Raw genomic sequence first — 55,601 nt, 5'->3', positions numbered from 1 at the left:
TACCCGCTGTTCCTTAACCCCGCCGCCACGCCGTTGATGGCCAGCAGAATGCCTTCGCGGACGCGCGGGTCCTCGTCCCCGGCGCGGCGACGGCGGATCAGTTCGATCTGGACGTGGTTCAGCGGTTCGACATAGGGCATCCGAATGCGGATCAGCCGGTCCAGTTCGGGCTGGCCGCCCAGCAGGCTGTCGTGACCATTGATGGCCAGGATGGCGTCATGGGTTCTCTGCCACTCCTCGCGGATTTCGCCATAGATGCGGGCCGCCAAAGAGGCGTCGCTCACCAGGGTCGAATAGCGGCGGGCGATGGTCATGTCGGACTTGGCCATGACCATCTCCATGTTCTGGACCAGGGTCCTGAAGAAGGGCCAGGTTTCGGCCATGGCCTTCAGCTCGGCCATGTCATGCCCCTGAACCGCCGATCCGAACCCGTACCACCCGGGCAGCATGACCCGGCTCTGCGACCAGCTGAACACCCAGGGAATGGCGCGCAGGTCCTCGATCCGCGTCGAGGCCGTCCGTGACGACGGGCGCGAGCCGATCTTCAGGTCGGCGATCTCGGCGATGGGGGTGGCGGCGCGGTAGTAGTCGACGAAACCCTCCGTCTCATAGACCAGCTTGCGATAGGCGGCCATCGACCGCGCCGACAGGTCCGACAGGGTCGCGCCGTGATCGGCGGTGAAGAGGTGATCCTGCCCCTTGCCCAGCGACGCCAGCACCGCCCCGCAGGTCAGGGCGTCCAGATTGCGCAGGGCGATTTCCGGCTCGCCGTATTTGTTGGCGATGACCTCGCCTTGCTCGGTGGTGCGGATGCGGCCCTGAACCGTGCCCTCCGGCTGGGCCAGGACGCCGGCGAAGGCCGAACCGCCGCCGCGTCCGACCGTGCCGCCGCGCCCGTGGAACAGTTGAAGCTTCAGGTCATGGGCCTGCGTCACCTCCACCAGGGCGCGCGACGCCTCATGCAACTCCCAGCCCGAGGTCAGATAGGAGCCGTCCTTGTTGGAGTCCGAATAGCCGATCATCACCTCCTGCACCCCGCGCGCCTTGGCCACGGCAAGGGCGGACGGCTCCTGCAGCAGCCGTTCCAGCGTCGGGCGGGCGGCGCGCAGGTCTTCGATGGTCTCGAACAGGGGCGCGGCCTGGATGGGGCAGGCGGCGGGGTCTTCAGGCCGGTAAAGCCCGACCTCCTTCAACAGCAGATAGACCTCCAGCAGATCCGACGCCGCATCGGTCTTGGACACAATATGGGTGCGGATGGCCTGGGGCCCGAAGGCGGCCAGGGCGCGGGCCGAGGCCTGAAGGATCGCGCGTTCCTTCAGGGTCTCAGGCTGATACTCGGCGTATTCGCTGAACAATTGACGGGGCGAGGCCAGTTCGGCGGCCAGCGCCGACAACCGGCTTTCCTCGTCCAGCGCGGCATAGTCGTCGCAGACGCCCGCGACCTTAAGCAGATCGCCCACGACCCGCTCGTGTACGTCCGAGTTCTGACGCAGGTCCAGGGTGGCCATGTGGAAGCCGAACACCTCGACCGCCGTGATCAGATCGGTCAGCCGGTCGTTGGCGAAGACGCCGCCATGCTGGGCGACCAGGCTTTCATGCAGCACCTTCAGGTCGGCTTCGAAAGCGTTCGGGCCGGAATAGGCCTCGGCGGCGACCAGGGCGCGGCGCGGGGGCGGCGACCCGCCCAGCTTGTCATAGGTGGCGGCCAGACGTGCATAGACGCCGGTCAGGGCGCGGCGATAGGGCTCGTCGGCCCGGTGCGGCGAGGGGTCTTGGGCGGCGTCCGCCAGGGCCTGAAGCGCAGGCGACACCTCGGCCAGTTCGGCGGCCAGACTCAGCTCGGCGCCCAGGGCGTGAACCTCGTCCAGATAGAAGTTCAGCACCGCGCGCGACTGGGTTCGGAAGGCGTCGCCCTGAACTACCGCGTCCACGTTCGGATTGCCGTCGCGATCGCCGCCGACCCAGGTCCCGACCCGCATGAAGGGTTTGAGGTCAGGCGCGTCCAGCAGGCTGCGCCATGCCGACAACTGCTTGGGTGCGACATGCAGGAAGATGCGATCCAGGAAGGACACCACCGTCTCGATCTCGTCCTGCACCACCAGCCCTTGCGTCCGCACCAGGCGCGTGGCCCACAGGATCACGATCTGGCGGCGCAGCGGCTCGGTGATCGAACCCGGCGTGCAGGCCGCCCCGGCCTTGTCGCAGGCGTCCAGCAGGTCGCTCATGGCGGCGATGCGATCGATCACGCTCTTGCGGCGCACCTCGGACGGGTGGGCGGTCAGAACGGGCGAGACCAGCGCTTCACGCAGCAGATCGGTCACCGCCGCCTTGTCCACGCCCTGTTCGGCCAGGCGTTTCAGCGTCCCCTCGGGCGTGTCGAGGCGGGCGCCGGCCTCGGACTGGTCGCGCGCGCGCCTGCGGGTGGCGCGATCCTCGGCGATATTGGCCAGCAGGGAAAACAGGGCGAAACTGTGCGCCAGCCCCGCCGCCTGATCCACCGTCATGGCCGTCAGCAGCTTCTCCAGCCGCTTGGCCGGGTGCGAGGCCGGATCGCGGTGATAGGCGATGGAGGCCTGGCGCACGGCCTCGACATGCTCGTACAGGGCCTCGCCGCCCTCCTTGCGGATGACCTCGCCCAGAATGCCGCCCAACAGACGGACTTCATCGCGCATGGCGTCGTCGGCGGCGGGGCTCATCATTGCGTAATCCAGGGCTTAGGCGGGGAGATGCGCATGTGAAGTATGCCAAACCGTCACGTCAACGCACGAACCGTGTCAAAGGGCGAAACCAGACGATCATGGTGAACCGGCCGTTAGGGTTTCTTAACCGGCGCACGCCGATGATGGGGCGTAGGAGTCCAGATCGGTCCCGCCCGTGCCCATGTTCGCAAAACGCCAGTCCGCCCTCGCCGCCGCCGCCGGAGCCGCTCCGCGCGTCAGGGACGGCGCCAGCCTCAAGCCCGTCGTGGAGGCGCTGAGGAAGCCGCCGGTCGCGGCGGGCCTTGCGGGTCTGCTGCTGCTGGGCGCCGGCGCCCTGTTTCTGACCGTGCTGGGCGACCCCAATGCGGGCGCGCCCTCTGCCCATGTGGCGCTGGAGCGCGACAAGCCCGCCCCGGCCGCCCCGGCCCCTAGCGGGTTCGAGGCCTTCTCGATGGGGGCGATGGGGCTTTATCAGAATCTGGCGGGCGGCGGCGATCCGGCGGCCAACGGCGAGGCGGTCATCACCCTGCCCGACGGCGGCAGCGTGTCGGGGTCCGCGCCGGCCGCCTATACGGCGCCGCTCCATGCAGCCTCGCCCTTGGTCAAGGCGCCGATCGCGGGCCTGTCGCAGCCCGGATCGAACGGCCCCCTGCCGATGATCGCGCCCGACGGCCGCGTGCCGGCCCAGGCCTATGCCCGACCGTTCCGTCCGAACGGCAAGCCGCGCGTGGCCCTGATCGTGGGCGGGCTGGGGCTGAACGCGGTGACGACCCGCGCCGCCATCGAACGCCTGCCGCCGGAGGTGACGCTGAGCTTCGTGCCCTATGCGGAGAACCTGCAATCCTGGATCGACCAGGCGCGGGCCCAGGGCCATGAGGTCATGCTGGAAATGCCGATGGAGCCGACCGGCTATCCCGACAACGATCCCGGCCCCTATACGCTGCTGGCCGACGGCGGCGCCGACGACGTGGCGGCCAAGATGGATTGGCTGCTGAGCCGCGCGACCGGCTATTTCGGCGTGACCAACTATCTGGGCGACCGTTTCGCAAGTTCCGACACCGGCATGAACGCCTTCCTGACGGTGCTGCGCCAGAAGGGCGTGGCCTTCCTGGACGACGGGTCGTTTCAGCGTCGACCCGGCGCCTGGTCGCGGGCCAGCGCCGACCGGGTCATCGACCGCACCCAGTCGCCTGCCGCCATCATCGCCGCCCTGAACGGGCTGGAGGCCCAGGCCAAGCTGCGCGGCTCGGCGCTGGGAACCGGCTTCAGCTATCCGGTGACGGTCGAGGCCGCCGCCCGCTGGACGGCCGGCCTGGACCAGCGCGGCCTGCAACTGGCGCCCGCTTCAGCCATGTCGATGCGGCCCGGCCGCTAATGTCCGATCTTTCCGCCTATCGCCCCAATGTCGGGGTCGTGCTGTTCAATCGCGACGGCCGCGTCTGGTATGGCCGCCGTCACGCCACGCCCGGACCCTATAACTGGCAGTTCCCGCAAGGCGGCGTGGACGAGGGCGAGGACCTGGAGGCGGCGGCGCGGCGCGAGCTGCACGAGGAGACAGGCGTCACCTCGGTCGAGCTGCTGGACCGGACGGCGGACTGGATCCGCTACGACTTTCCGCCCGAGGCGATGAACAACGCCAAGGCCTGGCGCGGCTTCAAGGGCCAGAAGCAGCAGTGGTTCGCCTTCCGCTTCACCGGCGAGGACACCGAGATCGATCTGACCGCCGACAAGGAGGTTGAGTTCGACACCTGGCGCTGGGGCGATCTGTCGGAGGCGTGCGACCTGATCGTGCCGTTCAAACGCCCCGCCTATGAACAGGTCGTCGCCGCCTTCGCCCATCTGGCCGCATAGAAAAAGGGCGGCGCGAACGCCGCCCTCTGCCCAGTTTACGGTAAGACGGCTTAGGCCGCCTCGGCCTTGCCTTCGATCAAAGTCGAGCCGGCGCCGATTTCGATACGGCGGGGCTTCAGCGCCTCGGGCAGTTCGCGCTTCAGCGAAATCGACAGCAGGCCGTTGACCAGATCGGCGTCGGTCACGACGACATAGTCGGCCAGCTGGAACCGGCGCTCGAAGTCGCGCTCGGCCAGACCGCGATGCAGATAGGTCTTCTGCGGAGCGGCGTCGTCGTTGGCGGTCTTGCGCCCGGTCACGGTCAGTAGGTTTTCCTTCACCTCGATGTTCAGTTCATCGGTGGTGAAGCCCGCGACGGCGATCTCGATGCGATAGGCGTTCTCGCCCGTCGTCTCGATGTTGTAGGGGGGGTAGCCGGTGTCCTGGCCGGTCGCGCGAGAGGCGCTTTCCAGCAGATTGGCCAGACGGTCGAAGCCGACGGCCGAACGGTACAGCGGCGAGAAATCATAGGTACGCATCAGCATCCTCCTGAGGATCAGCAAGGTTGAGCCGCCCGGCGGTTTGGCCCGGACGGCAGGCGATCAGATCGACGACCCGAAACCGGCGTCGTCAGTCTGAAGGGCCCGAAATCGGCGCCCTCGATGGATCAGATGGGAACCCCGAATGCGGCGTCAAGGGGTGCGCGCGACAGGCTGCGACCGATCGTCGGCGTCGCGCCATCGTCATTTGCGTCGGAGGCCGTGCGGCCTATGGAGAAGCGACCTTTAGAGCAGGATCGTCGCCCATGCGTCTCGCCGCCCTCAGCCTTCTCGCCCTTGCGGCGGCCGCCGCGCCCGTGATGGCCCAGACCGCGCCGCCGGCGTCCCAGACCGAGGGGGCCTGGACGCCGCCGCGTTCGGCCCTGTCCAGCGCCATGCCGACCTTCGCCGAGGATACGGCGCTTCAAGCCGCCGTCGCCGCCGAGACCCGGCCCGCCGCCGACCGGGCGCGCGACGTCTATCGTCACCCCTACGAGGCCCTGACCTTCTGGGGGCTGACGCCCGGCATGACGGTGGTCGAGATCGAGCCGGGCGGCGCCAGATGGTGGCGTCACATTCTGGAGCCCTATGCGGCCGCGACCGGCGGGCGCTATGTCCCGGTCAACAAACCGCTGGAAAGCATGGGCGTGGCGGACGGTCAGGCCGACTTCATCCTGGTGGCGCGGGCCTTCCACAACTGGGCGCGCGACGGCCGCACCCAGCCCTATCTGCAGGCCTTCTTCAAGGCTCTGAAGCCCGGCGGCGTCCTGGCCGTCGAACAGCACCGCAGCGCCGAGGGCCTGAAAGCCGCAGAGGTCGCCTCGAGCGGCTATGTGCCCGAAAGCTATGTGATCCACGAGGCGCGCAACGCCGGCTTCGTGCTGGAGGCGCGCAGCGAGCTGAACGCCAATCCCAAGGACGATCACGACCACCCGTTCGGCGTCTGGACCCTGCCGCCCATTCGCCAGTCGGCGGCCCGCAACGATCCGTCCGGCCGGACCCTGACGGCCGAGGAACGCGCCGCCTTCGACGCCATCGGCGAGAGCGATCGGATGACCCTGCGATTCCGCAAGCCGGAATAGGCCGTTCCGTTTTGACCCGGCCCGCGAACCCGATTAAGCCCGATGCGCCGGGTGTGTCGGGCGCGGGGCCGCACCCTTGCGGGAGTATGGAATGGCGGAAGGTCAGGCGATGGGGCGCGGCGTGTCGCGTCGGTTCCTGCTGAGCGGCGTGACCGCTATGGCGTTGACCGGCATGGCCGCCTGCGGCCGCAAGGACGAGCCCAGGGCGCCCGCCGCGCCGAACGCCCCGCCCGCCCCCTCTGGCCCGCCCGAAGGGTCGTTGGAATGGGCGGTCCAGGGATCGTGGCGCTCGGCCCAGGATAAGGCCCGCGACGCCTTCCGCCACCCGATGGAGACCCTGCGCTTCTATGGGCTTCAGCCCAAGATGGCGGTGGTTGAGTTCTGGCCGGGCGGAGGCTGGTACACCGAAATCCTGGCCCCCTATCTGGCCAGCGGCGGCGGCGCCTATGTGGCGGCCCTGTTCCCAGAGGGGCCGACGGCCGATCCGGCGCAGGCGGTGCTGAACGCCGCCTTCCGCACGCGCTTTTCCAGCGACAAGAAACTGTACGGCGAGCCGCAGTTCAGCGTGTTCGGCGCCGCCTCGGGGCCGGTGACGGCGCCCGGCACGGCGGACCTGTGCCTGTTCATGCGCACCCTGCATGGCTGGATGGCGGCAGGGATCGCCGAGAAGGCCTTTGCCGACGCCTTCGCGGCGTTGCGGCCCGGCGGCGTCCTTGGGGTCGAACAGCATCGTCTGGCGCCGGCGCAGGATCAGGACCCCGTGGCGGCCAACGGCTACGTCCAGGAAGCCTTCGTGCGCCAGCTGGCCGCCGAGGCCGGGTTCGTCTTCGTCGAGGCGTCCGAGATCAACGCCAATCCGAAAGACACCAAGGATCATCCGTTCGGGGTCGACACCCTGGCGCCGACCCGCCTGACCGCGCCGCGCGGGCAACCGGCCGATCCGACCTTCGACAGGACCAAATACGAGGCGATCGGCGAGAGCGATCGCATGACCTTGAAGTTCAGGAAGCCCGAGTGAACCGCGCCCAAGCCTTCGCCGCCAACGCCCCCCTGATGGGGGTGCCCGGCGCCTATCCGCCCCCTGGCGGCAAGGGGGATTGGTTTCGCGGCGCGGGCGGAATGCGCCTGCGCGCCGGCCTGTGGACGCCGTCGCACCTCAGCGCGGACAAGGTGCGCGGCACCGTGGTCCTCAGCCCCGGCCGCACCGAGCCGATCGAGAAATACTACGAAGTCATCGGCAATTTCCTGGCGCGGGGCTGGTGCGTCCTGACCCACGACTGGCGGGGTCAGGGCCTGTCCGCCCGTCTGCTGCCCGACCGGCTTAAGGGCCACGCCCGCGCGGTCGAGGAGTTCCTGGACGACTACAATCGCCTGTTGAACACCTATGAGGCCCAGTGTCCCAAGCCGTGGATCATGGTGGGCCATTCGATGGGCGCCTGTCTGAACCTGCTGACGCTGGAAGGCGGCGAGGAGCGGTTCGCGGGCGCCGTCCTGTCAAGCCCCATGCTGCGCATCAAGACCGGCAAGCGGTCGATGTGGTCTGTCAAGCTGGTGGTGCGCTGGAACATCCGTCACGGCCAGGCGGGCGACTACATCCTGGGCGACCCGGACGATCCGTTCGACCACAACTTCGCCGAGGACGCCCTGACCTCGGACGCCAGCCGCTACGAGATGTGGCGTCAGCAGTTGTTCGCCTGCCCGCACCTGGCCATCGGCGGACCGACCTATGGCTGGCTGGCCTTTGCGCTGGATGCCGGTGAGCGCGCCCTGAAGCCCAAGGCTCTGAAGGCGGTCAGGGCCCCTGTCTGCATCGTCCAGGCCGACGCCGACGACGTGGTGTGGAAACAGACCACCCGCTGGGCCGCCAAACGCCTGCCGCGTGGCCGCTATGTCGAGGTCGCCGGCGCCAAGCACGAGGTCATCATGGAGGCCGACGATATGCGCGCGGTCTTCCTGAACGAGTTCGACGCCATGGCCGATCTGGTGTCGCCGACGGCGGATGCGGCAGTCGACCCCTCGGCGCGGCCCCTGGACGTCACGGCCGCGACGGCGGCGCTCTAGGCGGTCGCGGCGGCCAGGACGCGACGCCCCGCCGCCAGAATATCCGCCCCGTCCAGCACGACGATGTCCGGCTGCATCAGCCAGCGGGGCCGATTCTGCATGTCATAGACGGGCTCTGCGGAATACTGGGCCTTGAGGCCTGTGCGGTCGAGGGTGATGGGAAAGACCGCTGCGCCCAGTCCCATCATCGGGGTTCCGACGATCGTCGCGCGACCCAGGCCCCGCATTCCCATAGGGAAACCCTCGGCCATGCTGCCGCTCCAATGGTTGGTCAGCACGACGACCGGCCGGGTGTAGGTGAATGGACCGCGCGGCTCGACGGTCTCGGTCCAGAAGTCGCTGAGGCCCCGCCCTTCCCGGCGTCGCATCCGGGCATAGGGTTTCGTCTCGGTGATGAACCGACCCATGATCGGGCGCGCTACCGCCGTGTCGCCGCCGCCGTTGTCACGTACGTCGATGATCAGGCCCGGCGCGTCTCGAAGTTCTGCTAGCGCCTCGTCGAAGCTTTCCGTCACGGCGTCGTCGGCGAAGCTGCGGATGGCGATATAACCCGCGCCTTCCTCCAGTCGTCGCCAATCGACATTGGGTTTAGGCGAGGACTGGCGGATCGGAAGGACGACCTCGCGCGGTTCCGCCGCACCTGGGGCCACGCGGTAACGGCGCGGCTGGCCACGAAGACCCGCCACGGCGCTGTTGAGGGCGTAAGCCCGCGCCGCCGGATCTGGCCGGGTCAGACATCGGGGCAGCAGACCCTGAGCCAGGGTCGAAATGGCGCGGTCGTCAGCGGACAGGATGACGTCGTCCAGCTTCAGTCCAGCCGCTTCGGCCGCGCTGTCGGACGCAATCGCGATGATCACGGCCTGTCCGTTGCGCCATTCTGTGATCAGATCGGAGATCGGCAACCGTTGCGAGCCCGCGGGCGGGTCGGCCAGCGCGGTGTGGGGATCGTAAAGCTCAGCCAGGGTGCAGCGCAGGACTTCGGCGAAGGCCTCTTGGGATTGCGCCTGTCGCGCGAGGGGCCGGTAGAAAGCACGCACGCGGTCCCAGTCGGTGCGCTTTTCCGAGAAGAAGCAGTACCGATCGCGCAGCGTCTCCCACAACTCGTCGAAATCACTGACGAATGTGACATCATGATCGGGTTCGACCGCCCAGGCGGCGCCGCTCATCATCGATCCGGCCACAGCCGCCAGCCCCGTGCGAAGCATAAGGCGCCGATCCATGGGTCGCTCCCTATTGACCAATCAGGTCCGGGTCTTGTGGACCGTCAGCGCAAGCGTGGACCAGTTAAACTCCCGTAAGCTCGTCAGATCGCCGCCCGTTTCAGCGTCACCAGGGCCTGGTCGATCAGGCGGGCGTCGCCGACGGCGAGGATCTGGCCGTTGTCGTCGGGCGCCGCGCCGCGCCAGTTGACGACCTTGCCGCCGGCGGCCTGGATCACCGGAACCAGGGCCGACCAGTCCCAGGGCTTCAGGCTGGTCTCGGCCACCAAGTCCATCCTGCCCGCCGCCACCATCGCATAGGCATAGGCGTCGCACCCCAGACGGGCCAGGCGGGCGGCGGCCCGCACCTGGGTCCAGGCCCCCAGTTCCGCGCCGTTGAAGATGTCGGGGTCGGTGGTGGAGATGACGGCGTCGGTCAGTTTCTCGCACGCCCTGACGGCCAACGGCGTCTCGGTCTCGCCACGCAGCAGGCGGGCGCCGGACGGGCCGCCAATGAAGATCTCGTCCAGATAAGGCTGGGCGATGATGCCGACCGAGGGCGTTCCGGCTTGGCGCAACGCGATCAGGGTCGTCCAAAGCGGCAGGCCCGAGATGAAGGCGCGGGTGCCGTCGATGGGGTCAAGAACCCAGACATGTTCAGCATCGGGACGGTCGGCCCCGTATTCCTCGCCGATGACGCCGTGGTCGGGATAGCGGTCGGCGATCAGGCGGCGGATGGCGGCCTCGGCCTGTTTGTCGGCCTCGGTGACGGGATCGAAGCCGGCCGGGCCCCCCTTGTCCTCATGGCTGATGTCCGAGCGGAAGAAGGGCAGGGTGACGCGCGCGGCTTCGCGCGCCAGTTCGATGGCGAAGGCTTCGTATTCGGTCATGCGGTTCCCTTACCGCGCTTTCGACGGCTTGGGCGCCCCAGATGCGTTTCAGGCCGGGGCGCTGTCGGAATGCAGCGCCTTGGCTAGGTCCAGCAGGCGGCGACGGGGGCGTTCGTCCAGCTGATAGTAGGCCTGGATCAGGTCCAGCGTCTCCTTGCGTGAGAAGACCTCGCCGCCTTTCAGCGGCGCCGTGTCCTGATCCAGCGCCTCGGCCAGGCCGTCGTAGAAATAGGCGACCGGCGTCTCGAGCGCCTCGGCCAACTGCCACAGGCGGGCCGCCGAGATGCGGTTAGCGCCGCATTCATATTTCTGAATTTGCTGGAACCGAATGCCGACCTGAACGGCCAACTGTTGTTGGGTCAGGCCCAGCAGACGTCGGCGCCGGCGCAGGCGGCGGCCCAGATGCAGGTCGATATCGTCTGCCATGACGTGATCCTCGTCGCGACGTCTGTCCCGATGCGGGACGACACGCGGCGACGGCGGCAATCCGCATGCCGGTTCGCGCGACAGGGGAAACGTCATTCCTGGCGCACGCGGCGCAACCGGATCGATTGAGGCGCATTTAAAGCGACAGCTTGGCTTTTACAGGAAGGGTTTTCACCATGGGCATTATCGCCTGGATCATCATCGGCATCGTCGCGGGCTGGCTCGCGGAACAAATCATGGGCCGCAACCACGGCCTGCTGACCAATCTGATCGTCGGCATCATCGGCGCCCTGATCGGCGGGTTCGTCGCCGGCGCCCTGGGCATCAGCTGGGGCGGCTGGATCGGTTCGACCGTCATCGCCACCATCGGCGCCGTCATCCTGCTGTTCCTGCTGGGTCTGATCAAGCGTCGCGCCTGATCACATCGGCATCACATGAAGAAGGGGCGGCTCGCGGGAGCCGCCCCTTTTTGCTGCGTCATGACGCGGATGAGGCCCGACTTCAGATACGAAAAGGGGCGGTCGGGATGACCCGACCGCCCTTGTTTCGTCGTCTATCGACCGATCAGTTCGGTTCGGTCGGCGCCGGGGTCGGTTCGGCGGCATCCGGGGCCGTGGTCGGCGGCGTCGCCGACGGATCGGTCGGCTGGGCTGCCGGATCGGCGGCCGGCGTCGTCGGAGCAGCGGCGGGATCAGCCGCCGGAGCGGGGGCCGCCGGGGCGCCAGGGATTGCGGCTGCGGCGTCAAATTCGGCCTTGGTGTAGGCCACGGCCACGCCGCCGTTTTCCTGACGGATGCCGCTCAGCGGCACAGCGCGCAGCTGGCCATCGGCGCCGCGCACGGTGAGTTCCTGCTTGCCTTCGGCGTTGTTCTGCACGCCTTCCAGCTTGCCGAGCTCGCCGTCAGGACCGCTGACGGTCATGCCTGGGTTCAGCGAAAGCGATTGTTGCGAAGCGGCGGCCGCAGCGGGCGCCTCGGTCGGAGCGGGTGCAGGCGTTTCCTGCGCCAGGGCGGGCGCGGCGAACATGAAGGCGGCGGCGCTGGCCAGAAGAGCGGTCTTGATGGTCATGGGAAACTGTCCCCTGTTACGCGGGCCCGACGCCCGCACCCCAATATACTCCCCGCGTTACCGATTGTTTCATCCGCCCCGAAATGACCTTGTGAGCGCCCCGGTTGGACGATTCTTGGTCTATGGTCGGGCGCTTGCGAATCGAAGGCTTCCTGCTTGTCCAACCGCCCCGCGCACACCTCAGGCCTTATCCGCCGTCTTCTGGGCCTGGCCTATGAGCTTACGCCGCTGGTCTTCGCGGTCCTGGCCTTCGGGGCCGGCGCCCTGATGCTGGTCTCGGCCGTGACGCCCGAGTTCGACGACCGTCTGCGCAAGCTGACCGGGGTGGTGTCGCCAATTCTGGTGGACCTGTCCCATTTCGTGGGCAGCATCGCGGGCTTTCTTCTGCTGATGCTGTCAGCGGGTCTATGGCGGCGTCGGCGCGGCGCCTATTGGGCGGCGCTGGCCGTGCTGGGGATCGGGGCGGTGTTCTCGGTGCTGAAGGGGCTGGACTGGCAACAGGCGACCGACCTGCTGATCGTGGCCGCCCTGCTCGCGCCCTGCCGCACCGCCTTCAACCGACGCTCACGCCTCAGCGAGCCGCTGCGGCCCAGCTGGCTGTTGCTGCTGACAGCGGTGGTCGCGGCCATGTTGTGGCTGGGTTTCTTCGCCTATCGCGACGTCGATTATAATGACGAGTTGTGGTGGCGCTTCCTCAGCGATCGCCAGGCGTCGGGCTTCCTGCGCGCGGGCCTGGTGCTGGCGATCCTGACGCTGGTGGTGGCGGGCCGGTCGCTGCTCAGCTCGCCTGGCGCCCACAGCCACGGTCCGGCGAAGCCTGCCGACATCGAACGCGCGCGCGCGGCGCTGGCGGCGGCGGATTCGGCGACGCCCGAGGCCTGGCTGGCCATGCTGGGCGACAAGGCGCTGATGTTCAGCCCCTCCGGCGGCAGCTTCCTGGCCTATCGCGTGCGCGGGCGGCGGTGGATCGCCATGGGCGAGCCGGCGGGTCTGAAGTCCGAAAGGCGCGAACTGTTGTGGTCCTTCGCCGAAATGGCCGACAGCTACGGCGGGGCGGCGGTCTTCTATTCCGTCAGCGAAGAGGCGCTGGGCGACCTGGCCACCATGGGGCTGGCGGTGCGTAAGGTCGGCGAGACGGCGGTGATCGACACCGCCGCCTTCTCATTGGAAGGCAAGTCCAAGCAGAATTTGCGGACGGCCATCAACCGGGCGGAACGCGAGGGCGCGACCTTCGAAATCCTGCCGCCGGGCTCCGCGCGTCCCATCGCCGACGAACTGAAGGCGGTGTCCGATGCGTGGTTGGCCATGCATGAGGGGGCGGAAAAGGCATTTTCCCTGGGACGTTTCGACGTCGACTATCTGGACCTGACGCCGCTGGCGGTCGTGAGGGAGGGCGGACGGATCGTCGCCTTCGCCAATCTGCTGACGGCGCCGGACGAGGCGGCGGTCGATCTGATGCGCCACCACCCGGACGCGCCGCATGGGGTGATGGACTATCTGTTCATCCGCTGCGCCCAATGGGCCAAGGATCAGGGTCTGGCCAGTTTCGACCTTGGCATGGCGCCGCTGGCGGGACTGGAGGATCGGCGGATCGCGCCGGTGTTCGCCCGGGTCGGCGCCTTGGTGTTCGACGAGGGGGGCGCGCTTTACGGCTTCCAGGGCCTGCGCAGCTACAAGGCCAAGTTCGCGCCCGACTGGCGCTCGCGCTTCATCGCCGCGCCCGTCTCCACGCCCCTGCCTCTGGCCCTGCTGGACGTGGCCCTGCTAACCAGCGGCGGCTGGCTGGGAATGCTGGGTCTGAAGAAGAGCTAGGTCAGAAGCGACTTCAGCACCCCGTCCAGAACGGGTCGGCCCTGGTCGGTGGCGATCAGCCGGCCCTGGCGCAGCGTTAGGAATCCGTCCGCGATGAGGTCTGCGACCGGCGCGGCCTCGGGCGACAGGCCCAGCGCCGACAACAGGGCCGCCGGCGCGCCTTCGGTGGTCCGCAGCGCCAGAAGGAACCGTTCCTCCGCCGCATCGGCGGGCGACAGGGTTTCGCGGTCCGACCACGGCGTAGAGGCCTCCACGCCCGCAACATAGTCGGCGATGCGGCGGTGGGCGACGGTCGCGGTCCTGACCCCGCCCAGCGTCAGCCGCCCGTGGGCGCCGGGGCCCAGGCCCAGATAGTCGCCGCCGCGCCAGACGTGCAGATTGTGCGCCGAGCGCGCGGCCGGGCCGCGCGCATGATTGGACACCTCATAGGCCCCGAAACCGGCCGCCGACAGAACCGCCTGGGTGGTCTCGTAAAGGGCGGCGGCGACATCCTCGTCCGGGGGGATCAGGGTTCCGCGCGCAAAGGCCCGGCCGAAGGCGGTGGTCGGCTCTATCGTCAGTTGATAGGGCGAGACGTGTTCGAACCCCAGGTCCAGCGCGGTCGTCAGTTCGGCGGCCCAGGCCCGAGGCGTCTGGTCCGGTCGGGCGTAGATCAGGTCGATGGACAGACGGTCGAAGACCTGGCGCGCCAGGTCGACCGCGCGATAGGCCTCGGCCGCCGAATGATCGCGGCCCAGAAAGCGTAAGGCGTCGTCGTCCAGCGCCTGAACCCCCATCGACAGGCGATTGACCCCGGCCTGGGCCACGGCGGCGAAGCGGGCGGCCTCGGCGTCGGTGGGATTGGCCTCTAGGGTGATCTCGATCCGGCCGGCGGGCGGATAGAGACGCTGGGCCGTCTCCACGATGCGGGCCACGGCCTCAGGCGCCATTAGCGAGGGCGTGCCGCCGCCGAAGAAGATGGAGGCCAGCCGCCGGGGCCCAGTCAGCGTCCGCTGGGCCTGGAGATCCTGAACGATGGCGGCGGCCAGCCCCGCCTGCTCGGCCGCCCGTCCCCGGTCGCGCACCACGTTGAAGTCGCAATAGGGGCAGATGCGCGAACAATAGGGCCAGTGGACATAGAGGGCGACGTCCGACCCCGGATCGGGCGGCGGCATGTCAGTCAATCAGGACGGCCCTCAGCTTTTCGAAGGCGCGGGTGCGGTGGCTGATCGCGTCCTTGGCCGCCGGCTCCATCTCGCCGAAGGTCAGGTCGCCGCCCTGGGGAATGAAAAGGGGGTCGTAGCCGAAGCCCCGGTCGCCGCGCGGCGGGAAGGTCAGATGACCGTCGACCACCCCTTCCACCACGACGCAGGGGCCGTCGGGCCAGGCGACGGCCAGGGCCGAGGTGAACCAGGCCGTGCGGTCGGTCGCGCCGATCTCCTCCAGGCGCTGCTCAACCTTGGTCATGGCCACGGCGAAATCCTTGCCCGGTCCGGCCCAGCGCGCCGAGAAGATGCCCGGCGCTCCGTCAAGCGCCGCGACCGACAGGCCGGAATCGTCGGCCAGCGACACCTCCCCCGACCGCTCGGCTGCATGGCGCGCCTTCAGCATGGCGTTGCCGGCGAAGGTGGTCTCGGTTTCGTCCGGCTCGGGAAGGTTCAGCTGGCCCGCTGTGACGATCTCGTAATCTCCGCCCAGCAAGGCCGAGATTTCCGGGACCTTGCCCGGATTGTGGGTCGCGACCACGATCCGCATCCCCTTGATAAGCTTGAGGTTCATAGGCGCTCCTACCTCTGAAACAGTCTATTGCCAAAGTTTAATATCGTTAAACGATATGTAACGTGCTTTTCCATCTCGCACGGCCTATCTCTCGATCATCGAGAACGAGGTCGCAGCGTTCTTGATTTCGGTCAAAGCCGAAAGGTTCGTGCGATCACAAAAACAAACCGGGCGATAATCGTCCTTCAGGAAAGACGGAGAACTAAGATGCATACGATGAACACCTCGATGTGGCTGGACAGGGTCGGCGCTGCTTTCGTCAGCACGGTTCTGATCGCCGCCCTGCCGACCGCCCTCGTGACCGTGCTGATGCAAGCCTTCTGATCCTTACGCCATTTCGATCACGAGAGTTTTGACGATCTGCATGAAGACCGCGATGTATAGAGCCGCGCGCGGGTTCTTCGCACCCCGCGCGGCCGCCGCCCGTCCTCTTCAGACCTGAGACCAGAACCGCCATGCGCCTGCCGACGCCGCGACATCCGACGAAGCGAGGCGAGGCGCGATCCCTGACATGGCTGAAGGCCATGGGGCCGGGATCGGTGTCCAGCGTGCTGAAGATGGTGCTGGACGTGGCCTATGTGCTGTTGTGGCTGATCACCGGGGTTCTGCTGCTGCTGGTGATCGCGGCCATCTTCATTCCCCTGGACAATGTGAACATCACCGTCAGCGGCGACGCCGGCGGCAAGCAACTGCCGCTGACCCGCACGCTGTTGCTGTTCGGCCTTGGCGCCGCGACCTCCTATTTCGGCGGCTTCATGCTGATCCTGCGCAGCCTGCGGCGCATAATCCGCACCCTGGCCATGGGCGACCCCTTCCAGCCTGACAATGTGCGCCGTCTGCGCCAGATCGGCCTGACCCTGGCGGTGGTGACCGGCGGCGTCTGGCTGGCGCAGGGGTTCGTGGCCAAGCGACTGGCGCCCGGGGTGATGGACCCGCAAGGCCTGGGCGAACTGCTGACCCCCATATTCTCTGTCCTGATCGTCTTCGTCCTGGCGGAGGTGTTCCGCGAGGGTGCGCGCCTGCGCCGCGAATCCGAACTGACGATCTGAGCCGTTTCGACTAGGATTTCCGCATGGCCATTCGCGTCCAGCTCGATCGCGTTCTTGTCGAACGCCGCATGTCCCTGACCGAATTGGCGGATCGTGTCGGCGTGACGGTGGCCAATCTGTCGATTCTGAAGACGGGCAAGGCGAGGGCGGTGCGCTTCTCGACCCTGGACGCCCTGTGCCGCGAACTGGAGTGCCAACCCGGCGACCTGTTGGCGCACGAGCCGGGTCCGGGCGACGTGTTCGAGGACGACGAGGCGGCATGAGGCGAAAGGGGCCGGGGCGCGACGACAACGGATTGACGCCCGAGGACCGTCGCATCTGGACCCGGGTCTCCAACTCGGTCGCTCCGCCGCGCGCGCGAAAGGCCGCGCGCGTCACGCCGGGCGCGGAGACGCCGCCGCCCGTCATCGCACCGACGTCGCCAGTCCCCCTGCGTCCGGCGCCGAAGCCCTCGCGCCCGGCGCCGGCCTCGCCCATCGACAAGCCGCGGGTCTCGCCGACACGCCCCAAGCCGGCGCCGGAAGCGCTGGAGCCGCGCCGCAAGCAGCGGCTGTCGCGCGAACGCGATCCCATCGAGGCGCGCATCGACCTGCACGGCTTCGGCCGGTTCGAGGCCGAGGATCAGTTGCGCGGCTTTCTAACCTCGTGCCAGGCGCGCGGGATGCGGGCGGTTCTGGTCATCACCGGCCAGGGCCGGATGGGCGGCGGCGTGATTCGTTCGGCCTTCGCCGAGTGGATGCAGTCGCCGGCCCTGCGCGGCGTGGTGTCCGGCTTCACCACCGCCCACCAGAGGCATGGCGGCAACGGCGCCTTCTACGTCACCCTGAAGCGTCGCGTCTGACCCATGGAAAAAGGCCGGGCCCGCGCTGGCGGACCCGGCCTTTCGAAGCGGTCTGTCGTCGGCCTATTTGGCGGCGAGGGCGCCGGCCAGGATCACGTCGATCTGCTTGCCCATATGGTCCGACAGGGCCTGAGCGTCCCATTCGTCATAGGCGGCGCGGCGATAGTTGGACAGATAGGCGTCCCAGATCAGTTCGACCAACAGGCGGATGTCGGCGTCCTTGCTCAGCTCGTTCTTGGCCACGGCGTCCTGCAGAATGCCGCCGATGGCCAAGAGCAGATTCTTGGTCGCGGCGCGGGCGCGCATCTCGGCGGCCAGGGGCTGGAACCACGAGCGGGCGACGATGGCCTGGAACAGCGGCAGATGTTCCAATGACGACTGATAGCCGGCGGTCAAGGCGCTGAGCAGACGCTGGCGGACGGGCTCGCCCGCCGGGGCGGCGGCCTCGACCACCTCGGCCAAGCGCGTCATGTCCTCGGTCAGGACGGCTTCGAACAGTTCGGCCTTGTCCTGGAAGTTGGCGAAGACGGCGCCGGTGGACATGCCCGCGCCCTTGGCGATGTCGCGGATGGTGGCGGGTTCGTAGCCCCGCTCGGCGAACAGCGAGCGGGCGGCGTCCAGAACCTTTTGCCGTGTGCGGATCTTGGCGGCCTGGCGGCGGTTCAAGCGAGGTTCGACGGCGAGGGTTGCGACGGTATCAGTCATGAATTCAGGCTTTTACTCTACTTTAAGTCTCGGACGCCGCAGGCGGGCCCGAAGGCGACTTGAGGTGAAGATCGCGGCCCCGGTGCCGGGACGGACAGGCGCTTTCCGCCCTATCGGCGCAGGAATAGCAATGGTGCGCTTGCATCACGGAACCATGACGAAAATGGGTCCGCCGGACGACGCTAGGTATCAACCCTTAGCCGGCGTTGGGTTCGGGGCGGACGGGCCGCGCCGTGCGGCGCAGGGCGCGGCTGGGGCGATTACGGCGCTCGACCGGCGTCGCGGCCTGGAAGGCCTTTCGGAACTGGTCGCGCCGGTCGTGGATCGAGGCCAGGACCAGACCCATCGGCACGCCCAGATCGACCAGGGTGTTCTCGGCCAGCTGCAGGCTGGCCTCGGTCGTCTCCGGCACGGCGTCGGTCACGCCCAGGGCGTACAGGCGCATGGCGTGCTGGTCGTCGCGGGCGCGGGCGATCAGGATCAGGTCGTCGCGCATCGCCCGCGCCGCCTGGACCACCTCGTCCACCTTTGCGGGGGTATCCATGGTCACGATCAGGGCGCGGGTCGACTGGACGCCGCAGTGCTGCAGCATCTCGCGCCGACCGGCGTCGCCATAGAAGACCTCGAATCCGTCGCGACGGCCGATGGAGACGGCGGCGGCGTCGGTGTCCAGGGCGATGAAGGGCTGGTCGTGTTCCTTCAGCATCTCGCCGATCAGACGGCCCACCCGGCCGAATCCGACGATGATGACCGCGCCGTCCGCCGCCGCCGGGCCGGGGATGTCGGGTAGGACCGCCGTGTCCGGTCCTGTCCGTTTGGTCAGCTTCTGACCGATCATGGCCAGTAGCGGAATGGAGAAGATGCTGACGGTCGCCGACAGGGCGACGGTGTTGGTCAGGCCGGTCGGAGCCAGGCCTTCGACCATCCCGGTGGCGAAGACGACGAAGGCGAACTCGCCCGCCGGGGCCAGGACCAGGGCTGTCTCCAACGCGGGCCGCGCGCCCAGCCCCCACAACCGCGCCAGGGCGAAGATGACGCCGGTCTTGACCGCGGTCAGGGCCAGGGCCAGGCCGAAGACGCCGACCGGATCGGCGGCGATGGCGTCCAGATCCAGCCCCAGGCCGACGCCGACGAAGAAGACGCCCAACAGCAGCCCCTTGAACGGTTCGATCGACACCTCGACCTCGCGCCGGAACTCTGTCTCGGCCAGAAGGACCCCGGCGACCAGGGCGCCGATGCTCATGGACAGGCCGCTGGCCTGGGCCGCCAGACCGGCGCCCACGACAACCAGCAGGCTGGCGGCGACGAACAGCTCCCCGCCCTGGGCCGCCTTGCGCGCCTTGGCCACCGACCGGAACATGGGCCGCAGAACCAACCGCCCCAGCAGGACCAGAAGACCCAGCCCCACCGCCGCCGGGATCAGGGTGAACAGCGACCGGCCCAGGATGGCGGCTTCCAGCGCTCCCCCCTGCTGGGCCACGGCCGCCAGGACGGTGACGGTGATCAGAATGGGGGCCACCGACAGGTCCTGGGCCAGCAGGATGGCGAAGGTCGAGCGGCCGACCACGCCCTTCAGCCGTCCGCGTTCCGCCAGAACCGGCATGACCACGGCGGTCGAGGACAGGGCCAGCCCCATGCCCAGAACCACGGCGCTGGCCAGCGTCTGGCCCATCAGCATGAAGCCTCCGGCCAGGACCGCGGCGCACGCGGCCACCTGCATCAGCCCCAGGCCGAACACCAGCCGGCGCATGGCTCGCAGCCGCTCCCACGACAGCTCCAGCCCGATCATGAATAGAAGGAAGGCCACGCCCAATTCCGACAGCTGCGCCAGCTGTCCCGGATCGCTGATGGTGAAATAGGACAGGAAGGGAAGGGCGTGGGCGAACCGGGCCAGACCGTCGGGCCCCAAAACCACCCCCGCCGCCAGGAAACCCAGCACCGGGCTGATTTTCAGCCGATTGACCAGAGGCACCATGACCCCGGCGGCGGCTAAGAAGACCACCAGATCCTTATAATCCCCGCCGTGTCCGTGCATCGCCCCTCCGTCGTCGGTGCATCTGACCCTGAACCGGCGACCGTGGCGAGACGTCGCAGCGCCTTCATGAATTTTTTTTAAGGCGACACACCCCCAACCGGGTCTAGGGTCCGCGCCGAACCGCCCATTTCCGGGGCGGAGCCTAGGATCCAGTGATGAAACGACTGCTTATCGGCGCCGCCGTCGGCGCCCTTCTGCTGCCCGCCAGCGCCGCCTTCGCTCAAGACGCCGACCACGACCACGCCTGCATCGACGAGACCTGTTCGATCGTCTCCCTGTTCTCGGGCGAGGAGACCGCCGCGGGCTGGCAGGGCACGCAGGCTCCGCGTTATGGAACCTGGGGCTTCGACATGGCGGGCCGCGACACGGCGGTGAAGCCGGGCGACGACTTCTTCCAGTTCGCCAACGGCAAGGCGCTGGAGAAGCTGGTCATTCCGTCGGACCGCACCAGCTACGGCTCCTTCGCCCTGCTGCGCGAACTGTCGGACAACCGCATGAAGGAGCTGGTGACGGGGCTCGCCGCGCGCCGCGATCTAGCCGCCGGTTCGGACGAAGCCAAGATCGCCGACGCCTATCGCTCATACATCGACGAGGCGCGTATCGAGCAACTGGACGCCCAGCCGCTGCAACCCTATCTGGCGGCGATCCGCGCCGCCGACAGCCATGAGAAGATGGCCGTCTATATGGGCCAGACGGTCGGCCGCTTCGGCTCGTCCTTCTTCGGCACCGGCATCACCATCGATGCGAAACAGCCGACCCGCTATGTCGTCTCAACGGGCCAGTCGGGCCTGGGCCTGCCGAACCGCGACTATTATCTGGACGCCCGCTATGCGGACAAGAAGGAGAAGTATCAGGCCTATGTCGGCCGGATGCTGACGATGATCGGCTGGGAGAACCCTACCGAGACCGCCGCCCAGATCGTCGCCCTGGAACAGAAGATCGCCGAGGCCCACTGGAGCCCTGTCGAGAACCGCAATCGCGACAAGACCTATAACGAGTTCACCATCGCTCAGCTGGCCCAGCAGGCGCCCGGCTTCGAATGGCAGGACTATTACGACGCCGCCAAGCTGGGCGGCGTGTCGCGCTTGATCGTGCGTCAGGACACGGCCATGCCCAAGATCGCGGCCATCTACGCCGAAACGCCGGTGGCCCTGCTGCAGGCGTGGGAAGCCTTCCACACCGCCGACGACATGGCGCCGCTGATGTCCAAGCGGTTCTCGGACGCCCAGTGGGAGTTCCGTTCGCGCGACCTGTCGGGCCAACCCGAGCAGCGCACCCGCGAGAAGCGCGCCATCTCCTTCGCCGAGGGTTCGCTGGGCGAGGCGACGGGCCGCCTTTACGTCGCCCAGTATTTCCCGGCCGAATCCAAGGCCAAGATGGAAGAACTGGTCGCCAATCTGCGCACCGCCCTGTCGCACCGCATCGAAAACCTGACCTGGATGGGCGCTGAGACCAAGGCGGCGGCGCAGGAGAAACTGCGCAAATTCACCGTCAAGATCGGCTATCCTGACAAGTGGCGCGACTACTCCGGCCTGGACATCCGCGCCGACGATCTGGTGGGCAACGCCGAGCGTCGCGGCCTTTTCGAATGGAACTACGACCTGTCGCGCCTGAACGAGCCGGTCGACAAGTCCGAGTGGGGCATGACCCCGCAGACGGTCAACGCCTATTACAACTCGGCCAATAACGAGATCGTCTTCCCGGCCGCCATCCTGCAGCCGCCCTTCTTCGATCCGAACGGCGATGCGGCGGTCAACTATGGCGGCATCGGCGGCGTGATCGGCCACGAGATCGGCCACGGCTTCGACGACCAGGGCTCCAAGTCCGACGGCGACGGCGTGCTGCGCAACTGGTGGACCGCCGAAGACAAGGCCAAGTTTGACGCCCTGACCACGCGTCTGGGCGAGCAATACGCCACCTACGAGCCGATCGCCGGCTATCACATCAACCCCGGCCTGACGATGGGTGAGAATATCGGCGACGCCTCGGGCGTGGCCGTGGGTCTTGAGGCCTATCACCTGTCGCTGAACGGCCAGGCCGCGCCGGTGATCGACGGCACGACCGGAGATCAGCGCTTCTTCTACGGCTGGGCCCAGGTCTGGCAGTCGAAGTATCGCGACGAGGCGCTGAAACAGCAGGTCGCCACCGACCCGCACTCGGCCGCCCAGTTCCGCGTCATCGGTCCGCTGCGCAATGTGGACGCCTGGTACGACGCCTTCGACGTCCGGCCTGGCGCGAAATACTATCTGACGCCGGACCAGCGCGTTCGCATCTGGTAAGACGATGGCTCTTGGATAGACGGGAAAGGCCGGGGTTCGCCCCGGCCTTTTTCATGGTCAACGCATGGCCCCGATGCGCGGCGTGCGCGGGCGGCAAAGCGAGGGCGGACAGGGATTTCAGGCATAGAAAAGCCCGCTGCGGGGGATACATCGCAGCGGGCTATCTTGCTCTTTAAAGAGCGGACGTTTCCTCCCCGAAACGCCTTCGAGTGCTGCGCGCTTGAGCAACGCTTGCCCTCGAGTGAGTTCATTTGACGCAAGGGCCGGTCGGTCGTCAACGGCCCGTTTCGCCAGAGTCGAACTTTCTTCGACTTATCGCTGATAAGTCATTTTAGCGCCCGCGAATTATCGAAGCTTATTCGATAATGCCCTTGATGGCGGCGACCAGGCCCTCGCGGGCGATCTTCATCTGGCCCGGACGTTCAGCCTTCCAGGCGTCGTTGTCGGCGATGGCGGCGGCGGCGGCGCGTCCGGCGTCCAGATCCTTAATGGTCACCTCGCCCGCCGCGATCTCATCGCCGCCCAGAATGACGACGGCGGGGGCGCCGCGCCGGTCGGCGTATTTCATCTGGGCCTTCATGCCCGCGCGACCCAGATAAAGCTCGGCCGCGACGCCTGCGGCGCGCAGTTCGGCGACCGCGTTCAGATAGTGGGCCATGTCGTCCTCGGAGAAGACGATGACCACGACCGGGCCGCGCACGGCGTCCTCGGCGCCGCGCCCCGCCGCGCGCAGGGCCGAGGCCAGACGCGAGACGCCGAAGGAAAAGCCGGTCGCCGGCACGCTCTGCCCCGTGAAGCGGGCGACCAGATCGTCGTAGCGCCCGCCGCCGCCGATGGAGCCGAAACGGACGGGGCGGCCCTTGTCGTCAACGGTGTCCAGCAGCAGTTCGGCCTCGAACACGGCGCCAGTGTAATATTCCAGACCGCGCACGATGGTCGGATCGAACTTCACCGCATCCTGATCGACCCGCATGGCGTTCAGCGCGCGGTCGATGGCGGCCAGTTCGTTCAGCGCCGCCTCGCCCGCCGCGCCCAGATCGCCGGAGCGCGCCACGGCGTCCAGGGTCTGGGCCCGCGACAGGCCGGGCGTATTGGCCGAGGCCAGGAAGGCCTCGATGGCCGCCGTCACCCTGGTCGGCAGTTGCGCGCCCTTGGTGTAGTCGCCCGAGTCGTCCAGACGGCCTTCGCCCAACAGCTGGACCACGCCGTCCCAGCCCAGACGGTCGAACTTGTCGATGGCGCGAAGGGCGGTCAGGCGCTGGCCCGCTTCGGTCACGCCGCCCGCGTCGAACAGGCCGTCGAACAGCTTGCGGTTCGAGACGCGGATCTGGGCCTGTCCGGCGTCCAGACCGGAGCCTCGCAGGCCCTCGCAGGCCATGGCGATGATCTCGGCGTCCGCCTCGGGCCGGTCCGAGCCGACCGTGTCGGCGTCGCACTGCCAGAACTCGCGGAAGCGGCCGGGGCCGGGCTTCTCGTTGCGCCAGACCGGCCCATAGGCATAGCGGCGGAACGGCTTGGGCAGGGTCTCCCACGTCTGGGCCGCGAACCGGGCCAGGGGCGCGGTGTGGTCGTAACGCAGCGCCATCCAGTCGCCTGGCTCGTCCGAACCGGCGTCGTCCTGCAGCGCGAAGACCCCTTCGTTCGGGCGGTCGGCGTCCGGCAGGAATTTGCCCAGGGCGTCGGCGTATTCGAAGGCCGGGGTCTCCAGCGGCTCGAAGCCCCAACGCTCATAGACCTCGGACACGCGCGCAACAATGCGGCGTTCGGCGGTCAGGTCGCGCCCGCGCTTGTCGGCGAAACCGCGTGGATTGCGGGCGAGGGGGCGGATGGGGGTGTCGTCAGTCATGCCGCGCGCTTAAGCCAAGGGGCGGTTGACCGCAAATTCCATGGTCGGGCCACCACCGCGCCGCTGCTCCCCGAATGTCTGAGATCGCACACAGGCGTTTGTTTAGGCGAAGATAAATCGTATTGGGGCGGAACCTGGGCGAACCGGTTTCGTTGTTGAGCGCCATGACGCCACACGCCCTCATCGTAGCCCGCACCTGCAACACGTCGGACCGGCGCACGATCCGCTGGTGGGAATGCGAGCTGGTGGACACCGAGGGGTCTCGGCGCATTCGCGACCAGGCCTTCTTCTCCATCGGCGAGGCGAAGTCCTGGGCTTCCGCACAAGGCTATCCGGTCAGCGAAGACGCCGCCTCGTCGTCCGAAACCTGATGTCGCATCCCGCCCCAACCGGCGTCCTGACCGCCGAGGCCTTCGACACGCCGCGCATTCTGCTGGCCGGCGCCGTCGACTACGCCATGTACGACCGATTCCGCGATCAGTTGGCGCAGGCGCCCAAGACCGGGCTGACGCTGATCGAACTGTCGACCCTGGGCGGCGATCCCGAGGTAGCGCGCATGATGGGCGAGGACGTCCGGTTCCAGAGCGACATCAATCCGTCGCGCCGCCTGGTCTTCCTGGGCAAGGCCGCCATTTATTCGGCCGGCGCGACCTTTATGAGCTTCTTCGCCGTCGAGAACCGCTATCTTACGCGCGGCACGCGGGTGATGATCCATGAACGCAAGATGGACAAGGAACTGCACATCGCCGGGCCGCTGACGACCTGCATCGCGTCGGTCAAGGCGGTGCTGCATGAGTTGGAACACTCCATCGCCATCCAGAACGAAGGGTTCGAGAACCTGGTTCGCGGATCGTCGGTGACGATGGACGATGTGCTGAAGCGTGCGCCGGAAAATTGGTACATCGAGGCGCAGGAAGCCAAGACCCTGGGCCTGATCGCCGACGTGATCTGACCCGTAGGGTCAAGCGTCCAGCGTTTCCACCGTCAGATTTCCATTGGTGTAGACGCAGATCTCGGCGGCGATCTTCATGGCCTTGCGGGCGATCTGTTCGGCGTCCAGCTCGGATTCCTCGATCAGGGCCCGGGCGGCCGACAGGGCGTAGTTGCCGCCCGACCCTACGGCTGCGACGCCGTATTCCGGCTCCAGCACATCGCCGACGCCGGTGACGGTGAAGATCGACGACTTGTCCGCCACCAGAAGCATGGCCTCCAGGCGGCGCAGGTAACGGTCGGTGCGCCAGTCCTTGGCCAGATCGACGCAGGCGCGGGCCAGTTGGTCGGGATACTGCTCCAGCTTGGCTTCCAGACGTTCGATCAGGGTGAAGGCGTCCGCGGTCGCGCCGGCGAACCCCGCCAGAACCTTGCCGCCCGCCAGGGTCCGCACCTTGCGCGCCGCGCCCTTGACGATGGTCGGGCCCATCGAGACCTGCCCGTCGCCGGCGATTACGGTGCGCCCATTCTTGCGCACCGCCAGTATGGTGGTGCCATGCCAGTCGGGGAAGGAAGAGGCGGTCGCGTCGAAGGATCGGGTCATAACCGACAGATGGACAGGCGGGGCCGCCCGATCAAGTCGTGCCACGCTTTCATAACAGTGTCATATTTCGACCGAAGTCGTCGATATAAGGGCAACGTCCTTCCCCAAGCCTTGCATTAATTGGAACGCGCGTTGCTCTATCGCCTCGTCATCGCGAGAGAATTGGTCGGCGGGATCGCGCCTGACGGTCGTGCTGCGGCTGAACGTCTCGGCGAAGCCATGATGGACAATCGACGCGATGAGATCAGCGGCGTGATGCTCATCCACGCCGGATGGCTGGTGCAGATGATCGAAGGCGCGCGCGTCGACGTGGACCGCGCGCTGCGCCGTATGCAGGCGGACGGTCAGGGCGATCTGCACCTTCTGGGCGACCGCCCGGTCATCCACCGTCGGGCCACCGAGCCGATTCGGATGTGCGCCCTGACGCCCCATCAGGTCGAGCTGGCGCTGGCTGGCCGGGCGCTGAACGCCCTCGAACCCATCGAGCTGGAACGCCTGTTGTGCGGGGAGGTCCGACGTCAGGCCGCCTGATCGGTGCTGCATTCTGTTAACGCTCATGCCCTAGCAGTCGTGGCGGGGTTTCGGCCCACAGTTGCGTATGAGTTCGGTTATGGCCTTGTTTCGTATCGTCTATGTCAGCGAGGCCGCCGGACCGGCCGCATCGGGCCTGATGCCGCTGGTGGACATTATAGGCGTGTCCGACCGCAACAATCGCCGGGACCAGCTGACGGGCGTTCTGATGCGGCATGAAGGGCGTTTCCTGCAGGTGCTGGAGGGCGCGCGGGTCGATCTTGATCGCACGCTGACGCGCGTGCGATCCGATGGGCGTCACACCAATCTGGCCGTCCTGTCCGACCGGCGCGTGGAGGCGCGTATGTTCCCTGATTGGGCCATGGCGCGCGTCGAGGCGACGCCGGACGTGGCGCGCTTTCTGAGCGCGGACACGGACGAGGACGAGATGGAAGACGCCCTGCATAGGATGCTGACCGCCCTTTCGCCGACCCAGCCGAAGGCGGTCTGACCGGCGCCCCTCGCGATCCGCCATCGGTATCGCTAGATGGGGGCGTGATCTTTTCCGAAGACGAAGTCGAACGCTATGCGCGCCACCTGGTCCTGTCCGAGGTGGGCGGGCCGGGGCAACAGGCGCTGAAACGCGCGCGTGTGCTGGTCGTCGGCGTGGGCGGCGTCGGCGCGCCGGCGGCCCTTTATCTGGCGGCGGCGGGCGTCGGCGCGCTGGGGCTGATCGACGACGATGTCGTGGGCCTGTCCAATCTTCAGCGCCAGATCGCCTTTTCGACCGCCGAGGTCGGGCAGGCCAAGGTTCAGGCGGCCTCGGATCGGCTGACGGGGCTGAACCCCCATGTCGTGATAGAGACCCACGCCGAACGCCTGACCCAGGCCAACGCCGCCGAGCGCATCGGCGCCTATGACCTGGTGCTGGACGGGACTGACGATTTCCAGACCCGGCTGTGGGTGAATGCGGCCTGCGTCGCGACCGGGCGGCCGCTGGTGTCTGGCGCCCTGGGCCGCTGGAGCGGACAGGTCGGGGTGTTCGTGGGGCGGCCCTGCTATCGCTGTCTGGTTCCCGAAATCCCGCCGGACGCCGAGACCTGCGCCCGCGTGGGCGTGATCGGGGCGTTGGCGGGCGTGATCGGGTCCATGGCCGCGCTGGAGGCGATCAAGGTTCTGACCGGCGCGGGCGAGGCGCTGACCGGGCGGTTGCTGCTGTATGACGGTCTGAAGGGTGTGGCGCGAACTGTTCGGGTCGCCGCCGACCCGGCCTGTCCAGTGTGCGGCTGACCGCTCAGGCGGCGGTGGCGAAGCGGATGTCGGCCAGATCCAGGTCGGCCAGATCCCGATCGGGAAGGGGCGCAGCGAAGCCCAGGGCCGGGTTGCTCAACACCGTCACCAGACGTTCGCCGCAGTAGAGGTACAGGGTTTCGAACCCGATCCAGTTGCGCGCCACGGCCTCCAGCGCCTGATTGGCGATCTGGTCGTTCGAGGCGTCCAGAACGCAGATGTCCCTGACCGGCACGCCGGGCAGATTGACGATGCAATAGTAGGAATCCAACGCGACACTTCCTCAATCAGGACGCCGGAAACGAAGTTCGTCTGCGGCGGTTCCGCTCCTGCCCGTGGTTTTCGACAGCCGTATAAGGGGCGCTCGACAGACTTGTGAAAAAGGAGGCCGGATGGCCCGACGACCCCCCGCGCCGAAACGCCTGAACGCCGCCAATCTGACCGGGCTGGGGGCGGATCGGCTGGGCGATCTGTTGATGCAGGCGGCCGATGCGGACCCGATCCTGAAGCGTCGCCTGCGGCTGATCCTGGCGGCGGAGGCGGGGGCCGACGCCCTGGCGCTGGAGTTGGACAAACGGCTGACGGCCGTGGCGGCCAGCCGGGCGCGGGTGTCGTGGCGAAAGCGGCCGGACCTTATCCGCGACCTGTCGGTGCTGAGCGAGGGCGTGGAGACCTTGAGCCGACTGGCGCCCGCGGAGGGAGTGGTGCGGCGCATGGCTTGGTTCGACCTGTTTCGCGGCCTGACGCAGCGGGTCAAGGATCCGCGCGCCGAGGTTGCGGACCTGTTCGAAACGGGGGCACCCGCCCTGTGGCAGGCGGCCGATGCGGCGGTCCAGGCCGATCCCGCCATCGCCGAAATCCTGGCCGACGCCGTTCAGGCCCATCCGCTGGACTACGCCCGCTGGATCGGCGCGGCGGGCGAGGCGCTGACGCCCGCCTTGGCGCGGCGCCTGCTGGAGGGGCTGGACGTCGAGTCGGGCGTGCGCGGGATGCGGACGGTGGTGCGGCGGTTGGCGGACCGGGCCGACGACCTGGACCTGTGGCTGTCGCTGGTCACGCCCGAGGAGCGCGGCTCGCCCGATTTCGCCGCCGCGATGGCGCGGCGGCTGCTGATCGCGGGTCGCGTGGCCGAGGCGCGCCAGGCGCTGGAGGCCGCCCTGTCGCCGTCGCCGGCCAATCGGCGCTGGACCTTCGGCCGCTCGCCGCAGGGGACGCCGCGCCTGACGCCCGCCTGGGAGGCGGCCTCGATCGACCTGATGGAGGCGGAGGGGCGCAAGGACGAGGCGCAGGATCTGCGCTGGGCGCTGTTTGAGCGCGATCTGTCGGCGCCCGTGCTGCGGGCCTATCTGGCGCGCCTGCCCGATTTCGACGATGTGGAGGCGCTGGATCGGGCCTTGGCGCATGCGGCGGCCCATGCGGACTTGGAGACGGCGCTGGGCTTCCTGATGGACTGGCCCGCCCACCGCGAGGCGGCCGCCTTGGTCGAACGCCGGATCAGGGAGGTCCGTTCGCCTCTGCCGCTGAAGGCCGACTGGGCGGCGCGGCTGGCGCAGAAATACCCCGACGCGGCCGAACGGCTGCTGGCCTCGGCCTGAAGCATCGCCGGCCTAGAGCATCGCCGGCCTAGAGCATCGCCGGCCTAGAGCATCGCCGGGATGACGCGGTCGGGCGGGCGATGGCCGTTCTGATAGGTCATGACATTGGCGATGACGCGGTCGCCCATGTCTTGGCGCGCCTCGAGTGTGGCCGAGCCCAAGTGGGGCAGAAGCACCACGTTCGGCTGGCCCAGCAGACCGGGGTGGATGTCCGGCTCGTTCTCGAACACATCCAGACCGACGCCCGAGATCGCCCGCATCGCCACCGCCTGGGCCAGGGCCGCCTCGTCGATCAGCTCGCCGCGCGCGGTGTTGACCAGGATGGCGTGGGGCTGGAGCCGGGCTAGCCGTTCGGCCGACAGCAGATGGTGGGTGTCCTTCGTCGCCGGGCAGTTCAGCGACACGATGTCCATGCGGGCCAGCATCTGGTCCAGATCGTCCCAGTAGGTCGCGCCCAGCTCCTCCTCGATCAGGGCCGAGACGGGCTTTCTGTTGTGATAATGGACCTGAAGGCCAAACGCCTTGGCGCGCCGGGCCAAGGCCTGGCCGATCCGGCCCATGCCGACGATACCCAGCCGCTTGCCCCACAGTTTGCGGCCGCACATCCAGGTGGGGGTCCAGCCCTCGAATCGGTTGTCGGCGATGACCTGGGCGCCCTCGACGATGCGGCGGCTGACGGCCAGGATCAGGCTCATGGCCAGGTCGGCGGTGTCCTCGGTCAGGACGCCGGGGGTGTTGGTGACGACGATCCCGCGCGCTACGGCGGCGTCGATGTCGATATGGTCCACGCCCGCGCCGAAGTTGGCGATCATCTTCAGCTGGTCGCCCGCCCCGTCGATCAGGTCGGCGTCAATGACGTCGGTGATGGTCGGCACCAGAACCTCGGCGCGCTGGACGGCCGCCTGCAGGGCGGCGCGGTCCATCGGCTGGTCCTTCAGGTTCAGCTCGGCGTCGAAAAGCTCGCGCATCCGCGTTTCCACCGCGTCGGGCAGGCGTCTGGTTAATACGACCTTAAGCTTGCGGGCGGACATTCTCGGCCTTGGTTTGCGGGCGGCGGTTCTTCGGGACGAAAGCCCGCGCGACGGGTCGTTCCATCCAGTGTCTAGCAAAGCCGCCACCATCTTCCAAAGCCTGCGACGCCGCATGGTCGTGGTCCTCGCCCTGACGGGTCTTGCCGTGATGGCCGGGGCGGGCGCCACCATGCCCGACGGCCGCCCCACGCCCACGGGGCTGGAGGTGCCGCGCTGGATCTCGCTGAAGTCCTCGCACGTGCGGGCGCGCCAGGGGCCAGGGCTGGATTACCCTATCCTATGGGAATATCGCGCCGCGGGCCTGCCGGTGCAGGTGATCGCTGAGACCAGCGAATGGCGCAAGATCTGCGATCCTGACGGGGCCGTGGCCTGGATCCACCGCACGGTGTCGTCGGGCCGGCGCTATGTCTTCAACACGACGGCCGAGGAAATCCCGATCCGTTCGGGCCGATCCGAGACGGCCTCGGTGCGTGCGCGCCTGTCGCCGCGCGCCTTGATCGCCCTGGACGAATGCGAGGACGGCTGGTGCAAGGTCCGGGCGCGCCGGATGCAGGGCTGGGCGCCGCAACGCGCCGTGTTCGGAACCCAGGAACGGGCGCTGTGCAACGCCAACCGGCCTGCTGGCACGGGCCGGAGCTGACGCGCCGCTGTTGAGCGAAGCGGCGTGGTCGTGTAACCCGCGCGCAACGCCTTTAAGAAACGGAAGCGCCTTGACCCAGTCCCAATATCCTTCGTCCTTCGATCACGAGGCCCTGCTGGCCTCGGGCCGCGGCGAGCTGTTCGGTCCCGGCAACGCCCAGCTGCCGGCCCCGCCGATGCTGATGTTCGATCGCATCGTCACGATCAATGCGGACGGCGGCGACCACGGAAAGGGCTATGTCGAGGCCGAACTCGACATCAATCCCGAGCTCTGGTTCTTCCAGTGCCACTTCATCGGCGACCCGGTCATGCCCGGCTGCCTGGGGCTGGACGCCATGTGGCAGTTGGTCGGCTTCTACCTGGGCTGGATCGGCGGACCGGGGCGCGGCCGTGCGCTGGGCGTCGGCGAGGTCAAGTTCACCGGCCAAGTCACCCCGGACATCAAGAAGGTGGTTTACAAGATCCACCTGAAGCGCGTCATCAACCGCAAGCTGGTCATGGGCATCGCCGACGGCGTGCTGGAGGCCGACGGCCAGGTCATCTACACCTGCAACGACATGCGGGTGGGCCTGTTCGGCGCCGCCAAAGACGAGCCGACAGCGGCCTGAGCGCCTATATACCGTCAACAGGGCGGAAGACCTCCGGGTCGAGAAGCATAAGAAGGAAACACCATGCGTCGTGTCGTCGTCACCGGCCTGGGCATCGTCTCCTCCATCGGCCACGGCGCCGAAGAGGTCACCCAATCGCTGCGCGAGGCCCGTTCGGGCGTCGTTCATGCCCCCGATCACGCCAAATACGGCTTCCGCAGCCAGGTCTGGGCGCCGCCCCGGATCGGCCCGTGGGAAGAACTGGTCGACCGCCGCGCCGCCCGCTTCCTGGCCAACGGCACCGCCTGGGCGCACATCGCCTTCGAAGAGGCGCTGAAGTCGTCGGGCATGACGGCCGAGGAAATCCGCGACGACCGCATCGGCCTGATCGTCGGCGAGGGCGGCCCCTCGACCCAGGTCATCCTGCAGGCGGCGGCCACGACGGTCGAAAAGGGCGCGCCCAAGCGCATCGGCCCGTTCGCGGTGCCCAAGGCCATGGCGTCGGGTCCGTCGGCGGTCCTGTCGACCTGGTTCCAGATGCGGGGCATCAACTATTCGATCAGCTCGGCCTGCGCGACGTCGGCCCACTGCATCGGCGCCGGGGTCGAACAGATCCAGTGGGGCAAGCAGGACGTGATCTTCGCCGGCGGCTGCGAGGACATCGACTGGTCCATGTCGAACATGTTCGACGCCATGGGCGCCATGTCGTCCGACTTCAACGACAATCCGTCGGTGGCCTCGCGCGCCTATGACGCCAATCGCGACGGCTTCGTCATCGCGGGCGGTGCGGGCATCGTGGTGCTGGAGGAATACGAGCGGGCCAAGGCGCGCGGCGCGACCATCTATGCCGAGGTCACCGGCTATGGCGCCAACGCGGACGGCTATGACATGGTCGCCCCCTCCGGCGAGGGCGCCCAGCGCTGCATGAAGATCGCGCTGGAACAGGCAGGCAATCCCCGGATCGACTATCTGAACCCGCATGGCACCTCGACCCCGGTGGGCGACGCCAAGGAGATGGAGGCCGTGCGCGCCGTCTTTGGCGACCAGATGCCGATGATCTCCTCGACCAAGTCGCTGACGGGCCACTCGCTCGGCGCCGCAGGCGCGCAGGAAGCCATCTACTGCCTGTTGATGATGCAGAACGGTTTCGCCGCCGAGAGCGCCCATATCGAAACCCTCGATCCGGCGTTCGACGGCATGCCCATCCTGCGCCAGCGTCATGACGGCGAACTGACCCACATCATGTCCAACAGCTTCGGCTTTGGCGGCACCAACGGGACGCTTATCCTGTCGAAGGTCTGAGGCGCTACGCTCAGGCCCTATCATCCTCGGGCTTGACCCGAGGATGACGGTAGGGGGCGTGACGGCGGCTTTATTGCGCGGGACAAGCTTGGGCGGCCGCGTCTCGCGTCTATTTTTTCGTCAGCGCCCGTTTACACGACCGTTTCTCGCCCTTACAGAGCGTCGCCGTGTCCATGCTCATGACCAAAGCGATTACCTCGAAAACCACCGGCTTCGGCGGGGCGGTTTCGGGTGTGCGCAAGGTCTAGGCGACAACCCCGATCCCAAGCCCCGCTGACGCGCGGGGCGGTCGATCCGGCTGAACCCCGCGCCTCCCACCTTCCCAGGAGACGCTTAAATGACCTTTTCCCCGTCCAATCCGCCCCACGTCGGCATCGTCGGCGCCACCGGCCTTGTTGGCGAGATGATGCGCGGCCTGCTGGCCGAGCGGAACTTCCCGCTGGCGTCGCTTCGCCTGTTCGCCTCGGCCCGATCGGCGGGCAAGACCATCCGCTTCGGCGATGTCGACGTGGTGGTCGAGGATGCGGCGACTGCGGATTACGCAGGGCTCGACATCGTCTTCTTCTCGGCCGGCGGCGAGACCTCGCGCGCCCTGGCCCCTAAGGTCGCGGCCGCCGGCGCCGTGGTCATCGACAACTCGTCCGCCTATCGCAGCGACCCGCAGGTGCCGCTGGTCGTCGCCGAGGTGAACCCCCACGCCCTGGCCGACCGGCCCAAGGGCATCATAGCCAACCCCAACTGCACAACTATGGCCGCCATGCCGGTGCTGAAGCCCCTGCATGAGGCGGCGGGTCTGAAGCGTCTGACGGTCTCGACCTATCAGGCCGTGTCGGGCGGCGGCGTCGAGGGCATCCGCGTTCTGGAGACCCAGTCGCGCGCCAGCGTCGATCAGGGCGCGGCCCTGGCCCGCGACGGCGGCTCGGTCGATTTCGGCGCGCCTGAAAAGTGGGTCGTGCCGATCGCCAACAATGTGGTGGCCCTGAACTACACCCTGTCGGAAGACGGCTATACCGACGAGGAGCTGAAGCTGCGCGACGAGAGCCGCAGGATTCTGGAAATCCCCGGCCTGCCGGTGTCCGGCACCTGCGTCCGCGTGCCGGTCTATTCGGGCCACTCCCTGTCGATCAACGCCGAGTTCGACCGTCCGATCTCGGTTAAGGCGGCGCTGGACCTGCTGGGCAATGCGCCGGGCGTTGTGGTGACCGCGGTTCCGAACCCGCTGGACGCCACCGGCAAGGACCCGGTCTTCGTCGGCCGCGTCCGCCCTGATCCGACGGTCGAGCACGGCCTGGCCCTGTTCGTCTCCAACGACAATCTGAGGAAGGGCGCCGCCCTGAACGCCGTTCAGATCGCAGAAGTTCTGGTCCAGCAGAACGGCTGACACCCGCGAACAAACGGGGTTCAGTCGTAGCGCACGCCGCTGAGATACAGCCCCGCCGAGGGGGCGACGGGGCCGCAACGGGCGCGGTCCTTCGCCTCCAACGCCGCCTTGACGTCATGGACGCTCCAGCGGCCGAGCCCCACCTCCACCAGGGTCCCGGCCATCGACCGGACCTGACGATGCAGGAAGCTGCGGGCTTGAAACACCAGATGCACCTCTTCGCCGAAGCGGCTGACGCGGGCCACGTCCAGCGTCCTGACCGGGGATTTGGACTGACAGCCCACGTCGCGGAAGGTGGTGAAGTCGTGATGGCCCACCAGAACCTGGGCCGCGTGATGCATGGCTTCTGCATCCAGCGTCTTCTTGACGTGCCACACCCTGTCGCGCTCCAGCACCGGCTGGGGGCGACGGTTCAGGATGCGGTACAGATAGCCGCGCCCCGTAGCCGAGAAGCGCGCATGCCAGTCGGCGTCAGGCGCGTATTCCGCCGACAGGACGCAGACGTCCTGACGCACCAGATGGGCGTTCATGGCGTTCAACACCGTGGCGACCGGCCAGTCGCGCGCCAGATCGGCATGGATGACCTGGGCCGTGGCGTGGACGCCGGTGTCGGTGCGCCCCGCCGCCGCGATGCGGATGCGCTCTCCCGAAAAGGCCGCGATGGCGTCTTCCAGCGCCCCCTGCACCGTCGGCTGGCCGTCCTGAGCCTGAAACCCGTTATAGGCCGTGCCGTCGTATTCGAGGGTCAGCTTGTAGCGCGGCATCAGCCGAGCACGGTCCCGGCGGGCAGGGGAAAGCCGCGCAGCATCTCGTCTGCGCTCTGCGCCGCCTTGCCCTCGCGCTGAACGCGGATCAGGCGCACGGCGCCGGCGCCGCAGGCGACGGTCAGGGCGTCGTCCAGCACCGCGCCCGGCGCGCCTGAACCCTCCGCCAAGGCCGACAGCAGGGTCTTGACCCGCACGAAGCCAGCCTCGGAGGGGGCGTCGAACCAGGCGCCGGGGAAGGGCGACAGGCCGCGAATGTGGGCGTCCACCTCCGCCGCCGGGCGGGTCCAGTCGATGCGGGCCTCGGCGGGGGTGATCTTTTTGGCGTAGGTCGCTTCGCCGACCTGTTCGGTCGGGGTGACGCCGCCGCGTTCGATGGCGGCCAGGGCGCGGGGCCACAGGGCGGCGCCGACGTGGGCCATGCGTTCGGACAGGCTGGCGGCCGTGTCGTCAGGCCGAATGTCCATCAGTTCGCTGAGCAGGATGGGGCCTTCGTCCAACCCCTCGCCCATCTGCATGATCTGGACGCCGGTCTGGGCGTCGCCGGCCATGATGGCGCGCTGGATCGGCGCGGCGCCCCGCCAGCGCGGCAGCAGCGACCCGTGCAGGTTCAGACAGCCCAGACGCGGCGCCTCAAGCACGGCGGGCTTCAGGATCTGGCCATAGGCGACCACGCAGGCGGCATCCAGATCCAGGCTCTGGAAGTCGGCGATGGCTTCGGGAGTCTTCATGCTCTCGGGCGTGAAGACCGGCAGGCCCATGGTCTCGGCGAAGGCGTGAACCGGCGACGGCGTCAGCTTCTGGCCCCGCCCCTTGGGGCGCGGCGGCTGTGAATAGACGGCGACGATCTCGTGACCCGAGGCGATCAACTCGGCCAGAGACGGCACGGCGAAGTCGGGAGTTCCCATGAAGGCAAGGCGCATGGGCACGCCTTTAGAGGTTTACTGCCAGCGGGTGAAGACGCCGCCGCCCTCGTCCCACTCGCCGCCCGCGTCCAGCGCGTCGTCGAAGTCGAGCAGACGATCCAGCAGCAGGCCCGCGACCACGCCGATCAGGGCGACGCCCGCCAGGGTGGCCACGCCGGCGACGCCGACCTTCTGGCTGCGGGTCAGACGGCGGCGGCCCTCGGTGTCGATGACCAGCGACTGACCCCTGCGGAGCGGCGGGCGGGCTTGGCGTTTCATCAGGCGGCGATCCTGTCCTTGGCGGCCTTCTTGACCTTGGTCACGGCGCGTTCCCGCTTCAGCCGAGACAGGTGGTCGATGAAGAGCACGCCGTTCAAATGGTCCATTTCGTGCTGGATGCAGACGGCGTAGAGACCCTCGGCCTCCTCCTCCACCGACTGACCGTCACGGTTCAGATAGCGAATGCGGACGCGGGCGGGGCGTTCCACCTTGTCGAAATACTCCGGGATCGACAGGCAGCCTTCCTCGTAGGTGTAGAGGTCGTCCGAGGTCCACAGGATTTCGGGATTGGCGAAGAAACGCGGGTTCTTGCGCGCTTCGGCGTTTTCGGCGGCCTCTTCCTCGGTCTCGCAGACCACGCCGTCCTTGTCGCCCAGGTCCATGACGATGACCCGGTCCAGTGCGCCGACCTGCACGGCGGCCAGGCCGATGCCGGGCGCGTCGTACATGGTCTCCAGCATGTCGTCCATCAGGGCGCGGACGGCGTCGTCCACCGCCGCGACGGGCTTTGAAACCTGTTTCAGGATCGCCAGATCGGCGGCGTTGTCGATGGTGAGGATGCGACGGATGGCCATGCCGGGGAGGTAGGCCCGCCCCGGCGTCAGGTCAAGATTTCCGAGCGTCGCGGTCGGACTTGGCGCCTCAGGCCTTGCCGGGCAGGGGACGGGGTTTGCGGTTTTCGTCGATGGCGACATAGGTGAAGACGCCCTGGGTCACGCGCACCGAGGCGGCCTGGGGCTGGCCCCGGGCGCGCTTCCACGCCTCAACCTGGACGCGGATCGAGGTGCGGCCCGAGCCGATGACGTGGGCGTAGATGCTGACCTCGTCGCCGACCGAGACGGGCTGATGAAAGACCATGCCGTCCAAGGCCACGGTGGCGCACCGACCGCAGGCCAGTTCGAACGCCGGGGTCGCTCCCGCCACGTCCATCTGCGCCAGCAGCCAGCCGCCGAAGATGTCACCCTCGGGATTGGTGTCGGCCGGCATGGCGATGATGCGGCCGACCGGCTGGTATTCTGGCGGCTGTTCGGGGGTGTCGGACATGGATGACGGAACCTGATCTTGGGGGAGGCGGCGTCCTTATCGCGGCTTGCGTCGCTTGTCGTGTGCGACGGCGGGCGGCGCGGCTTCGGGCGCGGACAAGGTCAGGCGTGAAGCGTCGAAGGCTTTGGAATCGCGCAGGGCCCGCCAGGCGGCGCCCAGCTCCATCGCCGTCAGCAGGTGGTCCTGCGTCAGAACTTCGCGGCGTGAGGCCCTGAGGCGGGCGATGTCGCCCAGCAGTCGAGACGCGGCGCGCAGATCCTCGCGCTCGGAACGGGCGCCCAGATCCTGCAGCTGGGCGAAGCGCCAGCCCTGTTCCGGCGGATGCGCCAGCGCCAGGGCGAACCGTTCCTGCGGCGTCAAGGTCGCGGCGACGAAGGTCCAGTCGTCGCCGTCGGGGCCGCGCCGGTAATGGCCGGCCTGGGTCGGCAAACCCGCCGCCGCATAGAGGGCCAGGGCGCCGGCCTCGATCTCGTCCAGCGCCAGGCTGAGCGGGTCGGGTTCGGCCGGCGTCGCGTCGTCGGGCCGGTCGAACGGATCGACCGCATCGGCGGCGGAGGCGACGACGGGCCGGCGTCGAAACAGGCCCGGGATCAACGACCGGCCGCCGACCATGACGTCAGCGGTTCAGCGTGCTGGTCACCGACACGTCATAGACGACGCGCGTCACGCTCTGCACGAACTCGAAGAACTTGCGCGCCTCCGCTGCGCCGGCCAGCGGCACATAGATCACGTCCTCGGGCATGACCTGCATGTTGGTGGCGGCGAAGACGTTGGCGGCGTCGTTGAAGTTCAGCTCATAGACCACGGGCACGCCGCGCGGGGTGGCGGGTTGAGTGATGCCCAGGGCCTGGGCCACCTCGGGGCGCTCGAAGCGGAAAATCAGAACGCGGCGGGCGTTCGCCGTCGCCGTATTCAGGCCGCCTACCTTGGACATGGCGCCGGTCAGGGTCATGGGGCCGGCCGGCATGTCCACCTGGGCCACAGCGTTCAGGGCGCCGAAGGTGGAGAAGCGGCGGGGCTTGTACTGGACATTGATCACGTCGCCGCGCTGCAGGCGGACGTTCTCGCCGAACTCGGTCGTCACCGCCGACAGGGGGGCGGTATAGGTCTGGCCGCCGCGCTGGATCGAGATGGTCAGGTCGTCGGTGGTGCGGGCCGAGCCGCCGGCCGCCGCGATGACGTCCAGAATCCGGTCGCTGTTGACGCCCAGCGGCGCGCGACCCGGCTGGCGCACGTCGCCCAGCACATTGACAGTGTTCGACGCATTGCCGGCGATGGAGACCAGCACCTGGGGATTGGCGACCTTGCCGACCAGGGCGCGGCGGATGGCGGCCGCCGCCTGGGTCGAGGTCAGGCCCTGGACCCGAACCTGGCCGCCGAAGGGAATGGTCACCGAGCCCGTGCGATCCACCGTGGCGCCCGGCAGGGCCTGATTGCCGCCGGACATGGTCGCGGCGTTGCGGCCGGACGACGAGCCGGCCCCTAGGGTTCCGCCGAACAGCGAACCGGACGGATCGAAGATCGAGATGGCCAGGGTGTCGCCTTCGCCGATCACATCGGCGGGCTGGTCGCTGGAACCGGCCGCCAGTGTGCCGAAGAACTGCGGCGGCACCTGCTTCATCCGCTCTGTGACTTCATAGGTCAGCGGCACAAGGGCGTAGCTGCCCAAAGCTGAGGCGGTGGTGGCCCCGGCGTCGACCGAGGCGCCGGACGGCCCGTCGCGCGGCAGGGTGGAGCAGCCGCCCAGGATGGCGACGATGGCAAGCGGCAGAATGGTGCGCGTCATGAAGCTGGATAGCCCTTGTTCGCGGATTGATTACAAGCCTTTGGTCGCGCTCGCCAGAGGCGAAGCACGATCAAGACCGATGGCTTCCGCCACGATGCGGAAATGTCCGGCCCAGTCGGGCGCGGCGTAGGCGTTCGATGGAACTGCGGATGTCGCCAAGGTCGCTCTTTCGATGGCGTCCAGCCAGCCCAGGCCGTCCAGCGGGTCGATCAGTTCGGCGCCGGGCGTCAGCTCGCGGTGGGGCGGAATGTCCGAGGCGATCAACCGCAACCCCATGGCGCAGGCCTCGACCGCCGGCAGGTCGAACCCCTCCACGGAGGAAGGCGCCAGGACCGCCCGCGCGCCGCGCATCAGACGGGCCAGCGCCGCGTCCGACAGGTTGGACGCCTGGTGGACCACGCCCTGCAGATTGGGCGAGCGTTGCAGGTGATCCAGAACGGCCTCGTTCTCCCAGCCGTAGCGGCCGACCAGAACCAGCGAAGGCGTGCGCGCGCCCAGCCGTTCCTCCAGCCGCCGCCACAGGGTCAGCAGAAGGGCTAGGTTCTTGCGCGCCTCGATAGTGCCGACATGAACGAAATAGGGGCGCGGCGCGGCGACCGCTTCGCCGGCGGCGAAGGCGGGCTCCAGACCCAGGTGGGCGACGTGGATCGGGGGCTGTGGCAGACCTTCGCTCTGGGCGAAGGCGCGCAGTTCGTCGCCCGTATAGGCCGAGTTGACGATGATCCGGCTGGCGTGGCGCAGGGTGTTGGCGACGCGGGCGTGATGTTTGTCGCCATCGCCCGGTCGGCAGAACTCGGGATGGGTGATGGGGATCAGGTCGTGGATCAACACGACCCGTTCGATGCCGGCCGCCTCCAGATCCCTCAGTGCTGTCGGCTCGTGCAGGGTGGTGTGGCCGACATTCAGATAGAGATCCGCGTCAGGCAGGGGCGTGGCGTGCTTCGACCGGAAGAACTGCTTGAACACCCGCGCCTTGTCGGCCGGCTTGTCCTGAACCGGCGCGGGCGGGGCGCCGATCACCGAGGCGGCGGGACGCGCCGACGCCGTCAGCGCCTGTAGCAGCCGCGCTTCGTGGGCGCGGTCGCCGGCGGTGGAGGCCGCGCCGTTCCAGCGGCTGCGAAGGTCGGCGATGAAACGGCCGAACCAGGCGGGATCGACCGGCACCAGCCGGTTCTTTCGCCCGCGCACAGGCAGGACGATTACGCCCGGCGTCGTCAACAGCCATTCCGCATAGGCCAGACAGACCCGGTCCACGCCGGTCGGCGCGGAGCGGTCGGCCCGGCTCATCAGCCGGCTGGCGTCATAAAGGATACGCATGGTCAGGCGACGTAACCAGCCTGCATCAGTTCGGCGATATGGACGATGGCCGTGGGCCGGCCGTCCTCGACCACGAACAGGTTGGCGATCTTGTTGGCCGTCAGCAGATCGACGACGTCGCTCATCCGGGCGTCCGGCTCGACGGTGATCGGATTGGCGCCCATGATGTCGGACGCCTTCAGATTGGTGGTGTCACGCTGGAAGGCGCGACGCAGGTCGCCGTCGGTGACGATCCCGGCCAGGGCGCCCGTCTCGTCCAGCACCGCCACGGCGCCCTTGCGACCCTCGGTGATGGCCGAGACGACCTCTCCGAAATCGGCGTTCAGCGGTACGCTGGCTGGCACGGCGGCGTTGTCGCCCATCCATTCGCGCACGCTCTGCAGGCTCATGCCCAGGGCGCCGCCGGGGTGGTGCAGGCCGAAGTCCATCGCCGTGAACTGGCGACGATCCATCAAGACCATGGCCAGGGCGTCGCCCAGCGCCAGGGTCATCAAGGTCGAGGTTGTGGGCGCAAGACCGTTGGGGCAGGCCTCGGCGACGCTGGGCATCGTCAGGCAGACGGCGGCGTTGCGGCCCAGAAAGCTGGCCGGCCGCTGGGTGATGGCGATGACCGGAATGTTGTTGCGCTGGCAATAGATCAGGGGATCGCGCAGTTCGCGGCTCTCGCCCGAGTTGGAGATGGCCAGAAGCGTCACGTCCGGGCGCAGCATCCCCAGGTCGCCGTGGCTCATTTCCGCCGGGTGAACGAAGAAGGCGTTGGTGCCGGTGGAGGCCAGGGTGGCGGCGATCTTGCCCCCGATGTGGCCTGACTTGCCCATGCCCGTCACCACGACATACCCCGGTCGGCTCATGATCACATCCACGGCGCGCGCCAGGGAGACGTCGATGGAGCGTTCCAACGCCTCCAGCGCCTCTATGTTCAACCGCACGACCTCTCGGGCGCGGTCGGTCATGGCGGCGATGTCCTGCGGGGTGGAAGACGTGATCTCGGTCATTGATCCCAGCGGCCCGCAACCGGGCTCTCCTTATTGTCGAGACGCGCGCCGCGCGACGGTTGCGCGGGATGGTGCGGCGTTTCCTTTTCAGACGACTTTGTCGGTTTCGGGTCAACCTTTGCCGCGCTTGCGCGTTGTCGTCGCTGGGGAAGTTGAACAAGAGCCTTACGATCCATGCCGTCTCACGCCGGAGCCGCCGAACTGTTGCTTGCGCGCCCGCCTGTCGTCGCCGACGGGATTTCACTGTTTCTGGACATGGACGGAGTGCTGGCGCCGATGGCCCCGACCCCCGACGCCGTGGGGCCGGTTGCGCGCCGCACGGCGGCGCTGAAGGCGGTCGAGGCGCGTCTGGCCGGACGGGTCGCCATCGTCAGCGGCCGCACCATCGCCGAGATCGACCGGATTTCCGACAACGCCCTGATGTCCGGCTCCGGCGTCCATGGTCTTGAGCGACGTTTGAAGGACGGGTCGATCCAGCGCCTTGCCGCCCACGCGGGCGTGGCCCGCGCCCTGGCGGCCTTCAAGATATTCGCCGCCGACCGCCCCGGCGTGATCGTTGAAGACAAGGGCGTGTCGGCCGGTCTGCATTACCGCATGGCCCCCGACGCGGCTGGGGCCGCCCAGGCGCTGGCGCAGGATTTGGCGGACCAGACCGGTCTGAGCTGCCAACCCGGCCATATGGTGCTGGAGCTGAAGACGCCCGGCGCCGACAAGGGCACCGCCGTCGCCGCCTTCATGCAGGAGACGCCGTTCAAGAACGGCGTACCCGTCATGCTGGGCGACGACCTGACCGACGAATACGGGTTTCAGGCCGCCGCCGCTTTGGGCGGTTACGGCGTCCTGGTCGGCTCCGAACGAGAAACGGCGGCGCGATACCGCCTGAACGACGTGGACGATGTCCTGACCTGGCTCGAAGCCGTTGCAAAGGCCTGAACCGATGACGCCCAATCTGGACCTCTTTCCCATCGGCAACTGCGCGGTTAGCGCCCTGATCGACCGTCAGGGCCGGTTCGTCTGGGCCTGCGCGCCGCGCGTTGACGGCGATCCCGTCTTCTCGGCCCTGATGGATGGATCGAGCCCCGATCACGGTTTCTGGTCGGTCGAGATGGACGGCATGACGTCGATCAAACAGGCCTATGTCCGCAACACGCCGGTTCTGCGCACGGTGATGACGGCTGAGGACGGGGCGTCGTGCGAGATCATCGACTTCGCGCCCCGCCATCCGAAACATTCGCGCACCTATCGGCCCTTGGCGTTCGCGCGCATTGTGCGGCCGCTGTCTGGGACGCCGCGCATTCGCGTGCGCCTGAGGCCTTCGACCGACTGGGGCGCGCGGCCGGCCCCGCATACGTCCGGATCCAACCACATCCGCTATCAATGCGCCGAGGTGACGTTCCGCCTGACCACCGATTGCCCGGTGTCGCATATTCTGGAGGAGCGGGTGTTCCGGCTGGAACGCGCGCACGCCTTCTTCCTGGGGCCGGACGAGGGCTATGATCAGGACGTGGGCCACGGGGTCCAGGCGGCGCTGGATCGCACGGTCGCCTATTGGCAGGACTGGGTGCGCAAACTCTATCTGCCGCTGGATTATCAGGAGGCGGTGATCCGAGCGGCGATCACGCTGAAACTCTGCGCCTACGAGGAGACGGGAGCCATCGTGGCGGCCATGACGACCTCGGTGCCCGAGTTCAAGGAGAGCGGACGCAACTGGGACTATCGCTACTGCTGGATCCGCGACGCCTATTACACGGTGCGAGCGCTGAACCGCCTGGGCGCGGTGGACATCCTGGAGAACTATCTCGTCTATCTAAGGAATCTGGTCGACGATTCCGCCGGCGGCCACGTGCAGCCCGTTTATGGCGTGGGTCTGGAGCCGGGCATCGGCGAGAGCATCGTCGAGACGGTAGAGGGCTATCGCGGCATGAAGCCGGTGCGGATCGGCAATCAGGCCCACGAGCATCTGCAGCATGACGTGTACGGACAGATCGTCCTTCCGCTGGTTCAGGCCTTCTACGACCAGCGTCTGCTGCGCCCTGGCACGATTGAGGATTTCCATGCGCTGGAGAAGGTCGGCGAGCGGGCGTTCGCCATGCACGACCAGACCGACGCCGGCCTGTGGGAGTTCCGCACCATTGCGCGGGTCCACACCTATTCCTCGGTCATGTGCTGGGCCGCGTGCGACCGTCTGGCCAAGGCGGCGGACCATCTGAACCTGCCGGACCGGGCCGAGGTGTGGCGGGAACGGGCGCGTCTTATCCGCGAGCGGATCGAGGCCGAGGCCTATCTGCCCGACGAGGGCCGGTTCGCCGCCAGCTATGGCGGGCGACAACTGGACGCCTCCCTGTTGCAGATGACCGACCTGGGCTTCTTGGAGGCGCACGATCCGCGCCAGGTCGCCACCTTCGACGCCATCGAACGCGACCTGAAGAAGGGCAGCCACCTGTTCCGCTACGTCGAACCTGACGACTTCGGCGAGCCGGAGACGGCCTTCAACTTCTGCACCTTCTGGTTCATCGAGGCCCTGCACCAGAACGGCCGGATCGAGGAGGCGCGCGCGATCTTCCAGGAGATGCTGAACCGCCGCACCGCCGCAGGCCTGCTCAGCGAGGACATCTCCATCGAGGACGGCGAACTGTGGGGCAACTACCCCCAAACCTATTCGCTGGTCGGCATCATCAATTGTGCCGTGTTGTTGAGCCGATCCTGGACCGACGTGCGTTGAACTGTCTGGCCCCGGGGCTGGGGCCGCCGAACGAAGTGGAATCATGAGCCGACTTATCGTCGTATCCAATCGGGTGTCCGCCCCGACGGACCCTGCCGCCGGTTCCGCCGGCGGCCTGGCCATGGCCCTGTCCGCGGCCCTGCGAAAATACGACGGCCTGTGGTTCGGCTGGTCCGGCGAGACGGTCGACCACTGGACCGGCGAGGTCAAGATCGAGGATCGCGCCGGCGTGACCGTGGGTCTGGTCGATCTGGAGGCACAGGACGTCGACGAATATTACAACGGCTACGCCAACAAGACCCTGTGGCCGCTGTTCCACCACCGCATCGACCTGGCGCAGTACGAGCGGTCGTATGGCGAGGGTTATGAGCGTGTGAACCGCCGCTTCGCCGAGGTGCTGGCGCCGCTGATCCAGCCAGACGACGTCATCTGGGTCCACGACTATCATATGATCCCGATGGCGCGGGACCTGCGCCGCCTGGGCATCCGCAACCGGATCGGCTTCTTCCTGCATACGCCCTGGCCGGCGCGCCAGCTGCTGGTGACCCTGCCGCACCATCGGCGGCTGGTGGAATCGATGTTCGACTTCGACCTGATCGGCTTCCACACCCGAGAATGGAGCGACCTTTTCACCGACTATGTGGTGTCTGAGCCGCAAGGCGAGTTGTTCGGCCACGGCGGGCTGGAGTGTTTCGGGCGGCGGGTCCAGACCGGCGTCTTCCCCATCGGCATAGACGTGGACGGCTTCCTAGCGGCGCGCAACTCGACCCTGGGGGCGCGCACCTACGACCGGATGGCGGCCTCGGCGGCGTTCCGGTCCATGATCGTCGGGGTGGACCGGCTGGACTATTCCAAGGGGCTGGAAGAACGGCTGCTGGGCTATGAACAGTTTCTGCACGACAACGCCTCGATGCGGGGAGAGGTCTTTCTGCTGCAGGTCACGCCCATCTCGCGCGACGACGTGGACAGCTATCAGGACATCCGCTCGCGTCTGGACGCCCTGGCGGGGCGGATCAACGGCGCCTTCGCCGACATGGATTGGCAGCCGATCCGCTATCTGAACCGCACGTATCGCAGGGATCAGCTGGCCGGCATCTACCGGGCGGCGCGGGTCGGGCTGGTCACGCCGTTGCGTGACGGCATGAACCTAGTGGCCAAGGAATATGTGGCGGCCCAGAACCCGGACGATCCCGGCGTGCTGATCCTGTCGCGTTTCGCCGGCGCGGCCGAGCAGATGGGCGAGGCCCTGCTGGTCAATCCCTACAGCCGCGAGGAGTTGTCGGACGCGATCCAGAAGGCCCTGACCATGCCCAAGGCCGAGCGGATCCGCAAATGGCAGGCGTTGATGGAGGTGGTGTGCGCCACCGATGTCGGCATCTGGCGCGACGACTTCGTGCGGGCGCTGCGCTCGGACGAGGCGACGTCCCAATCGACCCGGTGGGCCGGGGCGGCGTGACGATCAGCGGACGTCGAAGGCGAGCATCAGGGTGCGTTGGGCCGGGCTGAAATTGTCGTCCGACAGGATGTAGAGCCGTGTCGCCCCATTGCGGCGCTCAGCGGCGATCCCTTCGAAATTGTCTGTGGTGCCGGGCAGTTTCAGCTCGATCAGCACCGGCCCCAGCGCGCCGTCCGCCGTCATGTGGCGCACATGGGCGCGGGCGTCGATCGGGGCGCGATAGCGGCGCTGAACCACGAACCAGCCGTCGCCCGATGGATCGCGGTCGATGCCGGTGATGCGGTATTCGCTGTCGGGGATCGGCACGGTCGGCGGCGGAGTGACCACGGTGCAGCGGGCAGGCGTGCAGTCCCAGACTCCGCCGGCTTCGCCGCCGACGCGCCAGCCGTTCGGTCCGGCCGCCAGCCCCTCCATCCCGTCGTTTTCGGTGAAGGGAAAGTCCGGCGCGCGCACCGGCGTCGGCCGGTCGGTCAGGGCCGTCAGCGGTCCATAGTTCCAGATGCGGTGGCGCCGTTCGAAACTGACCAGCAGATCGCCGGACGCCGTCAGGGCCAGACCCTCTGCGTCGCCATCCTGCTTGTCGGAGATCGGCCGGCCGTCCGCCAGGGTCAGCCGCCGCGTGCGAAAGTGATCCAGGCCGACCAGCCGTCCGCGGGCGTCCAGCCGGATGTCGGCGCGCACAAGGTCGCCTACGTCCGAAACGGTGACGAGGCCCCCGTCGCCTGTCAGCTTCAGGTCTGACAGACTGTGCAGGGGCGACGTCGGCGCCGACAGGATGTTCAGCCCGCCCGCGAAACGCACGCCCGGCGCCAGTTGCGCCCCGCCGGGCAGGCCCAGGCCCACGCTGCGCAACTCCGCCACCGCCGGGGTCCAGCCGTCCTCAGACAAGGGATAGGGGCGGGGCGCGCCCAGCGACGCGGCGCAGGCCGTCAGGGACAGGGCGGCCCACAGGACCGCGAGACGGCGAAACCGGCTCATGCCGCGATTTTGCGCCGCGACCGGCGCGCGGGGGCCGCCGCCCCCTCATTCTCGAACAGTTCGGCGAGCTTCTCGGTCATGGCGCCGGCCAGCTGCTCCACATCGACGATGGTCAGGGCGCGACGATACCAGCGGGTCACGTCATGACCGATGCCGATGGCCAGAAGCTCGACCGGCGAACGATCCTCGATCTCGGCGATCACCTGACGCAGGTGTTTGTCCAGATAGAGCGCCGCATTGGCCGACTGGGTCGAATCGTCGACCGGCGAACCGTCGGAAATGACCATCAGAATGCGGCGCTGTTCGGTACGGGCCAACAGCCGCCCGTGCGCCCATTGCAGAGCCTCGCCGTCGATGTTCTCCTTCAGCAGGCCCTCGCGCATCATCAGGCCCAAGTTTTTCTTGGCCCGGCGCCAGGGCGCGTCGGCGGCCTTGTAGATGATATGGCGCAGGTCGTTCAGGCGGCCGGGATTTTGCGGCTTGCCGGCGGTGATCCAGGCTTCGCGGCTCTGGCCGCCCTTCCAGGCGCGGGTGGTGAAGCCCAGTATCTCGACCTTGACGCCGCACCGCTCCAGCGTCCGGGCCAGGATGTCGGCGCAGACCGCCGCCACCATGATCGGCCGTCCGCGCATCGAGCCGGAGTTGTCCAGCAGCAGGGTCACGACCGTATCGCGGAACGGGCTTTCGCTTTCGGCCTTGAATGACAGGGGAGCGGTCGGATCGGTGACGATCCGCGTCAGGCGCGCGGTGTCCAGCATCCCCTCTTCCAGATCGAACACCCAGGAGCGATTCTGCTGCGCCAGAAGGCGGCGTTGCAGTTTGTTGGCCAGGCGCGAGACGACGCTCGACAATATCGCAAGCTGTCCGTCCAACAGGGCGCGCAGCCGATCCAGCTCGACCGGATCGCACAGGTCGGCGGCGTCTATCACCTCGTCGAAGGCGGTGGTGAAGACGCGGTAGAGGTCGGTCGCCCGGCCGTCGTCGGCGGTCTGCTGGCGGTTGGGCTGCTGGCCTTCCTGAAGCTCGGGGCCGTCGTCGGCGCCTTCGCCTTGCGGATCGGCGGGGGCGCCGTGCGGGCGGCTTTCACGCTCTTCATCCGAGGACTGATCGTCGGCGTCGCCCTCCATCGACTGCGAGCCTTCGCCGCCGTCCTCTTCCTCCTCCTCGTCCTGATCCTCGTCGGATGCGGGGTCCTGGGGATCCGGCTCTTCGTCGCCGGGGTCCTCCGAAGCGTCCTCGCCGCGTCCGTCCCCAGGGTCCAGGTCCAGGGCGCGCAGCACCTCGTGCATCTTGCGGGCGAAGGCTGCCTGATCGCCGGCGGTCCCGGCCAGGGCGTCCAGTCGCGCGCCGGCCTTGGCCTCGATATTGGCGCGCACCAGATCCAGCATGGCCCTGGCGCCGTCCGGCGCGGGCCGGCCGGTCAGCCGCTCGCGCACCAGAAGGGCCACGGCCTCGGACACCGGCACGCGCTCCGCCTCGCTGATGCGCAGGGCGCCGCTCTTTTCCAGCCGCGTCACCAGGGCGGCGCCCAGGTTGTCGCGCACCCCGGCCAGATGTTCCGATCCGAACGCCTCGATCCGCGCCTGTTCGACCGCGTCGAACACCTCGGCCGCCTTGGCGTCGGCAGGTCGCATCCGGCCGTCCAGCGCCGGGTCGTGATTGGCCAGCCGCAGGGCCAGTCGGTCGGCCTGACCGCGCAGGGCCGCACTCTCCGGCCCGGAAGGATCGCGGGGCGGATGGGGCAGGGTCAGGACGCCGTTCGACAGCCGCGGCCCGTCCGATCCGAAGGCCACCTCCAGCTCCGGCTGTTCGGCCAGGGCCCGCGCGGCGTGGCCGAGCGCGCGCTTGAAGGTTTCGGCGGGGGTGTCCGGGGCGGCCATGCCCTTCAGTTAGTCGGTTCGAGCCTACGATAAAAGCGTCGTCAGGCTGGTTTTCGCATCGGCAACCGCCGCCCATAGGTCAGGCAGCGCCACACCCATTCGGCCGGCCCCATGGCGAAGCGCGACAGCCACAGCGGCGACCAGATCAGTTGCAACGTCCACACACCGATCACCACGGCCCACAGCATCGGCCGATCCACCTGGCCCATCAGCCCCAGCCCTCGCCCGCCCCAGAACAGGCTGGTCATGATGATCGACTGGGCCAGATAGTTGCTCAGCGCCATCTGCCCGGCCGCCGCCAGCGGCCTCAGCCCGCCGGCGCGGTCGGCCTTCCAAAGCAGGATCAGGATCGAGGCGTAGCCCAGGCCGATCAGCGGATTGAGCAGCCCCTCTATCCCGGCCGTCCACAACATCCGGGCATGAGCCATGTCGTCGAGCCAAGTCAGGCCGCACACGACCGCCAGCGCCACGGCGCCCGCCGCCACGACGCCGCGATACAGGCGGACGGACAGCGCCCCGCCCAGAAACCCGGTCTTGAACAGGCCCAGGCCGATCATCATCAGGCCGACGGTCGGGAAGACAAAGACCATCAGGCTGGACAACTGCAACTCCACCCAGGCGCTGAAATTCTGGCGATAGGCGCCGGCCAGCGACCCGGCCGCCTCGGCGATGTCGGCCCGCACCTGGGCGATCTGGGCGGCGGTGGGGGTCAGTTCGGCGGCGAGGCGCGCCTGCACGTCGGCCGGCGCGAAATACAGGCTCAGCGGCCCCACGATCTGCACCAGCGAAAACAGCCCGAACAGCACCAGCCCGACCCGGAAGAGGATCACCGGCCGCCACGACCGCGCCAGCATTACGAACAGGCCGGACCAGGCGTAAAGCAGCAGCACGTCGCCCCACCAGATCGCCAGGCCGTGGATCAGGGCGATGACCGCCAGCCACGCCAGCCTACGCCTCAACCGCCGCCCGCGCTGAACATCCGCCCGCTCGCCCCCGACCAAAAACAGCGAGGCCCCGAACAGCATCGAGAACAGGGAGATGAACTTCTGGTGGAACAGGGCGTCCACGATCCACTGGGCCGTCGCCGAGGCTCCCGTGTCGGGAAAAGGCCACAGCCCCGGACTGCCATAGGCCGACAGGGTGGCGGCGAACCCGCCCGCATTGACGGCCAATATGCCCAGCACCGCCAGCCCACGCACCAGATCCAGAGTGGCGATGCGCTCGACGGCGGGCGCCGGGGGCGTGTCTGACTGCAGCATCCTGAAGGCCCCCGGATCCTTGTTGGGGCCAGAGTTCCGCATCCGGGACGTCGGCGTCAATCCCCGACGCGCGGCCTCACCCCTTGGGCATCAGGCCCAGGCGATCCTTGACGGCCGGCTTGGCCTCGAAGGCGATGAAGGCGGCGCACAGGCCGGCCCACAGGGCGTAGCTGACGCCCACCACCATGGCGATGGGCAGGCCGCCGACGCCGAAGATCAGCAACGTCGTCTCCGTGGCTCCCAAGGCCTGCATGACATCGGCGGCCCCGAACCAGCCGATCACGCTCATGCCCAGGGCGACGACGATCTGCAGCAAGGCCGCCATCAGGCCGCCGTACAGCATGAAGCGCCACACCACGCCCAGCCGCGTGCCCGGCCGCCCCTCGCGCCGACGTTCGCCCAGAACGCGATAGAGCGCCAGCGGAACCGCGATCAACCCGATCACCAGCGCCACCAGCCGCCAGTCCATGTCGCGTCCCGGCATGACCGCATGGGGTCGCCAGATCAGCAGCGTCAGCCAAAGCGGCGGCCAGGCCGCGCCCGCCAGGCAGGCCAGGACGGGATACAGCGGGGCCGGGCGCGCCGCGATGGTCGTCTGACCGGGCAGGTCGGAATAGGTCTCGAACCGGCTCATCGCGTCGGCGCCGGCGTGGGGCCCGAATAGTCGTAGAAGCCGCGTCCGCTCTTGCGGCCCAGCCAGCCCGCCTCGACATATTTCACCAGCAGCGGGCAGGGGCGGTATTTGCTGTCGGCCAGGCCGTCGTACAGCACATTCATGATGGCCAGGACGACGTCCAGCCCCATGAAGTCCGCCAGCTCCAGCGGCCCCATCGGGTGGTTGGCCCCCAGGCGCAGCGCCTTGTCGATGGAGGCGACGTTGCCGACGCCTTCGTACAGGGCGAAGATCGCCTCGTTCATCATCGGCACCAGGATGCGGTTGACGATGAAGGCCGGGAAATCCTCGGCGTCCGTGGTGGTCTTGCCCAGGCTTTCGGCGAAGGCGACGGCGGCGGAATGGGTCTCGGCCGAGGTGGCGATGCCGCGTACGATCTCGACCAGTTTCATGATCGGCGCCGGCTTCATGAAGTGCAGGCCCACGAACCGGTCCGGCCGGTCCGTCGCCGACGCCAGGCGGGTGATCGAAATGGACGAGGTGTTGGATGCGATCAGCGTCTGTGGCCCCAGGTGCGGCAACACATCGGCGTACACGGCCTTCTTGACCGCCTCGTCCTCGAGCGTGGCCTCAATCACCAGATCGGCGCCCGCCACCGCCTCGGCGATCCCGTTCGCCGGCGTGATGCGGGCCAGGGCGGCGTCGGCGGCCGCCGGGTCCACCAGGCCGCGCCCGGCCTGCCGCGCCAGGCTGGCGGCGATCTCGCCCTGGGCCATCGGCAGACGGTCGGCGACGACATCGTACAGCCGCACCGAATAGCCTCCCAGCGCGACGGCCTGGGCGATGCCTGCGCCCATCTGTCCGGCGCCCAGAATGGCGACTGTGGAAATCGTGCTCATGAACCCTGGTCGATAGTGGTCGGGCGGGCACCTTTAGGAAGGACGGCGCGCGGCGCAAGAGCGGATTGACGCCAGCAGGCCAGATTCCCGCCGGCCGTGTCGCCTCAGCCCAGCAACTGGATCAGGGCCGGCGCCGCCGTACGGTTGAACAGCACGCCGATGAACTGCAGCAGCAGGATCACCACGATGGGCGAGATGTCGATGCCGCCCAGGTTCGGAATGATGCGGCGGAACGGCTCCAGCAGCGGCGCCGTGACCCGGTCCAGGAAGGTCCCCACCGAATAGACGAAGCGGTTGCGATAGTTGACGACGTCGAACGCCACCAGCCAGCTCAGTATGGCCTGGGCGATGATGAACCAGATCATCAGACTGATGATGGTGTTGATCAACCAGACGATCGCGTAGCCCATGAACCCTGCCTCTATAGTCGAACGGCGCTTCTAGCGGTTCGCCCCCCTCCCGACAACGGCCGCGTCGCGCCTGCGCCGATTGCGCGCACAAGCCCGTTGACACCACGCCCGCGCGCCTTCTATGTCCGCCTCGCCTGTGAAACCCGATCCAGCGCCGGAACGGGGCCGTAGCTCAGTTGGTAGAGCGCGTCGTTCGCAATGACGAGGTCAGGGGTTCGACTCCCCTCGGCTCCACCAATCCCCGTTATATCAAGGGATTGGCCGGAAACAGGCGATAAATCTGACACCACGTTGCTACACACGGCTTCTAAGAGACCGTCGAAAAAGCGTTCCCCTACAGTTGGTTCACCGGCCCGAGGCTGTAGCACCACCTCGTCGCACACACCGTCCAAACGGTCTCTTCAACCGTCTCCTCGGTCACCTGATGCTCGGCGTCGGCAATCGTCTGGCCTGATCGTTCGGGGATCGACCTACTATCTTCGGCTTCGTGTTCCGCGTTCGTTGGCCGGGATCATCGGCAAGACGGAGGTCATGAAGTCTCTCGGCACCGGCTATCGGGCTGATGCTGTCCGCAAAGCTCGGATCGTCGCCGCAGCGTTCGAGCAGCAATGGAGAGACATCGAAGCCCACGGCATTCAGCCCTTTATCCCGACTACGCCCGAGCGTCCGAAGCTCGCACCAACGCCCCCGGCGTTGCCAGCGGACAAGACGCTTCGCGAAGCCTTCGAACTGTTTCGATCCGATCCAGCGAAGCAGCGCACTCGCAAGACGGACCTCCACTATCTGAATCTCATCGAGTTGACGGTCGGGCTTTGGGGCGAAAACCGCACGATCCGTTCCATCGACCGTGAAGCGTCACGCGAGCTTCTCGATGTGCTGCTTTGGTTGCCGTCGAACGCCGAGAAGAAGTTCCCCAAGCTGTCACCGCTCGCGGCTGCGAAGATGGCCAAAGAGAAGGGCCTGACCGAGCGGCTCTCGCCCGCTTCGGTCAACGGCTACATGTGCAAGTTCCGGGCGGTAATGAACTTCTGCCAGAATGAGGGCTGGATCGACCGGAATCCAGCCAAGGGGCTTCAGGTCATTGACCGGGTGAGAAGGCGGGATAAGCGCCTACCATTTTCCACCGAGCAGCTACGTCTGATCTTCGATGCGCCGATCTACCGAGGCTGCGTAGACGATTGGGCTGGATACGCCACGCCCGGCCACGCGCGCCCTCGTCGTGGCCGGTTCTGGGTGCCCCTCATCGCTCTTTTCTCGGGCATGCGGATGAACGAGATATGTCAGCTGCTCGTCGCGGACATCCAGCGGCTCGATGGCGTGGACTGTTTCTTCGTGACGGAGGGGCCGTCAGACGCTGACAACGGGAAACGCCTGAAGACCGCCGCCAGTGAGCGGTTTATCCCGGTTCACCCCACCCTGATTGAGATCGGGTTCATGAGCTTCGTGGAGGGTCGGAGAGCGGCTGGAGCCGTCCGCCTGTTTTCCGAACTCCAACGGTCTAGCACCGGCTACTACAGTGACCCGTTCAGCAAGTGGTTCAGACGCTTCCTTGAGCGCGCTGGTGCCGCGCGGGAAAAGACCTGCTTCCACTCATTTCGGCACTGCTACCGCGACGCTCTGCGCGAGGCCCGCATTGAGCACGAGATCGCTCTCGCATTAGGAGGTTGGTCGTCGGGCAACGCGAACGAAGGGGGAGAAACTGCCGCCGCCTACGGACGAGGCTATCGTGCTCAAACCCTTCGCGCCGCTATGGGACAGATCAGTTATCCTGACCTCGACCTATCGCACCTCGTAGAATCTGAATGTGACGGGTGATTGACGAATGACCACCTAAGCTTCAACGCTTAGCGGAACCAAAGGGTCAATCCATGCAACCTACAGCTACACCCCTTCCTGCCGTTGGCGAAGGCGATATTTCCAACGCCGAGATTGCGGCTGTAGCAAAGGGAATTTTGGAGGGTGCGAGCGAACCAGTTCTGCTCGCCAACCTTGGCTCGCAACTGTCAAAGCACTATGGCCGTGCTCTGCGAGAGATATTGGCCAACAGAAAGTTGAAGCTAGTTCTTCAATCCGAACTAGGTAGTAATGTGGAGTTTAGCGGGGAGCTTAGCAAGGTAAGCGTTAGGCTACTTAGCGAAGAAGATAAGCTGAACGTTGGGACTTACCATCCGACGATTTGGGCCGCGTTCTTCAAGCCGGTTGAACCCCCAAAAGTCGGCCGCGCCATAAAATCTAGCCGCCGTTTTGATTTTCGCGATGTGTCGGATCAATCTGAAGTGCCCACTGGTTGGCACTATATAAGCGCGAAGCTCATCCCAGATGGCTCGTTGCCGAAGGTCGATAGAGAAGCCGCTGCCAAGATAGCCATCCACGAATGGTGCGCTCGTGAAGATATCGAGAAATCAAGCTTGCTGAAATCAGGGAAAAAGGCATCAGACAGCGAAATTCCACTTAAATCTGAACCGTCACATGAGGCCGCCACTCGTCCCGTGGGCATTTCGTCCTTGATCGCACTGATAGAAGCGATCCCTGAAGAGCGGAGAAAATCCCACTCCCTAAGCCTAGACCTCATCTATCAGCTTATCTCTTGATCCCATGACGGATAGAGTTGCGGCAGTCCTTGCAGGAATTCCAGCGCGGATCATTAATGATGTTCTGGATAACGTTCGTGAAGCTATGCCCGACGTGCTTGTTGTTAGGGGGAGGGGTGCCCGCTCCTACTCAAATCGACTTGCTTCCTATCCCCCAGAATACATCGCTGAGGTCATTGATCGCGCTGTAGACGCCATTTTTGGGCAGAGCGGGAGGCCGGTAGGGTTTTGTCGGAATCCTCAAAGGGCCTGCCTTAAGTCGGACTGGAAGAAATCAAACTGCGGTGCAGACGACGGACATGCTTGCGGTCGAACGAAGCCGGAGAGATTTGTGGTCTTCATTCAAGAATCTGATGAAGAAAACACTAACAGGATAATAGACTCATTTCGAAACACGGCATTCTTTTACGTCATACCTAGAGATGCGTATGATCATCTCGGAAGAACTTCTAATTTTATCAAAGATTCGTTGCGCGGACTAGGCGACGATCTTGCTGTTTCTGAGGCCAACATAAAGAGCGGTGCTCCCGCTCTTCTTCTACCAGTCAAGAATTTTGGTCTCCGAGATTTGAAACGATTGGTCAAACGAGCAGCGACGACGCCTGTGCCAAAGCGCAGCTTGAAGGCATTTAGGGCGGAATTCTTCAAAGAAAATTCCTACTTTCTCGGCAGGTCGAAGCTTGCGTTTCAGCCAACGGTAGAGGCTACCGCGCACGGCACACCCGACAAGGACGGTGAGCAGGTGGCTTCTATTGCAGCACATTTCCGCGCGGGCTGTCGCTTTGACGACTTCCATTGGGATGTCTCCCCTACTGGGGACAAGGGATGGGGCGCCACCAAAATCAACTGCTGGAAGACGGGCGAGCATTCTCCCTCCGACGCCAGTCACCTCAATGTCTTGGTTGATGATCGGGTGCGCTGAAACGTTAAACCCCGCGCCCAGAAGGCGCGGGGTTTGAAACTTCGGTGAGAGTTCACAGGACGATCAATAGGGGCAATGCGCCCTAGCTCAATCAATCACCACACCGGCTAGCAAGGCATGGCAACGTCATCAAAGTGCTCGCCCGCGCAACGCCCCTCTCAGAATGCCCCAAGGATAAACCATTGTTGCGATTCTAGGCGCCGCCGTTCTGCACAAGCGTCGTCTTAGGTAAGATGGCAGGGTCGAAAGAGGAGGTCAAGAAAAATCTTGACATGACAAGAGGAATCTGGCGCCCCCGATTCCTCCTTCTAAACTCGCTACATCTAGCATCCCCAGTAGGCTTGTCTACGCTGGGTGTCGAAGAAAATGGGCTGCCTCCGTCTTGCCGATGATCCCGGCCAACGAACGCGGAACACGAAGCCGAAGATAGTAGGTCGATCCCCGAACGATCAGGCCAGACGATTGCCGACGCCGAGCATCAGGTGACCGAGGAGACGGTTGAAGAGACCGTTTGGACGGTGTGTGCGACGAGGTGGTGCTACAGCCTCGGGCCGGTGAACCAACTGTAGGGGAACGCTTTTTCGACGGTCTCTTAGAAGCCGTGTGTAGCAACGTGGTGTCAGATTTATCGCCTGTTTCCGGCCAATCCCTTGATATAACGGGGATTGGTGGAGCCGAGGGGACGGCCGTGTGGTCGCTTTCGTCGGTCATGGTGGCAGTGCGCGACTCGGTTGGTTAGGAGATCGCCAAGGCTCTGATTGGACGGGGGGAAGGTCAACGTGTGGAAGCTGGA

At 67.1% G+C, this 55,601-nt stretch carries 56 protein-coding genes and 1 tRNA gene (1 of these 57 running past the window's edge); 28 read left to right on the top strand and 29 right to left on the bottom strand.

From position 1 onward, the window contains the following. A protein-coding gene (gene ppc / locus KZX42_RS15715) for a phosphoenolpyruvate carboxylase (protein WP_348983643.1) crosses the window boundary here: on the bottom strand, positions 1-2,699 show its 5' portion. 1 nt of this gene lie to the left of the window's left edge; 2,699 of the gene's 2,700 nt are visible here — the first part of the coding sequence; it begins with the start codon at positions 2,697-2,699; only part of the stop codon is in view: it crosses the left edge, with 2 bases visible at positions 1-2. 181 nt (positions 2,700-2,880) lie between these two features. Between ppc and KZX42_RS15710 the strand changes: the two genes are divergently transcribed. Beyond that, positions 2,881-4,074 (top strand): divergent polysaccharide deacetylase family protein, encoded by a 1,194-nt coding sequence (locus KZX42_RS15710; protein WP_248120995.1) that lies wholly within the window; start codon positions 2,881-2,883, stop codon positions 4,072-4,074. Next, positions 4,074-4,550, top strand: a complete 477-nt coding sequence (locus tag KZX42_RS15705) for an RNA pyrophosphohydrolase (RefSeq protein ID WP_248120891.1) — start codon at positions 4,074-4,076, stop codon at positions 4,548-4,550. Before KZX42_RS15710 ends, KZX42_RS15705 begins: the two co-directional genes overlap by 1 nt. A 50-nt stretch (positions 4,551-4,600) precedes the next feature. Here the strand turns inward: KZX42_RS15705 and KZX42_RS15700 are convergent, their stop codons facing one another. After that, entirely contained in the window at positions 4,601-5,068 is a 468-nt protein-coding gene (locus KZX42_RS15700; protein WP_248120890.1) for an Hsp20 family protein, read from the bottom strand. 266 nt (positions 5,069-5,334) lie between these two features. On the opposite strand from KZX42_RS15700, the gene KZX42_RS15695 reads away from it, so the two are divergent. The 3 genes from KZX42_RS15695 (at position 5,335) to KZX42_RS15685 (ending at position 8,211) form a co-directional block, all read left to right on the top strand. Further along, positions 5,335-6,150, top strand: a complete 816-nt coding sequence (locus KZX42_RS15695; protein ID WP_248120888.1) for a methyltransferase — start codon at positions 5,335-5,337, stop codon at positions 6,148-6,150. A gap of 91 nt (positions 6,151-6,241) precedes the next feature. After that, on the top strand, positions 6,242-7,168 hold the full coding sequence (locus KZX42_RS15690) for a methyltransferase (RefSeq protein ID WP_248120886.1): 927 nt from the start codon (positions 6,242-6,244) through the stop codon (positions 7,166-7,168). Next, positions 7,165-8,211 (top strand): alpha/beta hydrolase, encoded by a 1,047-nt coding sequence (locus KZX42_RS15685; protein WP_248120884.1) that lies wholly within the window; start codon positions 7,165-7,167, stop codon positions 8,209-8,211. Before KZX42_RS15690 ends, KZX42_RS15685 begins: the two co-directional genes overlap by 4 nt. Here KZX42_RS15685 and KZX42_RS15680 read toward each other — a convergent pair. The 3 genes from KZX42_RS15680 to KZX42_RS15670 form a co-directional block, all read right to left on the bottom strand. Beyond that, on the bottom strand, positions 8,208-9,431 hold the full coding sequence (locus tag KZX42_RS15680) for a S41 family peptidase (protein ID WP_248120882.1): 1,224 nt from the start codon (positions 9,429-9,431) through the stop codon (positions 8,208-8,210). The two genes, KZX42_RS15685 and KZX42_RS15680, sit on opposite strands and share 4 nt — an antisense overlap. 83 nt (positions 9,432-9,514) lie before the next feature. Then, the gene (gene hisN / locus KZX42_RS15675) at positions 9,515-10,300 is read right to left on the bottom strand and encodes a histidinol-phosphatase (RefSeq protein WP_248120880.1); all 786 of its coding nucleotides are present in this window, start codon (positions 10,298-10,300) and stop codon (positions 9,515-9,517) included. 48 nt (positions 10,301-10,348) lie between these two features. Continuing rightward, positions 10,349-10,726, bottom strand: a complete 378-nt coding sequence (locus KZX42_RS15670) for a helix-turn-helix domain-containing protein (RefSeq protein ID WP_248120879.1) — start codon at positions 10,724-10,726, stop codon at positions 10,349-10,351. A 176-nt stretch (positions 10,727-10,902) separates the two neighbouring features. Between KZX42_RS15670 and KZX42_RS15665 the strand changes: the two genes are divergently transcribed. Further along, positions 10,903-11,145 carry a GlsB/YeaQ/YmgE family stress response membrane protein gene (locus KZX42_RS15665; RefSeq protein ID WP_248120877.1) on the top strand — a complete coding sequence of 81 codons (243 nt, stop codon included), beginning with the start codon at positions 10,903-10,905 and terminating at the stop codon, positions 11,143-11,145. A gap of 145 nt (positions 11,146-11,290) precedes the next feature. Here the strand turns inward: KZX42_RS15665 and KZX42_RS15660 are convergent, their stop codons facing one another. Continuing rightward, positions 11,291-11,794, bottom strand: coding sequence for a hypothetical protein (locus tag KZX42_RS15660; protein WP_248120875.1), 504 nt, complete (start codon positions 11,792-11,794; stop codon positions 11,291-11,293). A 156-nt stretch (positions 11,795-11,950) separates the two neighbouring features. Between KZX42_RS15660 and KZX42_RS15655 the strand changes: the two genes are divergently transcribed. Next, positions 11,951-13,606, top strand: coding sequence for a GNAT family N-acetyltransferase (locus KZX42_RS15655; RefSeq protein WP_248120873.1), 1,656 nt, complete (start codon positions 11,951-11,953; stop codon positions 13,604-13,606). Here the strand turns inward: KZX42_RS15655 and hemW are convergent. Continuing rightward, the gene (gene hemW, locus KZX42_RS15650) at positions 13,603-14,760 is read right to left on the bottom strand and encodes a radical SAM family heme chaperone HemW (RefSeq protein WP_248120993.1); all 1,158 of its coding nucleotides are present in this window, start codon (positions 14,758-14,760) and stop codon (positions 13,603-13,605) included. The two genes, KZX42_RS15655 and hemW, sit on opposite strands and share 4 nt — an antisense overlap. Before the next feature lies 1 nt (position 14,761). Then, on the bottom strand, positions 14,762-15,364 hold the full coding sequence (rdgB, locus tag KZX42_RS15645; protein WP_248120871.1) for an RdgB/HAM1 family non-canonical purine NTP pyrophosphatase: 603 nt from the start codon (positions 15,362-15,364) through the stop codon (positions 14,762-14,764). A gap of 455 nt (positions 15,365-15,819) precedes the next feature. Between rdgB and KZX42_RS15640 the strand changes: the two genes are divergently transcribed. The 3 genes from KZX42_RS15640 to KZX42_RS15630 are packed head-to-tail and all read left to right on the top strand — an operon-like array spanning position 15,820 to position 17,254. Then, positions 15,820-16,413: a DUF2975 domain-containing protein gene (locus tag KZX42_RS15640; RefSeq protein WP_248120869.1), complete on the top strand. Its 594-nt coding sequence runs from the start codon at positions 15,820-15,822 to the stop codon at positions 16,411-16,413. 23 nt (positions 16,414-16,436) lie between these two features. Continuing rightward, positions 16,437-16,676, top strand: a complete 240-nt coding sequence (locus KZX42_RS15635) for a helix-turn-helix transcriptional regulator (protein WP_087121176.1) — start codon at positions 16,437-16,439, stop codon at positions 16,674-16,676. Next, entirely contained in the window at positions 16,673-17,254 is a 582-nt protein-coding gene (locus KZX42_RS15630) for a Smr/MutS family protein (protein WP_248120867.1), read from the top strand. Before KZX42_RS15635 ends, KZX42_RS15630 begins: the two co-directional genes overlap by 4 nt. A 63-nt stretch (positions 17,255-17,317) precedes the next feature. On the opposite strand, the gene KZX42_RS15625 is transcribed toward KZX42_RS15630, so the two are convergent. Together KZX42_RS15625 and KZX42_RS15620 are read right to left on the bottom strand one after the other, a co-directional pair. Continuing rightward, positions 17,318-17,959 carry a TetR/AcrR family transcriptional regulator gene (locus tag KZX42_RS15625; protein WP_248120865.1) on the bottom strand — a complete coding sequence of 214 codons (642 nt, stop codon included), beginning with the start codon at positions 17,957-17,959 and terminating at the stop codon, positions 17,318-17,320. A 196-nt stretch (positions 17,960-18,155) separates the two neighbouring features. Further along, positions 18,156-19,994: a cation:proton antiporter gene (locus tag KZX42_RS15620; protein WP_248120863.1), complete on the bottom strand. Its 1,839-nt coding sequence runs from the start codon at positions 19,992-19,994 to the stop codon at positions 18,156-18,158. 155 nt (positions 19,995-20,149) lie between these two features. Here KZX42_RS15620 and KZX42_RS15615 point away from each other — a divergent pair, with 155 nt between their 5' ends. Continuing rightward, entirely contained in the window at positions 20,150-22,273 is a 2,124-nt protein-coding gene (locus tag KZX42_RS15615; protein WP_248120861.1) for a M13-type metalloendopeptidase, read from the top strand. Between the two features lie 355 nt (positions 22,274-22,628). Here the strand turns inward: KZX42_RS15615 and hisS are convergent, their stop codons facing one another. After that, complete coding sequence (gene hisS, locus KZX42_RS15610) at positions 22,629-24,119, bottom strand: histidine--tRNA ligase (protein ID WP_248120858.1); 1,491 nt, start codon at positions 24,117-24,119, stop codon at positions 22,629-22,631. A 164-nt stretch (positions 24,120-24,283) separates the two neighbouring features. Between hisS and KZX42_RS15605 the strand changes: the two genes are divergently transcribed. Both KZX42_RS15605 and KZX42_RS15600 read left to right on the top strand, forming a co-directional pair. Beyond that, on the top strand, positions 24,284-24,490 hold the full coding sequence (locus tag KZX42_RS15605; protein WP_248120856.1) for a hypothetical protein: 207 nt from the start codon (positions 24,284-24,286) through the stop codon (positions 24,488-24,490). Next, on the top strand, positions 24,490-25,071 hold the full coding sequence (locus KZX42_RS15600) for an ATP-dependent Clp protease proteolytic subunit (RefSeq protein ID WP_248120854.1): 582 nt from the start codon (positions 24,490-24,492) through the stop codon (positions 25,069-25,071). Before KZX42_RS15605 ends, KZX42_RS15600 begins: the two co-directional genes overlap by 1 nt. A 9-nt stretch (positions 25,072-25,080) precedes the next feature. Here the strand turns inward: KZX42_RS15600 and hslV are convergent, their stop codons facing one another. After that, a complete protein-coding gene (hslV, locus tag KZX42_RS15595) occupies positions 25,081-25,653 on the bottom strand; it encodes an ATP-dependent protease subunit HslV (RefSeq protein ID WP_248120852.1) in 573 nt (190 codons plus the stop codon). A gap of 132 nt (positions 25,654-25,785) precedes the next feature. On the opposite strand from hslV, the gene KZX42_RS15590 reads away from it, so the two are divergent. From KZX42_RS15590 to moeB, 3 genes are all read left to right on the top strand, one after another. After that, positions 25,786-26,184, top strand: a complete 399-nt coding sequence (locus tag KZX42_RS15590; protein ID WP_248120850.1) for a BLUF domain-containing protein — start codon at positions 25,786-25,788, stop codon at positions 26,182-26,184. 79 nt (positions 26,185-26,263) lie between these two features. Continuing rightward, positions 26,264-26,674 (top strand): BLUF domain-containing protein, encoded by a 411-nt coding sequence (locus tag KZX42_RS15585; RefSeq protein WP_248120849.1) that lies wholly within the window; start codon positions 26,264-26,266, stop codon positions 26,672-26,674. A 44-nt stretch (positions 26,675-26,718) separates the two neighbouring features. After that, positions 26,719-27,453 carry a molybdopterin-synthase adenylyltransferase MoeB gene (moeB, locus tag KZX42_RS15580; RefSeq protein WP_248120846.1) on the top strand — a complete coding sequence of 245 codons (735 nt, stop codon included), beginning with the start codon at positions 26,719-26,721 and terminating at the stop codon, positions 27,451-27,453. A 4-nt stretch (positions 27,454-27,457) separates the two neighbouring features. On the opposite strand, the gene KZX42_RS15575 is transcribed toward moeB, so the two are convergent. Continuing rightward, positions 27,458-27,724: a hypothetical protein gene (locus KZX42_RS15575; protein WP_248120844.1), complete on the bottom strand. Its 267-nt coding sequence runs from the start codon at positions 27,722-27,724 to the stop codon at positions 27,458-27,460. 121 nt (positions 27,725-27,845) lie between these two features. Here KZX42_RS15575 and KZX42_RS15570 point away from each other — a divergent pair, with 121 nt between their 5' ends. Further along, positions 27,846-29,048 (top strand): DUF6880 family protein, encoded by a 1,203-nt coding sequence (locus tag KZX42_RS15570; RefSeq protein WP_248120842.1) that lies wholly within the window; start codon positions 27,846-27,848, stop codon positions 29,046-29,048. Between the two features lie 44 nt (positions 29,049-29,092). Here the strand turns inward: KZX42_RS15570 and KZX42_RS15565 are convergent, their stop codons facing one another. Then, positions 29,093-30,079 (bottom strand): D-glycerate dehydrogenase, encoded by a 987-nt coding sequence (locus tag KZX42_RS15565; RefSeq protein WP_248120840.1) that lies wholly within the window; start codon positions 30,077-30,079, stop codon positions 29,093-29,095. Between the two features lie 67 nt (positions 30,080-30,146). On the opposite strand from KZX42_RS15565, the gene KZX42_RS15560 reads away from it, so the two are divergent. The 4 genes from KZX42_RS15560 (at position 30,147) to KZX42_RS15545 (ending at position 33,988) form a co-directional block, all read left to right on the top strand. Further along, positions 30,147-30,719 (top strand): SH3 domain-containing protein, encoded by a 573-nt coding sequence (locus KZX42_RS15560; RefSeq protein WP_248120838.1) that lies wholly within the window; start codon positions 30,147-30,149, stop codon positions 30,717-30,719. Positions 30,720-30,789: 70 nt separating this feature from the next. Then, complete coding sequence (fabA, locus tag KZX42_RS15555) at positions 30,790-31,326, top strand: 3-hydroxyacyl-[acyl-carrier-protein] dehydratase FabA (protein WP_248120836.1); 537 nt, start codon at positions 30,790-30,792, stop codon at positions 31,324-31,326. A 63-nt stretch (positions 31,327-31,389) separates the two neighbouring features. After that, positions 31,390-32,607 (top strand): beta-ketoacyl-ACP synthase I, encoded by a 1,218-nt coding sequence (gene fabB, locus KZX42_RS15550; RefSeq protein ID WP_248120834.1) that lies wholly within the window; start codon positions 31,390-31,392, stop codon positions 32,605-32,607. A gap of 337 nt (positions 32,608-32,944) precedes the next feature. Next, entirely contained in the window at positions 32,945-33,988 is a 1,044-nt protein-coding gene (locus KZX42_RS15545; RefSeq protein ID WP_248120832.1) for an aspartate-semialdehyde dehydrogenase, read from the top strand. A 20-nt stretch (positions 33,989-34,008) separates the two neighbouring features. Here KZX42_RS15545 and truA read toward each other — a convergent pair whose 3' ends face one another. From truA to KZX42_RS15500, 9 genes are all read right to left on the bottom strand, one after another. Then, entirely contained in the window at positions 34,009-34,752 is a 744-nt protein-coding gene (gene truA / locus KZX42_RS15540; RefSeq protein ID WP_248120830.1) for a tRNA pseudouridine(38-40) synthase TruA, read from the bottom strand. Beyond that, entirely contained in the window at positions 34,752-35,675 is a 924-nt protein-coding gene (gene fmt, locus KZX42_RS15535) for a methionyl-tRNA formyltransferase (protein WP_248120828.1), read from the bottom strand. Before fmt ends, truA begins: the two co-directional genes overlap by 1 nt. An 18-nt stretch (positions 35,676-35,693) precedes the next feature. Further along, positions 35,694-35,936, bottom strand: a complete 243-nt coding sequence (locus KZX42_RS15530) for a hypothetical protein (protein WP_248120826.1) — start codon at positions 35,934-35,936, stop codon at positions 35,694-35,696. Further along, on the bottom strand, positions 35,936-36,511 hold the full coding sequence (gene def / locus KZX42_RS15525; RefSeq protein ID WP_248120824.1) for a peptide deformylase: 576 nt from the start codon (positions 36,509-36,511) through the stop codon (positions 35,936-35,938). Before def ends, KZX42_RS15530 begins: the two co-directional genes overlap by 1 nt. Positions 36,512-36,578: 67 nt before the next feature. Next, complete coding sequence (locus KZX42_RS15520; protein WP_248120822.1) at positions 36,579-36,980, bottom strand: acyl-CoA thioesterase; 402 nt, start codon at positions 36,978-36,980, stop codon at positions 36,579-36,581. Positions 36,981-37,016: 36 nt separating this feature from the next. Then, complete coding sequence (locus KZX42_RS15515; protein WP_248120820.1) at positions 37,017-37,574, bottom strand: hypothetical protein; 558 nt, start codon at positions 37,572-37,574, stop codon at positions 37,017-37,019. Positions 37,575-37,596: 22 nt separating this feature from the next. Next, entirely contained in the window at positions 37,597-38,766 is a 1,170-nt protein-coding gene (locus KZX42_RS15510; RefSeq protein ID WP_248120817.1) for a polysaccharide biosynthesis/export family protein, read from the bottom strand. Positions 38,767-38,796: 30 nt separating this feature from the next. Continuing rightward, positions 38,797-40,083 carry a glycosyltransferase family 1 protein gene (locus KZX42_RS15505; RefSeq protein ID WP_248120814.1) on the bottom strand — a complete coding sequence of 429 codons (1,287 nt, stop codon included), beginning with the start codon at positions 40,081-40,083 and terminating at the stop codon, positions 38,797-38,799. A gap of 2 nt (positions 40,084-40,085) precedes the next feature. Next, positions 40,086-41,078, bottom strand: a complete 993-nt coding sequence (locus KZX42_RS15500) for a KpsF/GutQ family sugar-phosphate isomerase (RefSeq protein WP_248120812.1) — start codon at positions 41,076-41,078, stop codon at positions 40,086-40,088. 174 nt (positions 41,079-41,252) lie between these two features. On the opposite strand from KZX42_RS15500, the gene otsB reads away from it, so the two are divergent. Genes otsB through KZX42_RS15485 form a run of 3 tightly spaced genes read left to right on the top strand, consistent with a single transcriptional unit; the run spans position 41,253 to position 45,256 of the window. Beyond that, positions 41,253-42,011, top strand: coding sequence for a trehalose-phosphatase (gene otsB, locus KZX42_RS15495; protein ID WP_248120810.1), 759 nt, complete (start codon positions 41,253-41,255; stop codon positions 42,009-42,011). Between the two features lie 4 nt (positions 42,012-42,015). After that, positions 42,016-43,800: a glycoside hydrolase family 15 protein gene (locus KZX42_RS15490; RefSeq protein ID WP_248120802.1), complete on the top strand. Its 1,785-nt coding sequence runs from the start codon at positions 42,016-42,018 to the stop codon at positions 43,798-43,800. A 43-nt stretch (positions 43,801-43,843) separates the two neighbouring features. Continuing rightward, entirely contained in the window at positions 43,844-45,256 is a 1,413-nt protein-coding gene (locus tag KZX42_RS15485) for a trehalose-6-phosphate synthase (RefSeq protein ID WP_248120800.1), read from the top strand. Positions 45,257-45,259: 3 nt separating this feature from the next. Here KZX42_RS15485 and KZX42_RS15480 read toward each other — a convergent pair whose 3' ends face one another. The 6 genes from KZX42_RS15480 to KZX42_RS15455 all read right to left on the bottom strand — a co-directional run bounded on the left by KZX42_RS15480 (position 45,260) and on the right by KZX42_RS15455 (position 51,295). Continuing rightward, complete coding sequence (locus tag KZX42_RS15480) at positions 45,260-46,234, bottom strand: esterase-like activity of phytase family protein (RefSeq protein ID WP_248120798.1); 975 nt, start codon at positions 46,232-46,234, stop codon at positions 45,260-45,262. Further along, positions 46,231-48,114, bottom strand: a complete 1,884-nt coding sequence (gene cobT / locus KZX42_RS15475; protein WP_248120795.1) for a cobaltochelatase subunit CobT — start codon at positions 48,112-48,114, stop codon at positions 46,231-46,233. Before cobT ends, KZX42_RS15480 begins: the two co-directional genes overlap by 4 nt. A 41-nt stretch (positions 48,115-48,155) precedes the next feature. Next, on the bottom strand, positions 48,156-49,373 hold the full coding sequence (locus KZX42_RS15470; RefSeq protein WP_248120793.1) for a DUF418 domain-containing protein: 1,218 nt from the start codon (positions 49,371-49,373) through the stop codon (positions 48,156-48,158). A gap of 76 nt (positions 49,374-49,449) precedes the next feature. Beyond that, entirely contained in the window at positions 49,450-50,007 is a 558-nt protein-coding gene (locus KZX42_RS15465; protein WP_248120791.1) for a phthalate transporter, read from the bottom strand. Continuing rightward, positions 50,004-50,885 carry a 3-hydroxybutyryl-CoA dehydrogenase gene (locus KZX42_RS15460; protein WP_248120789.1) on the bottom strand — a complete coding sequence of 294 codons (882 nt, stop codon included), beginning with the start codon at positions 50,883-50,885 and terminating at the stop codon, positions 50,004-50,006. The genes KZX42_RS15465 and KZX42_RS15460 overlap by 4 nt, the downstream gene beginning before the upstream one ends. A gap of 104 nt (positions 50,886-50,989) precedes the next feature. Next, the gene (locus tag KZX42_RS15455) at positions 50,990-51,295 is read right to left on the bottom strand and encodes a YggT family protein (RefSeq protein WP_248120786.1); all 306 of its coding nucleotides are present in this window, start codon (positions 51,293-51,295) and stop codon (positions 50,990-50,992) included. Between the two features lie 161 nt (positions 51,296-51,456). Between KZX42_RS15455 and KZX42_RS15450 the strand changes: the two genes are divergently transcribed. The 4 genes from KZX42_RS15450 to KZX42_RS15435 all read left to right on the top strand — a co-directional run bounded on the left by KZX42_RS15450 (position 51,457) and on the right by KZX42_RS15435 (position 54,808). Next, positions 51,457-51,532: transfer RNA gene (locus KZX42_RS15450), tRNA-Ala, on the top strand. Then, complete coding sequence (locus tag KZX42_RS15445) at positions 51,494-53,110, top strand: DUF6538 domain-containing protein (protein ID WP_348983647.1); 1,617 nt, start codon at positions 51,494-51,496, stop codon at positions 53,108-53,110. The genes KZX42_RS15450 and KZX42_RS15445 overlap by 39 nt, the downstream gene beginning before the upstream one ends. Positions 53,111-53,163: 53 nt before the next feature. Further along, positions 53,164-53,886 (top strand): hypothetical protein, encoded by a 723-nt coding sequence (locus tag KZX42_RS15440; protein WP_248120782.1) that lies wholly within the window; start codon positions 53,164-53,166, stop codon positions 53,884-53,886. 331 nt (positions 53,887-54,217) lie between these two features. Then, entirely contained in the window at positions 54,218-54,808 is a 591-nt protein-coding gene (locus tag KZX42_RS15435) for a hypothetical protein (protein WP_248120780.1), read from the top strand. The last annotated feature ends 793 nt before the right edge of the window (positions 54,809-55,601 follow it).

It is taken from the genome of Brevundimonas sp. EYE_349 (genome assembly GCF_023147505.1).
In the GTDB taxonomy this organism is placed as follows: Bacteria; Pseudomonadota; Alphaproteobacteria; order Caulobacterales; family Caulobacteraceae; genus Brevundimonas.
This window is presented reverse-complemented; position numbering and strand designations above follow the sequence as displayed.

Coding starts and splice junctions, on each gene's coding strand:
- KZX42_RS15710 (WP_248120995.1), top strand. CDS start 2,881: ATGTTCGCAAAACGCCAGTCCGCCCTCGCCGCCGCCGCCGGAGCCGCT.
- KZX42_RS15705 (WP_248120891.1), top strand. CDS start 4,074: ATGTCCGATCTTTCCGCCTATCGCCCCAATGTCGGGGTCGTGCTGTTC.
- KZX42_RS15700 (WP_248120890.1), bottom strand. CDS start 5,068: ATGCGTACCTATGATTTCTCGCCGCTGTACCGTTCGGCCGTCGGCTTC.
- KZX42_RS15695 (WP_248120888.1), top strand. CDS start 5,335: ATGCGTCTCGCCGCCCTCAGCCTTCTCGCCCTTGCGGCGGCCGCCGCG.
- KZX42_RS15690 (WP_248120886.1), top strand. CDS start 6,242: ATGGCGGAAGGTCAGGCGATGGGGCGCGGCGTGTCGCGTCGGTTCCTG.
- KZX42_RS15680 (WP_248120882.1), bottom strand. CDS start 9,431: ATGGATCGGCGCCTTATGCTTCGCACGGGGCTGGCGGCTGTGGCCGGA.
- hisN (WP_248120880.1), bottom strand. CDS start 10,300: ATGACCGAATACGAAGCCTTCGCCATCGAACTGGCGCGCGAAGCCGCG.
- KZX42_RS15670 (WP_248120879.1), bottom strand. CDS start 10,726: ATGGCAGACGATATCGACCTGCATCTGGGCCGCCGCCTGCGCCGGCGC.
- KZX42_RS15665 (WP_248120877.1), top strand. CDS start 10,903: ATGGGCATTATCGCCTGGATCATCATCGGCATCGTCGCGGGCTGGCTC.
- KZX42_RS15660 (WP_248120875.1), bottom strand. CDS start 11,794: ATGACCATCAAGACCGCTCTTCTGGCCAGCGCCGCCGCCTTCATGTTC.
- hemW (WP_248120993.1), bottom strand. CDS start 14,760: ATGCCGCCGCCCGATCCGGGGTCGGACGTCGCCCTCTATGTCCACTGG.
- rdgB (WP_248120871.1), bottom strand. CDS start 15,364: ATGAACCTCAAGCTTATCAAGGGGATGCGGATCGTGGTCGCGACCCAC.
- KZX42_RS15640 (WP_248120869.1), top strand. CDS start 15,820: ATGCGCCTGCCGACGCCGCGACATCCGACGAAGCGAGGCGAGGCGCGA.
- KZX42_RS15635 (WP_087121176.1), top strand. CDS start 16,437: ATGGCCATTCGCGTCCAGCTCGATCGCGTTCTTGTCGAACGCCGCATG.
- KZX42_RS15630 (WP_248120867.1), top strand. CDS start 16,673: ATGAGGCGAAAGGGGCCGGGGCGCGACGACAACGGATTGACGCCCGAG.
- KZX42_RS15625 (WP_248120865.1), bottom strand. CDS start 17,959: ATGACTGATACCGTCGCAACCCTCGCCGTCGAACCTCGCTTGAACCGC.
- KZX42_RS15620 (WP_248120863.1), bottom strand. CDS start 19,994: ATGCACGGACACGGCGGGGATTATAAGGATCTGGTGGTCTTCTTAGCC.
- KZX42_RS15615 (WP_248120861.1), top strand. CDS start 20,150: ATGAAACGACTGCTTATCGGCGCCGCCGTCGGCGCCCTTCTGCTGCCC.
- hisS (WP_248120858.1), bottom strand. CDS start 24,119: ATGACTGACGACACCCCCATCCGCCCCCTCGCCCGCAATCCACGCGGT.
- KZX42_RS15605 (WP_248120856.1), top strand. CDS start 24,284: ATGACGCCACACGCCCTCATCGTAGCCCGCACCTGCAACACGTCGGAC.
- KZX42_RS15600 (WP_248120854.1), top strand. CDS start 24,490: ATGTCGCATCCCGCCCCAACCGGCGTCCTGACCGCCGAGGCCTTCGAC.
- hslV (WP_248120852.1), bottom strand. CDS start 25,653: ATGACCCGATCCTTCGACGCGACCGCCTCTTCCTTCCCCGACTGGCAT.
- KZX42_RS15585 (WP_248120849.1), top strand. CDS start 26,264: ATGGCCTTGTTTCGTATCGTCTATGTCAGCGAGGCCGCCGGACCGGCC.
- KZX42_RS15570 (WP_248120842.1), top strand. CDS start 27,846: ATGGCCCGACGACCCCCCGCGCCGAAACGCCTGAACGCCGCCAATCTG.
- KZX42_RS15565 (WP_248120840.1), bottom strand. CDS start 30,079: ATGTCCGCCCGCAAGCTTAAGGTCGTATTAACCAGACGCCTGCCCGAC.
- fabB (WP_248120834.1), top strand. CDS start 31,390: ATGCGTCGTGTCGTCGTCACCGGCCTGGGCATCGTCTCCTCCATCGGC.
- KZX42_RS15545 (WP_248120832.1), top strand. CDS start 32,945: ATGACCTTTTCCCCGTCCAATCCGCCCCACGTCGGCATCGTCGGCGCC.
- truA (WP_248120830.1), bottom strand. CDS start 34,752: ATGCCGCGCTACAAGCTGACCCTCGAATACGACGGCACGGCCTATAAC.
- fmt (WP_248120828.1), bottom strand. CDS start 35,675: ATGCGCCTTGCCTTCATGGGAACTCCCGACTTCGCCGTGCCGTCTCTG.
- KZX42_RS15530 (WP_248120826.1), bottom strand. CDS start 35,936: ATGAAACGCCAAGCCCGCCCGCCGCTCCGCAGGGGTCAGTCGCTGGTC.
- def (WP_248120824.1), bottom strand. CDS start 36,511: ATGGCCATCCGTCGCATCCTCACCATCGACAACGCCGCCGATCTGGCG.
- KZX42_RS15520 (WP_248120822.1), bottom strand. CDS start 36,980: ATGTCCGACACCCCCGAACAGCCGCCAGAATACCAGCCGGTCGGCCGC.
- KZX42_RS15510 (WP_248120817.1), bottom strand. CDS start 38,766: ATGACGCGCACCATTCTGCCGCTTGCCATCGTCGCCATCCTGGGCGGC.
- KZX42_RS15505 (WP_248120814.1), bottom strand. CDS start 40,083: ATGCGTATCCTTTATGACGCCAGCCGGCTGATGAGCCGGGCCGACCGC.
- KZX42_RS15500 (WP_248120812.1), bottom strand. CDS start 41,078: ATGACCGAGATCACGTCTTCCACCCCGCAGGACATCGCCGCCATGACC.
- otsB (WP_248120810.1), top strand. CDS start 41,253: ATGCCGTCTCACGCCGGAGCCGCCGAACTGTTGCTTGCGCGCCCGCCT.
- KZX42_RS15490 (WP_248120802.1), top strand. CDS start 42,016: ATGACGCCCAATCTGGACCTCTTTCCCATCGGCAACTGCGCGGTTAGC.
- KZX42_RS15485 (WP_248120800.1), top strand. CDS start 43,844: ATGAGCCGACTTATCGTCGTATCCAATCGGGTGTCCGCCCCGACGGAC.
- KZX42_RS15480 (WP_248120798.1), bottom strand. CDS start 46,234: ATGAGCCGGTTTCGCCGTCTCGCGGTCCTGTGGGCCGCCCTGTCCCTG.
- cobT (WP_248120795.1), bottom strand. CDS start 48,114: ATGGCCGCCCCGGACACCCCCGCCGAAACCTTCAAGCGCGCGCTCGGC.
- KZX42_RS15470 (WP_248120793.1), bottom strand. CDS start 49,373: ATGCTGCAGTCAGACACGCCCCCGGCGCCCGCCGTCGAGCGCATCGCC.
- KZX42_RS15465 (WP_248120791.1), bottom strand. CDS start 50,007: ATGAGCCGGTTCGAGACCTATTCCGACCTGCCCGGTCAGACGACCATC.
- KZX42_RS15460 (WP_248120789.1), bottom strand. CDS start 50,885: ATGAGCACGATTTCCACAGTCGCCATTCTGGGCGCCGGACAGATGGGC.
- KZX42_RS15455 (WP_248120786.1), bottom strand. CDS start 51,295: ATGGGCTACGCGATCGTCTGGTTGATCAACACCATCATCAGTCTGATG.
- KZX42_RS15445 (WP_348983647.1), top strand. CDS start 51,494: ATGACGAGGTCAGGGGTTCGACTCCCCTCGGCTCCACCAATCCCCGTT.
- KZX42_RS15440 (WP_248120782.1), top strand. CDS start 53,164: ATGCAACCTACAGCTACACCCCTTCCTGCCGTTGGCGAAGGCGATATT.